Here is a 57,017-nt window from a genome sequence, read left to right as displayed (position 1 = left end):
GCTGGCGCAGCAGTGGACGAGCCTCGGCCAACCGTGGCCTTTGCCTGTGAATCGCAGCGGCGCCGCCGAGCACAAACAGCAGTTGCCAGGTAACGGGGTTGAAGTACCACACGCCGTCCTTGATCGCGGCCAGGTTCCAGCCAAATACCGGCGCCAGCAGGTAGACAGTCAACGACACCGCCACCACCGCCCAAGCCTTGCGCACCAGCATCGGCAGTACCAGCGGCAAACCGGCGAGCAACACGATGTACAAAGGCAATGGATCCATCAGGTTCGGTTTGAAGCGCAACAACAACTCATCAGTTAACGCTTGCTGCGGGTTGGTGATGAAGTGGCGCAGGCCCATTTCCTCGACCAGATCGCGGGTTTCCACATGGCTGTTGGCGAAAAACACGATGCCCATCAGCATCGCCAGCAAGAAAATATGCACCACATACAGCACCCAGGCGCGGCGCAGGATTTTCACACAGGCAATCAGATAACCGTCGCGCGCAAGGACTTTGCCGTAGGCCAGGACCGCCGCGTAGCCCGCCAGAAACACAAAGACCTCTGCTGCATCGCTGAAGCCGAAGTTACGCAGGGTAATTTGGCCCAAGGGGTTGTGGGGCACGTGATCCCAGAAAATGAAGATCAGTGCCAGGCCACGGAAAAAGTCGATTCGGTGATCGCGTTCAGTCGTCATGGCTGCGGGCTCTTGAACGGTGTTGAAATGGGGGCGGCCGGTGCCACAATTAAGTCGCGCGCGGCACATCGGCGGCGCGCAGGGTGCAGGGATTAGCCGGCAATTGCAAAGTGTGGGTATTACGGGATGTCTCAGCGCATTTCCGAAGGGCAACCGCCGGTCTAAAAGCCCGGCAGCTTTGCGATCTCTGACTAGCGTCGGATTCAAAGTTGTATTGGTTGTGGGCGAAATCCCTTGAGGCGCCGACATGAGCATCTGCGATTGGCTCGACAAAGAACGTGGAGGCCGTCAGGTCTGGTTGCTGTTTGTTCTTGCGACGTCACTCTATGTCCTGCCGTTGATCCTCGCGGATTACCCTTACATCGATGACAACTGGCGTTCCCTGGCCGCTGGCATGGGCTGGTCGGAGGAGGGCCGCCTGTTCGCACAATGGTTCTACAACCTGCTGACCTTCAGCGGTGCCGCGCCCAATATCTTCCCGTTGCCGCTATTGATTGCCACGCTGGCCATGAGCGCAGCCCTGACCCGCCTGACGTTCCACTACTTTCCCGAACCGACTATTGCTCATTGCCTGGTGGTTCTTCCGCTTTGGTACAACCCGTTTTTCCTGCAAAACCTGTCGTACCAATATGACGGGCCGACCATGGCGCTGAGTGTGGTAGCGGTGATTTACGCGATCACGTTCAAAGGCCCCACGCGCGTTCAGCAACTGATCGTTCCGGCGCTGTTGATTGCGTTGGCCATCGGTCTTTATCAGGTCAGCATCAATGTGTTTTTCGGGCTCTGTTGCCTGGAGCTGCTGCGGGGGGCAAACGACAAGTTATCGTGGCCCGCGTGGTGCCGACTGCTCGGCTGGAAAGTCGCGCAGGTGGTGTTGGCAGGCTTGATCTACGGCGCCACGGCCTTTGCTTACATGAGTCAAAACCGCACCGCGATGTTGAACGGAGCGGCAGCACCACTGCTGCAAGTTGAAATCAATGCAGGCCGGGTGCTGGAAAAAGTCGTGCTGCTGTTTCATGGTGGCTTTACCTGGGTGTTCGCCGCGCTATTGCTGTGCGCCATCGTCGGGGGGGCACGCGTGGGGCAGGGCTTGCTGGCGCGGCAGGACAGGAGGCTGCACAAAACGCTGATGGGGTTGGCGTGTTTGTTGATTCTGCCGGTCCTGGTGTTCCTGGTGCCCGGTGCTTCACTGTTTTTTCGTGACTTCAATGAAGGCGCCCGAACCTTGATGGGCTTTGGTGTCGTGCTGGTGTTGCTGTTCTATCTCAGTCATCGGGCTCTGGCATCGTTGCACGGAAAACTGCCGTTGCTGTTGCTCATCCCGCTGTTGGCGATGCTCTCGCTGTCCTTCGCTTACGGGCGCGTGCTGACCCTGCAAAAAACCTTCGCGACCAACGCGCTGTATGCCTTGAGTGCCGACATCGCCTCGCGCCCCGCATTGCGCGATGCCAAGCGCATTTACTTGTCGGTGACTTACTCGGATCACTGGTTAGTTGCCGCCGCAGGGTCGTTCAAGCAGATGCCGGTTTTGCACTATTTGCTGAACACCGACTACTACATGCTCGCGGAAAATCTGCCGAAAACCGGCATCACCAATGTGGTCCGGGAAAAGGAGCGGCGCAACGCGACACGAGTGGGTTATCAGGGGTATCCGCCGCTGGTGGACAGCCAGTTTTATCGCATTTATCTGCTGGGGGATTACGGCTTTATCGTCATGAAAGAACCCGTCCCGGTGAAAGTGTTGCAATGGTGAACAGGCATGACCTTTGATCTGAAATGCCGCTCTACCTGTTATTTATGACAGTAGACGCGCACCTGCCCTGACTTTAGGTTGAAACCCACCTGAAGCAGCAACAGGCAAGAGCACGGACATGAAAGCCTTATGGAAAGAATTCTCCACCTATGCGGTTGTTGGCGTGGCCAATACGCTGATTCATTGGCAGCTGTTTTACATCCTCACCACCGCCGCCGAATGGAGTCAGGCCGCCAGCAACGTTTCGGCGTTCTGTGTAGCGGCGACGTTCTCCTTTTATGTGCACGCGCTGTACACATTCGACGCCAAAGAATCGGTCCTTAGATATTTGGGGTATGTCGGTGTCATGGGCGTGCTGAGTTTTGTGTTCGGACACTATGCCGACGTCTGGAAACTCCACGGTTTGGTGACCGTCGCGTCGTTCTCGCTGTTGAGTCTGGTCTGCGGGTTCTTCTTTTCGCGATTTTTCTTGTTCAGCGAGCGTGAGGCGTGAAGGTTTCGCGCTGCTCCGGGGAGGTGGCGGCGCTGTTTGTGGTGGTGGCGATCGCGTTATTCGTGAGATTTCACGCCATCACCACGCCGGCCGTCTGGTACGACGAAGCCTATAGCCTGCTGCTCGCCGAGCGGTCGCCCGCGGATATCTGGTCCACCACGGCTCGGGACGTTCATCCACCGCTTTACTACGTGTTGCTGCATTACTGGATGCTGATGTTCGGTAATGGCGTCCTGGCTGCTCGATCGCAGAGTGCCCTGGCTGACGTCGGTACGTTGTTGCTGAGCATCAAGCTGATGAGTCTGGTGTCGACGCGAAGGGCGACCTGGATGGCGGCTTTGTTGTTTGCGTTGCTGCCGATATCGGTTCGCTACAGTCAGGAAATCAGGATGTATACCCTGATTGGTTTTTGGCTGATGGGCGCTACGGTGGCGTTGGTGTGTTGGGTCAATTCACCGCAGCAAAAGCGTTTTGCGGTCATTTATGTGCTGCTGATGACGGCCGCTTTCTATACGCATTATTTCTCCGCACTGTGTGTATTGGTGCATTGGTTTTTTTGGTGGCTATCGCGTGGTTTATCCGTTCGTGCATGGATAGGGGCCAATGCTGCCATTCTCTTTTTGTACCTGCCGTGGTTACCCCATTTCATTGATCAACTGCTGCAAAGAAATGGGCTCGATTGGATACCGCCCCTTACATGGGAAGTCGCCCTGACAGTCGTTTGGTCATTCATGGTAATGAGTGATGAGCCGGCGTCTTTAGGTTGGCGTTTGGTGCCGACGGTGTTGATCGTTGCTTTCGCAATATTTGTTGTGTCGAAAGACCGGAGTAAACAGCACTACAGCGCGCTGCTGGTGAGTTACTTTTTCGTACCGGTATTAACTGTTTTTCTGCTGTCGCAAATCTTCCCCATTTTCATCCATCGGTACCTATTGTTTGCTGCTGTCGGACTGCCAATTATCATTGCTGTCGCGCTGGATGGTTGGGAGTGGCGAGATAGAATTTTAGCCCCATCGGCTTTTCTTCTTGTTGTCGCCGTACAAACGTATGGGGTGATGGCTGTTTATGAACAATCTGATGAGATTAGCGGTGCTGCTTTTCGCCGCGAGGGCAAGCTGGACGTGCTAGCGGCAAGGATCGCTCGCGAGGCTCGCCCGGATGACGAAATCGTGGTCGAAGGATTATTTTGGTACTTGCCGTTCATGTACTACAACACAACGGGCATCCAGCCGAAGATGTACGTTGTGAAATCGACCGGCGTGCCCTGCGACACCTACGGTTTTGGTGGTTGTGCGTTAGTCCCCGGGCGAGTAGAGGGCACCGCATTCATGGATTTTTCGGCCATGAAGCCGAAGGCGAGAAGGGTCTGGTGGGTAACGGGTCAATCCGATCCTGAACACAGCCGTTTATTTCCAAACGACTGGATACATGTTCTAACGCTCAGGGGAGGAGAAAGCGAGGCCCGCTTGTTCGTCCTGGACGGCGCTCCAACTCCCCATGAAATCGTTTTTCAGCCGTTATTTACGCAGCAACTCCCTCGTTAGGCTCAAAACTGTCCGCCCGAGCCATCTGCCACATCCGCGAGTAAAACTCCCCATTTACTTCCCCGGTAAGCAACTCCCCCGGTTTCAGGAACACATGCAACTGCGAGAACAGCTTGATCTCGGTCGCCGACATGCGCCGCACCAAGTGTTTGGCCGACAGCTGTGAAGGGTGGTCGAGGCCCGCCGCCGCGAGCATTTCGGCCAGGGCTTTAAGCGTATTGCGATGAAAGTTGAACACCCGCTGGGCCTTGTCCGGTACCACCAGCGCGCGTTGACGCAAGGTGTCCTGAGTCGCCACACCGGTAGGGCATTTGTTGGTGTGGCAGCTTTGCGACTGGATGCAGCCGATAGCGAACATGAAGCCGCGCGCCGAGTTGGCCCAGTCGGCACCGATGGCCAGGACGCTGGCGATGTCGAAGGCGCTGACGATCTTGCCGCTGGCGCCGAGTTTGATTTTGTCCCGCAGGTTCAAGCCGACCAGCGTGTTGTGCACGAACAACAAACCTTCGCGCATCGGCACGCCGATGTGGTCGGTGAACTCCACTGGCGCGGCTCCGGTGCCGCCTTCCTTGCCGTCGACGACGATGAAGTCCGGGAGGATGCCGGTTTCCAGCATGGCCTTGGCGATGCCCATGAATTCCCACGGGTGGCCAAGGCAGAACTTGAAGCCCACCGGTTTGCCGCCGGACAGTTCACGCAGTTGCTGGATGAAATGCATCAGTTCGATTGGCGTGGAAAACGCGCTGTGCCGCGACGGCGAGATGCAGTCTTCGCCCATCATGATGCCGCGGGTTTCAGCGATTTCCTTGGTGACTTTGTGCTTGGGCAGAATCCCGCCATGGCCGGGTTTAGCACCTTGGGACATCTTGATTTCGATCATGCGAACTTGCGGCGTTTGTGCCTGGGCGGCGAAACGTTCCGGGTCGAATTGGCCGTCAGCGGTACGGCAGCCAAAGTAACCGCTGCCGAGTTCCCAGGTCAGGTCGCCGCCGTTTTCCCGATGGTAAGCGCTGATGCTGCCTTCACCGGTGTCATGGGCAAAGTTGCCGAGCTTGGCGCCCTGGTTCAAGGCGCGAATCGCGTTGGCGCTGAGCGAGCCGAAACTCATGGCCGATATGTTGAACACCGACGCCGAGTACGGCTGGGTACATTGCGGGCCGCCGACCATCACGCGGAACGCGCTCGGATCACTCAACGGCGCCGGACGCATCGAGTGGCCGATGAACTCGAAGCCCGACTGATACACATCGATCAACGTGCCGAAGGGTTTGTCGGCGCTTTCGTTTTTGGCGCGCGAATAGACAAGCGAACGCTGGGCCCGGGAGAAGGGCAGGGCGTCGCTGTCGGATTCGAGCAGGTACTGGCGGATTTCCGGGCGAATGCCTTCCACCAGATAACGAATATTGCCCAGGATCGGGTAGTTGCGGCGCACCGCGTGCGGGCTTTGCAGCAGATCGAACAGGCCGATCAGGCTGAGCACGCCCGTGACGGCAGTGATCGGCCAGAGCCAGTCGTATTGCACAAAGGGCAGGCTGGCGAGGGTGAAGATCACGCAAGCGGCAAAGAAGGCGTAGCGGCTCAGGAGTGACAGGCTCATACGGTTTCCTTGGGTTCGGACTCAATAATTTCAACACAGCAGGTGCATGGACACAGAGATCCCTGTGGGAGTGAGCCTACTCGCGATTGCGGTTGTTCAGTCGACATCAATGCTGAATGAAAGACCGCCATCGCGAGCAGGCTCACTCCCACAGTAAAAAGCAATCCGCGTTGTAGTCAGGCATTCTGCGCCTGCAGAAAAATCGAAAACAGCTCGGACTGGGATTTGATCCCCAGCTTGCTGTACATGTGTTTCTTATGGACTTTCACGTTTTCCACGGAGATTTCCAGCTTACGGGCGATTTCTTTGCTGGAGCAACCGCTGAGCATCAATCGCCCGACGTCCAGTTCCCGGGCGGTCAGTTGCGCGCCTTTGAGTTGTTGCACCGACGCTTCCAACTGCACGCGCCAGTCAGGCTGCGGTGGCGATGGCGCCAGGGCCACGACTTCGTTGATTTCATTGGGCAGGCGTTGGCGCAACAGGCCCAGCACCCACGGCTGGATCAGCGACAACAAGGCAATCTGCTGGCCACTGAACCGCTGCTTGCTGCCCAGCGACAGGCAGAGCGTGCGGTCGCCTTCGAGCTGGCAATTGAACTGGATTTCATCGGCGACCACATCCAGACGAAAGTAGCGCTGGTAATACTCGGTCAGCTCGAAGTGTTCCGGCGCCACTTCCGACAGGCGATAGAGGCCGGTGCGCGATTGCTCGCGGCACGCGATGTAGAACGGGTCCAACAGATACAAACCGCGCAGGTAGTCCTGAAACAGCTGATCCGGGTTGCCGTCCTCGCCCGGGCATTCGGCGAACACTTGCGGGTGCTGGTCGGCACTGAAAAGCAGGGCCACCAGCTGTCGAAGGTCACATACTGATCCAGCAGGCGCACCAGCTGCGTCCAGAAATTTGGCTTGTCCAGGGCGTCGATCAGTTGCCCGACCGAGCGGTGCCAAGCGATGTCGTCCCGCGAAAGTGTCATGCCTCTACCCCTATCGGGTTACCCCAGCGGTTCGCGTCTGCTGTTCGCCATGGGCCGCGACGGCGTGCCGCCGAAATCGTTTTTCGGCACCTTGCACGAACGCTTCGGCGCGTTCCTCGCCTTCAGCCTGGTCAACCTGTCGATGATCTTTCACTACTGGATCGGCGGCGAGAAAAAAGTCCCGCGTGAACTGGTGTTGCTCCTGGTGTTCCCGTTCATCGGCTTGGTGGCGGATTTCACGGTTACCTGCCCTTTTTTGTTTCAGGCTTGAACGGAGTGGGATGTCGGTGGCTTTTTTTCTTGGTGTTTTTGCTTGTCCCGAGGGAGGGCGTTAATGCAGTAGTTGACGTGGTAAAAGGTGAACAGTACGGAGTAGACACGATTCATGCGTAATTCGAAGTTGTGTTCAGTCAAGGCGTAAGCCCTGAGCGCTCGACGTACGCGAAAGCACCATGCAACAGAGACAAACCAGGCAACTACAGTTAGCAAGATACCCAAAAATATAAACGCCAAATGAGGAATGAGGCTGAACAGCCCGCCGATACCGCACATGCCCAGATACACAATCAGGAACGTTGTGGTCATGGTCTTGATACGAGTGACGACCTCAACCGCCGCGGCGGTCTTATACATCCAGATATTTGAATACAATCCCATCGTCACCACCGTTAACAGAATGAGATGAAACGTCTTGAGATTGTTCTGTTTTTTGAGCGTCGAGATATCGGACATGCAACATGTTCCTTGCGAGGCGAGGTAGGCGAATGACGGCTGAATAGCTGCCGAACACGCTACCAAAACCCCGCGTGGGAAATTTCCGAGCTAGTGCGTGGATAGATCCTCTTGTTCAAGCGATTCGAGTGTCAGAACTTGTAGTGTTCGTCGGATGACGAGCACCCAGCGAGCATGGGATCCTTGCAGCTTTCACCCAAGGCCCATTCCGATCCATGACTCATCCATCCGCTGATTCGCCACGCCTCATCCGCATCGCCGCCGCCCTGTTGATCGGTCCCGACGGCCGCACATTGCTGGTGCGCAAGCGCGGCACTCAAGCCTTCATGCAGCCGGGCGGCAAGATCGAAGCCCATGAACAACCGGTACACGCGCTGGCCCGAGAGCTGGAAGAAGAGCTGGGTCTGATCATCGATCCTGCGCACGCCAGCTACCTCGGGCAATTCTCGGCACCGGCCGCCAACGAGCCGGGATTTGTCGTACACGCCGAACTGTTTTTGCTGACTATCGATGCCGACGTTACCCCGGCGGCGGAGATCGAAGAAGTGATCTGGATCGACCCGGTCACCGATGGCGATGTTACGCTGGCGCCATTGACACGGGACCTGATCCTGCCGTTTTATCGAGCATCGCTGACCGAGCCTGCCTAATCATTACCGGACGAAGGATTGCCCATGATTCCGCTTCAAGACCTGCTGATTTTCGCCGCCGCCGCGTTGCTGATGGTGCTGACGCCGGGGCCGAACATGATCTACCTGATCTCCCGTTCAATCTGTCAGGGGCGCAAGGCCGGCGTGACGTCATTGCTGGGCGTGGTCGCGGGGTTCTTTGTCCATTTGTTCGCCGCCGCTGCCGGTTTGACCGCAGTGTTCCTGGCGGTGCCGATGGCCTATGAAGTCTTGAAATGGGCCGGGGCGTTGTACCTGGTGTGGCTGGCCTGGCAGGCGGTCAAGCCCGGTGCGCGTTCACCGTTCGAGGCGCAGCAGTTGCCGCCGGACTCGTCGCGCAAACTGATCACCATGGGGTTTCTCACCAGTGCGTTGAACCCCAAGATTGCGGTGTTTTACCTGTCGGTGTTTCCGCAGTTCATCAACCCTGAACACGGCTCGGTATTCAGCCAAAGCCTCATCCTTGGCCTGACGCAGATCAGTGTCAGCTTCTGCGTCAATCTGCTGATCGCGTTGTTCGCGGCGGGCATCGCCTCGTGGTTCGTCAACAACCCGGCCTGGCTGGCGGTGCAGCGTTATTTCATGAGTTTTGTGTTGGCGGCACTGGCGGTGCGGCTGATGCTTGAGCAACGCAGGATGGTGTGAACATGTGGATTGAACGGCTCGATGCCAGTCATGCCCTGGCTTACCGGGAATTGATGCTCGAAGCCTACGACTTGCATCCGCAGGCTTTTACTTCAAGTGTGCGAGAACGCGCTGCAATGCCGCTGAGTTGGTGGGAAAAGCGCCTGACCAGCAAGCTGGATGCGGTGTTTGGGGCGTTTGAAGAAGGCCGGCTGGCGGGCATTGTCGGGTTGGCATTCGAACCGCGAGAAAAGGCCCGGCACAAGGCGAGGCTGTTTGGCCTGTACGTGTCGGGCACGGTTCGCCAGCGCGGGTTGGGGCATGAGTTGGTGCAAGCGGTGTTGGCCGAGGCGCGCAATCATCCGGCGCTGAAGGTCATTCAACTGACTGTTACTGCCGGCAACGAGGCAGCATTCAACCTGTACCAGCGCTGCGGCTTCATTCAGTTCGGCCTGGAACCACTGGCGGTGCGGGTGGGCGAAGACTACTTCGACAAAATCCATATGTGGCGAGAAATCTAAACCCACCGCTATCCCCTGTAGGATCGCCGCACCGCCGCTCCTACAGGGGACTGTGTTCCTAGCGGACTGCGCTGACGCCATCCAGTGTCGAGAACGACGTGTCTTTCGCCGTCAGCAAAAAATCGCGCATATACGGCGCATCCAGCATGTCCGCGCGAATCCCCGCGTACAGCGTCGCAAACAAACCTTTCTCGCCCAGCCGCTTGGCCTTCACGTAACCCCGCGAGCTGTATTCATGCAGCGCCCAATGCGGCATGCCGCACACGCCGCGACCGCTGGCCACCAGTTGCATCATCATCACCGTCAGCTCCGAGGTGCGAACCTGCGCCGGTTCGATATCGGCCGGTTCCAGGAAGCGGGTGAAGATGTCTAGCCGATCACGTTCCACCGGGTAGGTGATCAAGGTTTCCGTGAGCAAGTCTTCCGGCACGATGTACGCCTTGCTCGCCAACCGGTGCTGGTTGGCCACCGCCAGCATGGCTTCATAGGTGAACAGCGGCACGTAGGTGATCCCGGCGATTTCCAGCGGATCAGAGGTCACCACCAGATCCAGATCGCCACGGGCCAGCGCCGGCAGTGGCGCAAAGGAAAAACCGGAGGCCAGGTCGAGTTCGACTTCCGGCCAGGCATCGCGGAACTGGTCGATGGTCGGCATCAGCCACTGGAAGCAACTGTGGCACTCGATCGCCATGTGCAAGCGTCCGGCCGTACCGCCCGCCAACCGCGCGATATCGCGCTCGGCGCCGCGCAGCAGCGGCAGGGTGGCGTCGGCCAGTTGCAGCAGGCGCAAACCGGCACTGGTGAAGCGCACCGGTTTAGTCTTGCGCACGAACAGTGGCATGCCCATGCGTTCCTCCAGTTCCTTGAACTGGTGAGACAGGGCCGATTGCGTCAGGTGCAGACGATCGGCGGCGTCGACCAGGCTGTCGGCTTCGCGCAAGGCGTGCAGGGTCTTGAGGTGACGGATTTCAAGCACCGGATGGCTCCATGAGTAAAACTTGTGATCAACACGAAAAGGTTGAGTTTGTCTCATGATGGGTTGGCTGTCGACAATAGCGCCATGTTTTACAGCATCTTTTATAGAGAGAACTCATCATGGCGCTGGCCCACACACTTGGTTTCCCACGCATCGGCGCAGACCGCGAACTGAAAAAAGCCCTCGAAGCCTACTGGAAGGGCGACCTCGATCAGGACGCGCTGCACAGCGTCGGCCGCCAATTGCGCGCCGCCCACTGGCAATTGCAGAAAGACGCCGGCATCGATCTGCTGCCGGTCGGCGACTTCGCCTGGTACGACCAGGTGCTGACCCACTCCCTGACCTTCGGCGTGATCCCCGAGCGTTTCGACAGCGCCAAAAATGCCAACGGCCTGCCGACCCTCGACACGTTGTTTGCCATGGCCCGAGGCGCTACCGCGACCTGCTGCGGCGGCGAACACGGCAAAGCGCAATACGCCCAGGAACTGACCAAGTGGTTCGACACCAACTACCACTACCTGGTCCCGGAATTCACCGCAGACCAACCGTTCAAACTGAGCTGGCAACAGCTGTTCGACGAAGTCGATGAAGCCAAGGCCCTCGGCCATAACGTCAAACCGGTGATCATCGGCCCGCTGACTTACCTGTGGCTGGGCAAGGCGAAAGGCAACGACTTCGACAAACTCGACCTGCTGGAGCGCCTGCTGCCGGTGTACAACGAAATCCTCACGCGCCTTGCCGCTCAAGGCGTGGAATGGGTGCAGATCGACGAACCGATCCTGACCCTCGACCTGCCGCAAGCCTGGAAAAATGCGTTCGAACGGGCCTATCACATCCTTCAATATTCGCCGCTGAAAAAACTGGTGGCGACCTACTTCAGCGGCCTGGAAGACAACCTCGGCCTGGCCGTCGGCTTGCCGGTGCAAGGCTTGCACATCGATGCCGTACGCGCGCCGGATCAACTCGGCCAGGTGCTGGATCGTCTGCCGACCTACAAGATTCTCTCGGTCGGTCTGGTCAATGGCCGTAACGTCTGGCGCTGTGAACTGGAGCAAGTGCTCGCGCAACTGCAACCGGCCCAGGAACGCTTCGGCGACAACCTGTGGGTCAGCAGTTCCTGCTCGCTCTTGCACAGCCCGGTGGACCTGGAGCGCGAAGACAAACTCGATCCTGAACTGAAAAGCTGGCTGGCGTTTGCTGTGCAGAAGTGTGGCGAAATCGCTGTGTTGCGCGATGCCCTCAACGATCCACAATCACCCAAAGTGCAAGCCGCACTGGCCGAGAGTCGGGCGATTCAGGCCAGCCGCGCCGAGTCACCGCGCATCCACAAAGCCGATGTGCAGGCGCGTCTTGCCGCCATCGGCGCCGCGGACAGCCAACGCCGTTCGCCGTTTGCCCAGCGCATCGAGCAACAGCGTGCACGCTTGAAACTGCCGGCGTTCCCGACCACCACCATCGGCTCATTCCCGCAGACTGGTTCGATCCGACTGGCGCGTCAGGCGTTCAAGCAAGGCAAGCTGTCGGCCAACGATTACACCGACGCCATGCACAGCGAAATCCGCCACGCCGTGCAAATACAGGAACGCCTGGGACTGGACGTGCTGGTGCACGGCGAAGCCGAACGCAATGACATGGTCGAATACTTCGCCGAACAGTTGGATGGGTACTTGTTCACCCGTTTTGGCTGGGTGCAGAGCTACGGTTCGCGCTGCGTCAAACCGGCGATTGTCTACGGCGACCTCAGCCGTCCGAAGGCGATGACCGTCGACTGGATCACGTATGCACAGGGCCAGACCGACAAGGTCATGAAAGGCATGCTCACCGGTCCCGTGACCATGCTGATGTGGTCGTTCCCGCGCGAAGACGTGTCGCGCAAAATCCAGGCGCAACAATTGGCGCTGGCCCTGCGTGACGAAGTGGTCGACCTCGAAAATGCGGGCATCAAAATCGTCCAGATTGACGAAGCCGCGTTCCGTGAAGGCTTGCCACTGCGCCGGGCGCAATGGCAGGAGTATCTGGACTGGGCGGTGGAAGCTTTCCGCTTGAGCGCCAGCGGTGTGCGTGACGAAACCCAGATCCACACCCACATGTGCTACAGCGAATTCAACGACGTGATCGAGTCCATCGCGGCCATGGATGCCGACGTCATCACCATCGAAACCTCGCGCTCGGACATGGAATTGCTGGAGGCCTTTGAAGCGTTCGACTACCCGAATGACATTGGGCCGGGGGTCTACGACATCCACTCGCCACGGGTGCCGGACACGGGCGAGATGGTCAAGCTGATGAGCAAAGCCGTGAAGCGGATTCCGGCCGAGCGCTTGTGGGTGAACCCCGATTGCGGATTGAAAACCCGGGCGTGGCCGGAGACTGAAGCGGCGTTGGTGAATATGGTGGCGGCAGCACGGCAGTTGCGTAGTCAGCTGGCATAGGGTGCCTGAAGCGGGAGCGGAAAAACCGCTCCCGTTTTACGTTCTAAGCCGGGTTGAAATGTTTAAGCGCTACGGATTTCTTGCCGATGTCGGCGTATGGAAGGTCGGCATTTTCAGCGTGCGTCAGAAACCGGTGCTCTGGCAGTTTCAGATGGGCCTTTTCGAACTCTGCAAATGCAGGTGCTGCCCTGGCGTAGTGAAAATGGGCATACCACATCACCTTGGGCGGTGTTTGCGTCAGGTCTCGTACCTCGTATTCCTGCAGGTAGTCGGTTCGTCCGTCCGGCCGTTTACCCAGGTTTTCCATCGGCTTTTGCTTATGGATATCGACGATTTTCCGCTCCCCGGAATTTTGCTGCATGAGGTAATCCAGCATTCCATCGGTCGGGTTTCGACTGTTCATCGAGTACTCGATACGCAGCACCCGTGCGGTATGGGTCAGTTCGGTGGCTTTGTCACGTAGCTGCTGGATGAGCGCGTGACCGGGTTGAAGATCTTCGATCTCCAGGGCTCGCCGGCCGAGTTCTGCGGCCTCGCTGAACATCATGTGTTCCAGATCAACGGGCAGCATGTCCTGTCGGGCATAGGCCTCGACGCGGGTTTTGTACGCCGCCTGAGCACCGAGTCGGCTACGGGCATCGGCCGTTAACGCTCCAAGGTCTTGGTGAATGGGGTGAGAGCCCTGTTCCTGAGGATTTAGAAGGCGAAACTTGCCATTTGAGCCTTGTTCCCAAACCTCTTCGAAACCGCGATGTCCCGTCAGTGAGTATTGGCGTTTTTGGGTCGTCGGTTCCCTGCGTTCCTCCCCGATCAGCAATTGATCGTCTTCGGTGGTGAACACTTTTTTGCCGCGTTGCCCGGCCGTGGACGCTGGCGCTGGCTGATCGATAGCCTTGCGTGCCCGTTCGGCGATTTTCTCGATACCCTCCAGCAGTGGCCCCACGGCCTCCAGATGAAAGTGCTGGGGATAGCTGGCGGTCCAGGCATTCATGTTGCGGCGAAATTCCCCGTAGAGATCGAGGCACTCCTGCAGTATTCGATTGCGCTGGGCGCGGGTGGCGCTCACTTCCGGCAGGCTGTGTTGGGTGAACAAGGCGCGATCGACTTTGATCCGAAGCGATTGTGCCCGTGCTTGCAGGTAGAACCAGGAAACATCGTTGGTGCTGTCGTAGCGTTTGACGATCTCCAGCAGGTGACTCGTTTTCAAGTACAGCTGATTGGCCTCGTTGAGCTTCGCGTTCAAGTCCACGAAGGCGCGGCTCAAGACTGTTTTGGTCGGTTTGTCAGTAATGCGCGGGTACCACAGGTTGAGGTCGCGCATGTGGGCATCGATCGCGTCGAACTCGCGCATATTCTCCAGGCGCAGCTTTCTGACGTCCTCCAGAATACGCAAACGCTCGCCCAGTGCCTCGGCAGGCAGTGCGTCCAACTGGTCCAGAAGATCGTCGATCCTGTCCGTCAGGGCCAGTGCCCGTTGACTGGCCAGGACCACCCGTTGTTTGGCCCGATCAGCCACTAACAAGGCGTCATTACTTTGTATTTCCTTGAGCACGCGTACTTTGTTGCCGCGCGTCATGGGGAGCAGATCAGCCAGCGTTTGGTAATGCTTGCTGCCCAGTTCCATGTCCTTGATGCACGCCGCTTCCAGTGCCGGTGTCAGCGCCGGACGAAGGTTTTCGGGGCTGGTGTTGTACGTTTCCATCAGGGCGGTGGTCCGCGTGATCTGGGCGTCGATCAGCGGGGCCATGGCATCGGCGGCTTCGGTCAGCGCTTGCTGGCGGCGCAAGGTCTGGTCGGTCCACCAGCGCGGCAGGCGTTCGCGAATGGCGGCCGGCCAGAGCGGGTCAAGGCCGTCTGCCAAGTGCCCGAGCACACCACCGCCACCCAGCCCGCCGCCCTCGAAGGTCACCCCGTAGACACCGAAGTAAGTGTCCCAATGGCCCGCCTCATCGAGGCCGACCGGTTGCTTGTAGGTTTTTTGTGAAGTACCGAAAAGTCGCCAGTTGCGTGAGTCGCTGCTGCGTTCAATTTGGTAGATGCGTCCCTGGCGAACGATAAAGTCACCGTCGGGATGCCGGTAGACATTGCGGTCAATCCCATGGGTAGCCGGTTCCAGGCCGGCCAGGGAAATCGGTTTTTCGTATTCGTACCCGGCGAAGCGCTGGACAGCATGCCGGGCCCGGCGTTTCGACGGCGATTGCAACGCCCCGGCGTTTTTACCCAATGCACCGAGTTGACGAATACGCGTCAGTGAGCGAGCGCCCTTCACTGTCCTGGCACCGACGGAAGCGCCCGGAAGAATGTCCATGGCGGCATCGATCAGTGACAACAACACCGATTCAATCTCCGTCAGACCATCGCCTACATCACCGCGCAACAGGGCCGCGACGGCGTGGTTGGCGCTGTTCCAGGCATCGTAGAGCGCGACACCCGCGCCGACAAAGGGCACCATTCCCAAGGCCATTTTTATGTAGTTGAACGCCCTCGGCCCGTTGAGCGCATAGCGTTCCTGATACAAGGCATCGTTGGAACGGGAGGTGCCGCGATGCGCTTCGATCAGGCGTCCCATATGCGCATCGAGCAGATGGGACGACAGCGACGTTGTTTTCGGCCAGGGCACGCCGACCCCGATCATCGCGTCGAAATGCTTGAGTACGGCCTGGTTGATGCGGCTTGCATGGGCTCGCACGTTACCGATCAAGGCACGTCCGGCCAGATAACTGACCATCTCGCTGCGCAGGCACAGATTGAACAAGGCCCGGCGAGCAACCTCCAGATTGTCGTAGCGGCGCAGGAACTGACCGTCGGGGCTGTCAGGCAGATAAAGCAGGGTCACGCCGCTGACCTGCTCTTCAACGAACGTCACCCCTGACAACGTGGTGGGGCCTTCGTTGGGTGTGTCCTTGCCACCGGCGCTCAGGTACGCCGGCCGGAGCACGATGCGCTTGCCCGCAACGTTCCAGGCTGGCGGCGTATCGGCCGTAATGGCGATGCTCAACACCTGCCATTCGTTCTGATTGATCTGCTTTTGCAGGCGCGCGCAGGTCCCCTGCAACTGGAGCATCAGGCGCCAGGGCTCGATCAGGCATTCACGCCGGTGTTCCTTGATGAACGCGGTCTCGCTGGCCGAGCCCATGAAGGCGTCGCGAATCAGGTTTTCGTAGGCTTGGGGTAGATCCAGTTCAGGCAGCACCTTGCGCAGCCAGGGCAGGGTGATACCGCTTGCCAGCGCCCGGCGTTCGGTTTCATCCGACGCCGTGACTTCAAGCCGCATAAAACCCAGTCGCAGTGAAAGGGGTTCCAGCTGCATCGCGGGTGTGTTGTCGATATTGAGCTGGGCGAGTGCTTCGAGTGAGATTTTGCTGCGGGTTGCACTGGGCACTGCGACGAGTTTCTGCGGGGTTCCCGGGGCGGCGCCACCGGACAGTTGTTTTTGCAACGTAACCGCGTCGGGCAGATCAAGCTGCACGGCAAAATGCCCGTTGAGCGCGAAGTCTTTTCGCAGACGCGCCTGCACATGCTGGCGGGTGAAATCGTCACGCGGTGGCAGGGCGATTTCCAGTTGTGCATGACTGCGGCGCATGGCCAGGAGGTAAGCCTCCACCAAACCCTTGAGTTCAGCGCGCTCGGACGCCGATAAGGTGACCAGCCAATCGGGCAACAGGGAGAATAGTTTCGCGCTGCGGCTTTGTTCCAGCAGGTGTGCAAAGGCCAGGTTTCTGGCGGCTGGCATCGGGACTTGCAGGGTCGCCAGTGTTTGTTTGCGCAGCGTTTCCAGTGGGTCTGCATGTTGGCGCAGGTGCGCGGCTTGTTCTTCGAAGTGGCTGGTCTGTTTATCGAGGCTGTCATGCAGCGGGTCGGTGACGATTTTTTTCAGCTGCAAGGCCAGCACCCTGTCTTGGTCCTGGATCTTGAACAGCTGTTGTTCCAGTTCCGTGCGATTGGCAAACCGTTGCAAGCCACCGCCTAAACCTGGCCAGTACAGCAAGAGGCTGTGCGGCGATGGCGTATCTCGGGTGATGACGAAGGGACCGTTGAGTGCCTGGGTGGTGATGCCGCCATCGGGCCCGGTCATCGACAGCGTCAGGTTGGCCGCGATGATGGTTGCGTCGCGATCGGCCGCCAGCGGCGTATCCAGCACCGCCTTGATCAAACTGAACTCATCGCTGTCGAGCTGCTTGAGCGCCAACTGAAGTTGGGCCTCGGCGCGCAGGCCATCCTTGTGCGCTTGATAGAGCGCGCTGAACTCGCGGTTGATGGTCGCAAAGTCGAGGACACGGGACCTGTAAAGCAGGGCGGAGGCAGCCGTATCAGCGGCATGCTCTGCTGTCTCCAGCGCCTGCATTGCCACTTTGAATGACTGTTGACGCTCGCTGTCGAGCTCGTCGCCCAACAGCGCTTCGAGCGCATCGCGCTGCCGGTTCAGTGAGGCCTGGCGCTGGGGCCAGGGAATGTCGGCAAACAGGTTGTCGAACAGCGGTTGTTCGTCCTCATCCTCAGCCGGGTTGTCTGGCAGCGGGATTTCAAGCTCTGGAGGCGACGCGAAAACGACGGCGTTCGCGTACTGCGGGCGTAAAAGCAGCTCAGTGATACCGAACGTGAGCGGCTGAGCCTTCGCGGTGTATTCAAAGCGCACGTCATCGTCGGGCAAACCTTGGGGAACAAGGGATTGTCGAGACAACCAGTCTTCCATGTCACGGCGCTGATTGAAGAACTGAATGGGAACCGGCCGGCCCGGCAGATACAGCCACTGTGCGGCGGGTTGCCGATCGCCCACGCGGATGACCCAGGCGGCGGGGAGTTTCAGGGTACCGCTGTCGCTCAACACCAGGGTCAACTGTTCGGTGTGGATGGGTTGATCGTCCAGGCGCAGGCCTGAGACGGGTGGGGCCAGTACCAACAATAGCGGCTGCAACTGTTCCGTGGTCAGGGTTCGGCGAGCGAAGGCCACTTGGGCGCAGGCCTCGAAGTGACAGCGGTACAACTGACCCACCCGCTCGCGTCGCGACACCGGCGCACCGGGTGCCCGGGCATCCCAATAGGCGTTCCAACGTTCGTTGAGCGAGGGTTCAGGACGGTGACCTTTCAACGGTGCGGCGGCAAACAACGCCTGCAAACCCTGGCTGCACTCGCGCCAGCGCGCTGAAGCACTCAGCAACAGGCTTTCATCGGGGTTGTTCTTCAGGGGCGGATGCGCCGTCATCACAATCGGTGGGGAGACGGGCAAGGTGCTGAACACACTTTCATTCATGGCAACGTGGCTCTGTGCAGAGGAGCGGCGTATCCGCTCTTGAAGAGCTTCATTAAAAGAAACCTGCCATGGCCCGTGGCACTACATAGTTATCGCATCGACCATTGGGCGAGATTCACGAAACTGTCACGTAACTGTGGCAGCGCGCTTGATCAAACTTCATCAGACTCGCGCTCTACTGGGGTTCTGCGTTTCGGTGTTTTTCATGCGTGCACGATTTTTATCAACTGCGGCCTTCCTGGCCGCGTTGTTGTTTGGCTTACCGTCCTTTGCGGCGTCTCGTTGTGATGTCAACGTACCGACCCAACACGTCGATCTGGCGCAGGTGAGCCTGGCGTACCAGAGCATTGGCCGTGCGTCGGACCCTGCGTTGCTGCTGGTGATGGGCCTGGGCGGGCAGTTGATTCACTGGCCGGACGAGGTGGTGGTCGCGCTGTGTCAGCAGGGCTTCCGGGTGATTCGCTACGACAACCGTGATGTTGGCCTGTCGACGTGGCGGCAAACCCCGGCCGAAGCCAACCTGACCTTCGAGGCCTTGCGCTACAAACTCGGCTTGCCGGTGTCGGCGCCGTACACCCTGACCGACATGGCCGACGATGCCTTTGGCTTGATGGACGCGTTGCACGTCGAGCAATTCCACGTATTGGGTGCGAGCATGGGCGGGATGATCGCTCAGCACATGGCGGCGATGGCGCCGCAGCGCGTCGAGAGCCTGACGTTGCTCATGACCAGCTCCGGTGCCGAAGGCTTGCCGGCGCCGAGTGAGGCGCTGGTGCAATTATTGTCCCGTCGTGGCGCGCCGAATCGCGAAGTGGCGCTGGAGCAACAGGCGGATTTGCTCGCGGCGCTGGGCAGTCCCTCGGTGACGGATGACCGGCAGGCGCTGTTGCAGCAAGCGGCGCAGTCCTACGACCGAGCGTTCAACCCGGAAGGCGTGAAGCGCCAGATCATGGCCATCCTCGCCGAGCGCAGTCGCGTGGACCTGCTCAACCAGTTGCGCGTGCCGACGCTGGTGGTGCACGGCACTGCCGATCCGCTGTTGCCGGTGATGCACGGTGTGCATTTGGCGGCGCATATTCGTGGCAGCCAGTTGAAGCTGATTCCGGGTTTGGCGCATCGGTTCCAGGAGGCATTCAAGGAACCGTTGCTGGCGGCGGTGTTGCCGTACTTGCAGGCCCATCGCGAAGACACTTCGCATTGGGCGCAGATCGACCCAGTTACCTACCCAAACCTTCTGTAACCCCCAATCCAAATTGTAGGAGTGAGCCTGCTCGCGATGGCGGCGGATCAGTCAGTATTGATGTAGCAGACAGACCGCTATCGCGAGCAGGCTCACTCCCACAGGTTTTGTTTTACGTCGGGACGACGTTATCAAGCATCAGGTTCACCGCCAGTTCGCCGAGCATGACCGAATTCTGAATGCCGAGCACGGTGTTGCGCTGGGTGCCGTCGACCGTTGCGGCGAAGTTGCTCAACATCACGCTCGCCGACGCCAGTGATTCGCAGGCGTTGACCAGCAGGGTTTCGTTGTCGGTGTCGGCGGCGACGAAGTAGATGGTGCTGGGTTTGCGTGGGGTGTCTTTGGGAATGACCGGTTTGAGGTAGTAGTCGAGGGCGCGGTCGGCGGCTTTGTTGAGCTTTTTGGACTCTGGGGTTTCGTAGGGGGAAACGTCGTCGGTTTCCGGTGGATTCGGCGTTATTTTGAACATGAGGCATTTTTCCTAATAGTAGTGCCGCAACCTGTCTCGCTACTAAACGGAAAGGGTGGCAGCTGTGCGCAAGTTAGTAGACCGGTAAAATCGCCCAAAACCCGGCGCGCCCGAGGGCGCCATGCGCACAGCTACCATCAAGTGCAGGTGAAAACCTGACTGGATGACACTTGTGCAACCGTAGACGAAATCAGCCGGGCTACTAAACCCGATCACTGGGAATCAGTGACAGGACCAAGTTACCGACGGGCCTCCAGGCGCACAAGCCGGCGGATTCTGACGTGGTTGTAGGCGACGGCGCAAGGCGCTGTAGCTTTCAGGAAGTAACCTTAAACAGAACTAAACACATGCCCCCAAACACCGCACAAACCTGTAGGAGCCTGGCTTGCCAGCGATGGCGGCGTGTCAGTCACCACACATGTCGGCTGGAAGACCGCTTTCGCGGGCAAGCCCGGCTCCTACAGGGATTAGTGCAACGGCTGCCACCGAGGGGCCGTCAGGTGTATCGTTCGAACTTTCCGGCGCGATCCAAGTCTGCGAGGTGTGTGATGAGTACCCCTTTGAAAATCGATTTCGTCAGCGACGTGTCCTGCCCGTGGTGCGTTGTCGGCCTCTACGGCCTGACCCGGGCGCTGGAGGTTTTGCGCGATGAGGTCCAGGCCGAGATCCGTTTCCAGCCGTTCGAACTGAACCCGAAGATGGGCCCTGACGGCCAGAACATCACCGAACACATCACCGAAAAATACGGCTCGACCCCGGAACAGTCACAGAAAAACCGCGAGATGATCCGCGCCCGTGGCGCCGAGGTCGGGTTTGCGTTTCGTACCGACGGCAACAGCCGCATCTACAACACCTTTGATGCCCATCGTTTGTTGTATTGGGCAGGGCTGGAAGGGCGGCAGTTCAATCTGAAAGAAGCGCTGTTCAAGGCGTATTTCACCGACGGCGGCAATCCGTCCGATCACGGGCAATTGGCGCAGATCGCGGAAAACGTGGGGCTGGACCGGCAGCGGGCCGAGGCGATTCTGGCGTCGGATGAATACGCCAAAGAGGTGGTTGAGGAAGAACAGCTGTGGCTGACCCGTGGCGTGAGTTCGGTGCCGACGGTGGTGTTCAACGGGCAGTACGCAGTGAGTGGCGGGCAGCCAGTGGAAACGTTTGTCGGCGCGATCCGGCAGATCATGAGTGAAGCCAAGGGCGGTACTGTTAACGGCTGAGATCGTTCCCACGCTCTGCGTGGGAATGCCTCTAGGGACGCTCCGCGTCCAGTGACGCGGAGCGTCACGGGCTGCATTCCCACGCGGAGCGTGGGAACGATCAGTAATCAGGCCTGGAGGCGAACCCAAACGGTGACGAGAATTGTCGCCGCAATCAACCAACCCACCGCAGCCACGGCCAGCGACGCCTCCAGTCGCATCCGGTCCACCATCACATACAACGTCGCCAGGTAAACGAAGTAGGGAATGATCGACCACATGCCAAACACGATGGTGGTCTTCAAGTCCTCCACTGAGCGCCCTTTGCCGACGATGAAATGCGCAATCAGCGCAAAGGTCGGAAACAACGGCACCAGGCCGGCGATGTAGTAATTTCTGGTCTTGGCCAGTGCCGCCAGAATCAGCACCACCGCCGCGCCCAACGCTGCTTTCAGAATCAGATCCATCAGTGGCTCAGCCCGTACTTTTTAACCTTGTCGAACAGCGTGGTCTTGGCCATGCCCAGTTCCAGGCTGGCCTGGGTCAGGTTGCCGCCGCTGCGCTGCAAGGCGTCGCTGAGCAAATTGCGTTCGAAGGCTTCTACCGCTTCGGCGAAGGCCAGGCCCTGATTACTGCCACTGGCACCGGTCTTTTTGAAGGCCGGCAGGCCGAGGGCGAAGCGTTCGGCGACGTTGCGCAGTTCGCGCACGTTGCCCGGCCAGTCGTGGCTCATCAGGTTCGACAGGGTCTGGTTGTCCAACTCCGGCACGGCGCGGTCAAAGCGCAGGGATGACTGCTGCAAAAAGTGCTCGAACAATTGCAGGATGTCCTCGCGACGTTCGCGCAACGGTGGCAATTCCAGGGTCACCACGTTCAAGCGGTAATACAGGTCGCTGCGGAATTCACCGGTCTTGCTGGTTTCGGCCAGATCGGATTTGGTCGCTGCAATCACCCGGCAATCCACCGCCACGCTCTGGTTCGAGCCGAGGCGTTCGAGGGTGCGTTCCTGCAATACCCGCAGCAATTTGATTTGCAACGGCAGGGGCATGCTTTCGACTTCGTCGAGGAACAGCGTGCCGCCGTCGGCATGTTCGATCTTGCCGATCCGCCGCTTGCCGGCGCCGGTGAAGGCGTTGGCTTCATGGCCGAAAATTTCGCTTTCGAACAGGTTCTCCGGCAGACCGCCGCAGTTCAGCGCGACGAATTGTTTGGTGTGGCGCCGACTGAAGTCATGCAGGCAGCGCGCGACCAGTTCTTTACCGGTGCCGGTCTCGCCTTCGATCAACACGTTGGCCGAGGTGTCGGCGACGTTGGCGATCAGTTCCCGCAGGTTTTGCATGGCTGGCGAACGGCCGATGATGCGGCCTTCGAGGGAGTCGCGCTCGGCCAGTTGCCGGCGCAATGACGAGACTTCGCGGGCCAGGCTGCGTTGTTCCAGCGCACGGCGCGCAACGTCCACCAGGCGTTCGGGGGAGAAGGGTTTCTCCATGAAGTCATAGGCGCCTTTTTGCATCGCGCCGACGGCCATGGAGATGTCCCCGTGACCGGTAATCAGCACCACCGGCAAGCTGCGATCGCGGGCCTTGAGTCGGGTCAGCAGTTCCAAGCCATCGATACCCGGCAGGCGAATATCGCTGATGACGATGCCGGCAAAGTTGTCGCCGACACGTTCCAGTGCTTCCTCGGCGCTGCCCACGCCGACGCAGGGAATGTCTTCCAGGGTCAGCGCCTGTTGGCAGCCGAGCAGCACATGAGGATCGTCCTCGACGATCAGCACACTAAGGTCGTTGTTCATATGGGCTCGGCGGAAGTAGGGCTTACCAACGGTAAACTGAGGACGAAAGTGGTACCACCGCTGACCGGGTGTTCGACACCCAAATTTCCACCAGTAGCGGCGGCCAGACTGGCGGACAGGGTCAGGCCGAGGCCCAGCCCCTGTTCACCGGGTTTGGTGGTGAAGAACGGTTCGAACAGATGCTTGCGCGCTTCGGCGTCGATGCCGTGGCCGTTGTCGCGCACGCGAAGACGGTATTTGCCGTCGAAGACGTCACCTTCCAGCCACAACTCCGGCAGCGGTTGGGCCTGCATGGCATCGAGGGCGTTGCCGATCAGGTTGACCAGAATCTGTTCGAGGCGGGTCTGATCGATCTGCACTTGTACATCTTTGAAATCGCGATGCAGTTGCAGGTGCGCGCTTTCCACCCGACTACTGAGCAGTTGCAAGGCGGCGTCTACGGCTTTGCCGAGGCTGGCCTGGCCTTTGTCATCACCGCGACGAGCGAAAGAGCGCAGGCTGGCAGTGATCCGGCCCATGCGGTCGATCAGTTCGTTGATGGTATTGAGGTTGGTGCTGGCCACGTCCAGCTGACCACGCTCAAGGAAGCGCACGGTATTGCCGGACAAGGTGCGCAGCGCGGCCAGCGGCTGGTTCAATTCGTGGGCAATGCTGGTCGACATTTGGCCGATAGCCGCAAGTTTGCCGGCCTGCACCAGTTCATCCTGGGCGCGGCGCAGCGTCTCTTCCGCGTGCCGGCGCTCGCGGATCTGGCCCTTGAGCCGTTCGTTGCTGGCGCGCAGGTCGGTGGTGCGTTCGGTAATCCGACGCTCCAGTTGATTGTTGGCTTCCTGCAAGGCTTCCCGGGCGGCGAGGCGGGTGGCGATGACCTTGCGCCGCTCGTTCCAGGCGATCAGCAGAAACGCCACCAAGGCGAACGCTACCGCCACCAGAATCCCCTGATTGATCGCTTCACGGCGCAAATCCTGAAGCGGCGTGAGCAGGGTGAAATTCCACGGGGTATCGCTCAAGGGCCGGGTCTGGGCCAGGTAGCTGATGTCCTCTTCGTCGGACGCCACTTCGCTGTTGGCGGGGAATGTCAGCTTCTCGACACCCTCGGCCAGGGTTTCACGGGCCAGCGGTTGCAGTTCATTCAGCGGAAACCAGTAGTACTGAAGGCTGCGGGCGAGTTTTTCTTTGGTCTCATCGCTCAACGGCACGACCGACTTGAGTCGTCGCGCCGGATCACTGGAGAGAATGATGATGCCGTTTTCGTCGCTGACGAAGGCTTCGAGGCGCGCCCGCTGCCAACGTTCCTCCAGGGCTTCGAGGCGGATTTTGACCACCGCGACGCCGATGATTTTGCCGTGCTCTTCCAGGCCGTGGGCCAGGTAGTAACCGGGTTCGCCGTTGGTGCTGCCGATGCCGTAGAAACGTCCCGGCTGGCCGCGAATGGCGTTCTGGAAATAAGCGCGGAAGGACAGGTCTTCACCGAGGTAACTATCGACATCGCGCCAGTTACTGGTGGCTACGACACGGCCGGTCGTGTCCATCACGTAGATAGCCCGACTGCGGCTGCGCCGGTTCAGGCCTTCAAGGTAATCATTGACCGTTTGCCGGTGTTCCGGCGACGGGTCGGCCAGCAGTGTGGAAACACTGGTTTCGAGTTCCAGCAGGCTGGGCAGGTAGGTGTATTTGCTGATCTCGCTTTCGACGGCGCGGGCGTGCAGTTCGAGCTGACGCTGGCCGTTCTCGCTGAGGCTGCGAATGCCGTAGTGTTCACTGACGCAGAAGCCGGCGTAACCCAGTCCGATCATCAGGGCGATGATCAGCGGCGGCAGTAACATGTGGCGAATCAGACGGGGTTTCACGGCAAGTGATGGCGTTGCTGCGCGATAGAGAATGGGGTCGCATTTCATCACAGATGCCTTGGGTCAACCACAACACAAATCTGAACCTTGCACCGACCCCTGTAGGAGCACGGCTTGCCGGCGATGACATCCGATAAAACGCCATCGCCGGCAAGCCGTGCTCCTACAGGGGAGCGGTGTTTTGTTTAGTGCTGCAGAATCTTGTTGAGGAAGTGCTGTGTCCGCTCGGCACGGGCGCCGATGTCGCCGAAGAATTCCTCTTTCTGGCAGTCTTCGATGATTTTGCCCGCGTCCATGAAGATCACCCGGTCCGCCACTTTACGGGCGAAGCCCATTTCGTGGGTCACGCACATCATGGTCATGCCTTCGTGGGCCAGTTGCACCATCACATCGAGCACTTCGTTGACCATTTCCGGGTCCAGTGCCGAGGTCGGTTCGTCGAACAGCATGACGATTGGGTCCATCGCCAGTGCGCGGGCAATCGCCACACGCTGTTGCTGACCACCGGAAAGCTGGCCCGGGTGCTTGTGAGCATGGGCAGACAGGCCGACGCGCTCAAGCAGTTGCAGGCCTTTCTTGGTGGCTTCTTCCTTGCTGCGGCCCAACACCTTGATCTGCGCGATGGTCAGGTTTTCGGTGATGGTCAGGTGCGGGAACAGTTCGAAATGCTGGAACACCATGCCAACGCGCGAACGCAATTTCGGCAGGTTGGTCTTCGGGTCGGCAATCGAAGTGCCGTCGACCACGATGTCGCCTTTCTGGAACGGTTCCAGGGCGTTGACGCACTTGATCAGGGTGGATTTGCCGGAGCCGGACGGCCCGCATACCACGATCACTTCGCCTTTTTTGACCTCGGTGCTGCAATCAGTCAGTACCTGGAAGTCGCCATACCACTTGTTGATGTTCTTGATAGAGATCATACGGCAAACCTTTTTTGCAGACGCTTGACCAGCAGCGAGGCGGCAAAGCTGATTGTGAAGTACACGAGACCTGCGAAGATCAGGAACTCATTGGAGCGGCCAATAATGTCGCCGCTGGCACGCGAGGCGTTGAGGAAGTCCACCAGGCCGACCGCGTAAACCAGCGAGGTGTCCTGGAACAGGATGATGCTCTGTTGCAGCAACAGCGGGGTCATCTTGCGGAACGCTTGCGGCAGGATGATCAGACGCATCATCTGGCCGTACGTCATGCCCAAAGCCTGGGCAGCGCCCATCTGGCCTTTGGGAATCGACTGCACACCGGCCCGGACGATTTCGCAGAAGTACGCCGCTTCAAACATCATGAAGGCCACGATGCACGAAGCGAACGCGCCGATCGGGGTGTCTTCGCCGGTGATCCAGCGCAGCACGAACGGCACCGCCAGGTAGAACCAGGTGATCACCAGCAGCAGCGGGATCGAGCGGAAGTAGTTAACGTAGGCGCCGGCAATGTTCGACAGCAGTTTGCTGTGGGACAGGCGCATCAGGGCCAGGATCGTGCCGAGGATAATGCCGCCGACCACGCCCATGACCATCAGCTTGAGGGTCATGACCATGCCGTTCCACAAGCCCGGCAGGGAAGGGATGATTCCCGAGAAGTCGAATTCCATCATTTACCCCCTACGGAGATCAGGCCCGGTACGGCCACTTTCTTCTCGACCAGGCGCATCAGCAGCATCAGGCTCATGTTCAGGGTGAAGTAGATCAGGGTTGCCAGGGTGAAAGCTTCGAACAGGTTGGCGGAGAACTCGGCGGTCTGTTTGGTTTGCGCGAGCAGCTCCATCAGGCCGATCAGCGAGGCCACGGACGTGTTCTTGAACACGTTGAGGAATTCCGAGGTGAGCGGCGGAATGATGATCCGGTAGGCCTGGGGCAGCAGCACGTTCCAGTAGATCTGTGGCAGCTTGAAGCCCATGGCGCGAGCGGCGGACTCCTGGCCTTTGGGCAGGGCCTGGATGCCGGTGCGCACTTGTTCGCAAACGCGAGCGGTGGTGAACAGACCCAGGCAGACGACGACGCTCAGGAAAGCCGAGGTGACCGGGCTCAGGTCCTGTTTGTACCATTCTTGCAGGTCTTGCGGCAGCAGGTCAGGCACCAGGAAGTACCAGATGAACAGCTGAACCAGCAGCGGCACATTACGGAAAAGTTCGACGTAGCAGGTCGCGATGCCCGATACGATGCGATTCGGTACGGTGCGCATGACGCCCAGAATCGAGCCCAGTGTCAGGGCGATGATCCAGGCCACGATGGCGATGGCAATGGTCCAGCCCAAACCGGCGATGTACCAGTCGAGATAGGTCTCGCTGCCAACGCCAGTGGACTTGAAGAACACGCCCCAGTCCCAGTTGTAATTCATTAGGGTCTCCCCTCAGATCGTTCGATGTACAAGTGCCCGCCTGGGGAAGCTCCGTTCCCGCCCTGATCAGGTGGCCTGTGTGGTCAGTTCTGTCAGCTCAACTTCGGCTCCGGAAGTCCATCTCCTGCGTTGCTGTTCCTCGCCATAGCGGGCTATGACTCGTCACAGCGCCTTGGATATGAACATCCGGCACCGAATTTGAGCTAACGAACTGACCGTACAGGCCACTACGATCAGGCACACACGAGCGGCTCGACAGCCACCGGTTCGAGTGTTTCCAAAAATGCCAGCAGGGAGTGACAAACCCCTGAAAGGGCAGCGGCCCTCTCAGGAGATAAGGTTAGTCAGAAATCAGGATTTCTTTTCGTCAGCCGCTTTATCGGTCGGATTGGCGATCAGGGCCTTGAGTTCGTCGCTCATCGGGAAGTTCAGGTTCAGGCCTTTAGGCGGAATTGGCGCCATGAACCATTTTTCGTAGATCTTGTTGATCTCGCCCGACTTGTAAGTGGCGATGATGGCGTCATCCACCGCTTTCTTGAACGGCTCGTCGCCCTTGCGGACCATGCAGCCGTAGATTTCGAAGGACTGTGGCGTACCGGTCACGGCCCAGTCATCGGCTTTCTTGGCCTTGGCTGCTTCGCCCGCCAGCAAGGCGTCGTCCATCATGAAAGCCACAGCACGGCCCGATTCCAGCATCTGGAAGGACTCGCCGTGGTCTTTGGCGGAGATGACGTTCATGCCCATTTGCTTGTCGGCGTTCATCGACTTGAGCAGGCGCTCGGACGTGGTGCCAGCGGTGGTCACGACGTTCTTGCCTTTGAGGTCGGGGAAGTCTTTGTAAGTCGAATCTTTCTTGGACAGCAGGCGGGTGCCGATTTCGAAGATGCCAACGGAGAAGTCAACTTGCTGCTGACGCTCGACGTTGTTGGTGGTGGAGCCGCACTCGACATCCACGGTGCCGTTCTGCACCAGCGGGATACGGGTTTGCGAGGTCACCAGGTTGTATTTGACCTGGAGGTTCGGCATGTCGAGGTCTTTCTTGATGGCTTCGACGATTTTTAGTTGCAGATCGTGGGAGTAGCCGACCGGCTTGCCGGAAGCGTCCGCGATGTACGAAAACGGAATGGAAGCGTCACGATGCCCGAGGGTGATGACACCGGACTCTTTGATCTTTTTCAGGGTGCCGGTGAGTTCGGCAGCGAAAACCGGAGTGCTGATCAGAGCGGCAGCAATGGCTGCGCCCAGGATGTGGGGAACGATGCGCATCAAATTTTCCTCGACATTGTTTTTTTTATGGAGCCAGTTTATCGGCCCTTTTGTGCTTCGAACGCCTGTGGGCTCCTGAAGGGGCGCAACAGGCATTCGTCGAAGAAGTGTAGAGCATGACTCGTGCCAGGCTAGGTAGAACAGGTTAACTTATTGATTTATAACGGTATTAAATATTTATGGCGTTATTTGTCGCGTGGAATAATCCGGTTAACCGAATCGACCGACAGGTCGCGTTCGGAAAACCGAATGCCATCCCGTACTCCTGTAATTGAATGGGCTTGCCCGCGATGGCGGCGTGTCAGTCACCACAGATGTTGGCTGGAAGACCGTCATCGCGGGCAAGCCCGGCTCCTACAGGGACGTGGTGGTGTCTGGCAGTATGCAAAAAGCCCCTGAATCTCTCGATTCAGGGGCTTTGCTTTAACCGATTGCCGATCAGGCCGCTTCGATCTTGCTGCGGTTCTGTTCGACCTTGCTCAGGTAATCCGCCAGTTTCTGTTGTTGCGCCGCAGTGGTGAACAGCCCGAGCTTGCTACGACGCCACAATACGTCATGCGCGGTGGTCGCCCATTCATCGCTGCACAGGTAATCAACTTCGCGGGTGTAGAGCCCGCCGCCGATGTGTTCACCCATATCACTGAGGTTCTGCACACCTTCGAGCATGCGCCAGGTGCGGCTGCCGTAGGTGGTGGCCCAGCGGCGGGCGATTTCGGTTGGCACCCAGTCGAACTTGTCGCGGATCAAGGCGCACAAGGCTTGTGGGGTGGTCATGTCTTCGCCGCCCGGCAGTGTGGCGCTCGCAGTCCAGCTTGGCTTCATGTGGGTGAAGTACGGCGTCAGCTGCGCCAACGCCGATTCGGCCAGTTTGCGGTAAGTGGTCAGCTTGCCGCCGAACACCGACAGCAAGGGCGCTTCTTCACCGGTGCACGACAGTGCCAGGGTGTAGTCGCGGGTGACGGCCGACGGGTTGTCGGACTCGTCGTTGCACAGCGGGCGAACACCGGAATAGCTGTGCAGGATGTCGTCGCGGCTGATCTGCTTTTTGAAGTGGGCATTGACCACGTTCAACAGGTAATCGGTTTCGCCATCGGTGATCGCAACTGCAGCCGGGTCGCCGGTGTACTCACGGTCGGTGGTGCCGATCAGGGTGAAGTGGTTCAGGTACGGAATAGTGAAGACGATGCGTTGATCTTCGTTTTGCAGAATGTGCGCATGTTCACCTTCGTACAGTTTCGGCACGATCAGGTGGCTGCCCTGAATCAGGCGAATGCCGTACGGCGATTCCATCTTCAGGTCGTCACGAATGAACTTGGCGACCCACGGACCGGCCGCGTTGACCAGTGCCTTAGAGCGGATCGAAAACAGGCTGCCATCGGCGCGTTCCAGGTTCAGGTGCCACAAACCCTTGGAGCGACGCGCGCTGACGCAACGGGTCTGGGTGTGAACATGGGCGCCTTTTTCGCGAGCAGCCATGGCATTCAAGACTACAAGGCGCGCGTCATCGACCCAGCAATCGGAGTATTCAAAGCCTTTGGTGATTTCGCTTTTCAGCGCGCTGTCCGGACCGAACTTCAGGCTTTTCGAGCCCGCGAGTTTTTCCCGTTTGCCGAGGTTGTCATACAGAAACAGGCCGGCGCGAATCATCCACGCGGGACGCAGGTGCGGACGATGTGGCAGCACGAAACGCATCTGCTTGACGATGTGCGGTGCCTTGGCCAACAGCACTTCGCGTTCAGCGAGGGCTTCGCGCACCAGGCGGAACTCGTAATGTTCGAGATAGCGCAGGCCACCGTGGATCAGCTTGCTGCTGGCCGAGGAGGTGTGGCTGGCCAGGTCATCCTTTTCACAAAGGAACACCGAAAGACCGCGACCGGCGGCATCTGCTGCGATCCCCACGCCATTGATCCCGCCACCGATGACGGCGATATCGTAAACCTCAGCGAGAGGGGGCGTACGCAAGGTGGAAGTGGGCATCGGCTGGCCTCGGTGTTTGTTTTATGTATTTGAATTCGAACATTAATGTTCATTTGCGAAAATGGTAGCCCATAAAGACGCCCGCAGCCAGTTAACTTCGATTAAAAAAACTCATCGAAGGGCGGTTAAAGGAAAATTTTCGAACATTAGGAGAATTAAGAGAGAGGTGCGCAGCGATTTCTGTAGGAGCCCGGCTTGCCGGCGATGACGTACTTGAGGCCGCTATCGCCGGCAAGCCGTGCTCCTACAGGCCGCCATCGCCGGCAAGCCGTGCTCCTACAGGTTGTCTAACCGTCCTCGGTGTTAAACGACTTCCAGTCGAATCTTGTGCTGACTCAACAACTGCGCCAGTGCCGGCACAGGCGGCTGATCAGTGACCAGGCAATCGATCAGGCTGATCGGCCCCAAACGAATCATGGCGTTGCGCCCGAATTTGCTGGAGTCCGCTGCCAGTATCACCTGCCGCGCATTGGCAATGATCGCCTGCGACACCCGTACTTCCTGATAATCGAAGTCCAGCAGGCTGCCGTCTTCATCAATGCCGCTGATGCCTACCAGCGCGAAGTCGACTTTGAACTGGTTGATAAAGTCGACACTCGCCTGACCGACCACACCACCGTCACGCCGCACGTTGCCACCGGTCAGCAGAACGTCGAAGTCGTCCTTGGCGCTGAGCATCGAGGCTACGTGCAGGTTGTTGGTGATGATTTTCAGGTGATTGTGATTGAGCAGCGCCCGGGCAATCGATTCGGTGGTGGTACCGATATTGATGAATAGCGAGGCGTGATCGGGGATCTGTGCGGCAATGGCTTCGCCGATACGCTGTTTCTCATCGCGCATCTGGTCGGCGCGCATGGCGTAGGCGGTATTTTCGACACTGGAGTCGTAGGCGGCGCCACCGTGGTAGCGACGTAATAAATTAGCTTCCGCGAGCTGATTGATATCGCGGCGGATGGTCTGCGGTGTAACGACGAACAGCGTAGCCATTTCTTCGATACTGACGTAGCCGCGTTCGCGGACCAGTTCGAGGATTTGCTGCTGACGGGGAGGCAGATTCATGGGGCTTCCTTTGGGCTGCCGTGCAAAATTTGCCCATGATGCCGCAGGAATCTGCTCCCGACCAGTTACAACCCTATTCGCAACCTGTTGTTGGCTTATTCAGCGCCTTCATGGGGTTCCCAGTCGCGGGTGCGGCTGACGGCTTTTTTCCAGCCGGCGTAGAGTTTTTCCTTCGCGGCTTCGTCCAGGGTCGGTTCGAATTCGCGCTCGATCACTGCCTTGCCGCGTAGTTCTTCCAGGCTGCCCCAGAAACCGCACGCCAGGCCAGCCAGGTACGCGGCACCCAGTGCGGTGGTTTCTCGCATTTGCGGACGCTCGACCCGAGTGCCGAGGATGTCTGCCTGGAATTGCATCAGGAAGTTGTTCGCCACCGCGCCACCGTCCACACGCAGGGATTTCAAACGTTCACCGGAATCCTGTTGCATGGCGTCGAGCACATCGCGGGTCTGGTAGGCAATCGACTCCAGCGCGGCACGAATGATGTGATCCACGCGTACGCCGCGAGTCAGGCCGAACAGCGCGCCACGGGCATACGGGTCCCAGTACGGCGCGCCCAGTCCGGTGAAGGCCGGCACCAGGTACACGCCGTTGCTGTCCTTGACCTTATTGGCGAAGTATTCGGTGTCGTGGGCGTCGTTGATGATCTTCAGTTCATCACGCAGCCATTGAACTGTGGAGCCGCCGTTGAACACTGCGCCTTCCAATGCGTAGGCGACTTCGCCACGCGGGCCGCACGCGATTGTGGTCAACATGCCGTGCTTGGACTTCACCGCTTTGTCGCCGGTGTTCATCAACAGGAAGCAGCCGGTGCCATAGGTGTTTTTCGCCTGGCCGGGCTCAACGCACATCTGGCCGAACAGGGCAGCCTGTTGGTCACCGGCGATACCGCCGATGGCAATGCCGCTTTTGGTGTGGCCGTAGATTTCGGAGGAGGACTTCACTTGCGGCAGCATTTCGCGCGGAATATCCAGCACCTCCAGCATCTTCGCGTCCCACTCCAGCGTGTGGATGTTGAAGAGCATGGTGCGCGAGGCGTTGGTGTAGTCGGTGACGTGGACTTTGCCGCCGGTAAATTTCCAGATCAGCCAGCTGTCGACGGTGCCGAACAGCAGTTCGCCGTTGCGCGCACGCTCACGGCTGCCTTCGACGTTGTCGAGGATCCACTTTAGCTTGGTGCCGGAAAAGTACGGGTCGGTGACAAGGCCCGTGGTGTCGCTGATGTATTGCTCGTGACCGTCGCGCTTGAGCTGCTGGCAGATTTCGGTGCTGCGGCGGCACTGCCAGACGATCGCGTTGTAGATCGGGCGGCCGGTGGTCTTGTCCCAGACCACGGTGGTTTCGCGCTGGTTGGTGATGCCGATGGCCGCGACCTGGTCGTGATGCAGGCCGGCTTGCGCCAGGGCCTCGACCATCACGGCGCTTTGGGTGGCGAAAATTTCCATCGGGTCGTGTTCAACCCAACCGGCTTGCGGGTAATGCTGTGCGAATTCGCGCTGGGCGGTGCTGACCACATTCGCGTCGCGGTCGAAGACGATCGCGCGGGAGCTGGTCGTACCCTGATCGAGGGCAACGATGTAGTTCTTATTCTGAGTATCGGTCATGTCGATTGCCTTGGACGAAATAAGGAAGTGAGGTCAGGCGCGCAACCCCATTCGCAGGATCATGCGCCTACGGTATCAAGAAGTTCTTGGTTTGCCGTCAATGGCCGGTGTTGCGTCCTTTGTAGCAGGTGTGGCGCTGGGCAGATGACGGGCAATCAGCCCGCGATAAGCGGCAGCACCGAGGCAGGCACCGACAATCGGTGCAAAAACAGGAATCAGGAAGTACGGAGTATCACGTCCGCCAGTGAAGGAAATTTCACCCCAGCCAGCGAAGAAAGTCATCAGCTTCGGTCCGAAATCACGCGCCGGGTTCATCGCGAAACCGGTCAGTGGCCCCATCGAGCTGCCAATCACCGCAATCAGCAAGCCGATCAGCAGCGGCGCCATCGGCCCGTTTGGCAGACCGTTGTTGTCGTCGGTCAGGGACATGATCACGCCCATCAGGATCGCGGTGATGATCACTTCGACCAGGAACGCCTGGGCGGTGGTCAGGGCCGGGTTGGGGAAGGTCGAAAACACCGACGCCAATTCCAGGCTTGCCTGGGTGCCACGAACCATATGGTGGATTTGTTCGAAATCGAAGAACAGATTGCTGTACAGCGTGTAAACCAAAAGTGCGCCGCAGAAGGCGCCCGCGACTTGGGCGAGAATATAAAACGGCAATTTACGTTTTTCGAAGTCAGCGAAAATGCTCAGGGCGATGCTGACAGCGGGGTTGAGATGCGCGCCGGAAATTCCTGCGGTCAGGTAGATCGCCATGCTGACGCCGACGCCCCAGATGATGCTGATTTCCCACAAGCCAAAGCTGGCGCCCGCGACTTTGAGCGCGGCGACACAGCCTGTACCGAAAAAAATTAGCAGCGCTGTCCCCAGAAACTCGGCCATGCATTGGCTCGAAAGCGACGGTTGTTGTAAAGCAGTTGTCATTGAAAACCTCAGTTGTTTTTGTTGTCTGGCGCTTTTTTCATCATGGTCGAAGCGCGATTTTCACCAAGCCAGGATCCCCATCCTGGTTTTGGCTTACTGCTCGGTGCTGCGGTAGGACTTTTCGTTCGTATTCAGATTCGAAAAAATATAGACAAGAAACATGGCTGTCAAAGGTCGAAAGTGAACTATCAGTCATAATTCAACTATTAGTCATGTGAATGATCGAGTTGTTCATTCGGCGCTTCTTGCGCGGACGAACGGTAAAAAGCGCCGCCTGCCCTTGAAAACAGGGGCGCAATAGAGCCTTTTGCGAGTCAATGACCTAGAATCCAGCGCAGGATTTTTCTACTGCCGCCCAGTCTGGAGCTGTCATGACCCCCGCATTGGATTTGTTGAAAAAAGTTCGAGCCGAACATCGTGTGCACAGTTACGAACATGATCCCAAAGCCGCGTCCTATGGATTGGAGGCTGCAGAGAAGCTGGGGCTCGACCCGGCGCAGGTGTTCAAGACCTTGCTGGCGGCCAGCGAAAAAGGTGAATTGCTGGTGGCGGTGGTGCCGGTTGGCGGGAGTCTGGATTTGAAGCATCTGGCTCATGCAGCGGGCGTGAAAAAAGTCGAAATGGCCGATCCGGCTGCTGCGCAACGATCCACCGGTTATTTGTTGGGCGGCATTAGCCCGCTGGGGCAGAAAAAGCGTTTGCGCACCTTTATCGATAATTCGGCTCAGCCTTTTGCCAGCATTTTTGTCAGTGCCGGTCGGCGTGGCCTGGAAGTCGAGTTGGCGCCGGCAGTTTTGGCGGAACACACTCAGGCCAAGTTCGCCGATATCGGCCGCGTTTGAAGTCAGTGATGAGGTGCAGCGCTGTATGGTGAAAATCAGACCGCGCTGTCACTGGTGCGGGTCAGTCCAGCGCGGCATGCTGGTTGACCTGACAAAAGGGAGAAGGTCATGCAACTTGAATTTCACCAGGTCGATGCGTTCAGTGATCGGCCGTTCAGTGGCAACCCGGCGATGGTTTATCGACTCGATGCGTGGCTCGCCGATGAGCTGATGCAGAAAATTGCCGCTGAACACAACCTGGCCGAAACTGCCTTCGTGGTGCGCGAAGGACAGGGTTGGCACATTCGCTGGTTTACCCCGACCACGGAGGTGCCGTTGTGCGGCCACGCGACGTTGGCCAGCGCCTATGTGTTGTTTGAAATCTATAAAGAACCCACCGAGCGTCTGGACTTCATTTGCAAGTCCGGACCATTGAGTGTGAGCCGTGACGGCGAGCGTTTGTGGTTGGACTTCCCGGCGATTACTGCGGCGCAAGTGGGCGTCACCCTGGACGTCGAGCGCGCCCTGGGTGTCGAAGTGGTCGATGTGCTGGGTTCAAACGAGTTGTTTGTGGTGCTGGAGTCCGAGCAGGCTGTGCTTGATTGCCAGCCGGACATGGTCGCGCTGGCTAAGTTGCCCTGGCCGGGGGCGATCGTGACCGCCAAAGGCAGCAAGCATGATTTTGTCTCCCGCTATTTCGCGCCAGCGATTGGCATCAACGAAGACCCGGTGACCGGCTCGACTCATTGCAGCCTGATTCCGTATTGGTCGAAACGGTTGGGTAAATCGAGCCTGACCGCTTATCAATGCTCGAAACGCGGCGGGGAATTGTTCTGCCGGCTGGAAGGCGACCGAGTGAAGATTGGCGGGAATGCGACGCTGGTTGCGAGCGGAACGTTGATGCTGGGTTAACGCTGATCTTTGTAGGAGCAAAGCTTGCTCGCGATGAACGATGACGCGGTGCGTCAGCTAAACCGCGGCGATGCTATCGCGAGCAAGCTTTGCTCCTACAGAAGCGGGGGAGTCAGTTGGCGTTGCTGTAGCGGCGCACACCCGATTCGACTGCCGGAATCTGCGCGGCAGTGCTACCGGACGCCTGAAACAACACCAGGTGTTCAGCCGCCACACGAATACCGACGTCAGCACCGACCTGCCGATCCACATGACTCGGGAAAATCGATTCCAGCTGCGCCCCGGTCGGCATCTGCAACCGGTACAACGTCGATGCGCCCTGGAACGACTTGCCGACAATCCGCGCCTTCAATGCACTGTCTGGCGCATAAACGATATCGTCCGGACGCAGCAACACATCCACCGCACTACCGACTGGCCAGGTGTAGGCACGATTACCGCGCAACTCACCCAGTTCGGTCTGCACCGACTCCGGGCTGCTCAACTGGCCACGGATGAAATAACCCTGGCCGATGAAGCTGGCTACAAACGGTGTCAGCGGTTCGTGATACAGGTTGTAGGGGGTGTCCCATTGTTCCAGGCGACCTTCCTTGAACACGCCGACATGATCGCTGACCGCGAAGGCTTCTTCCTGGTCGTGAGTTACCAGAATCGCGCTGGTGCCACGGGCCTTGAGAATGTCGCGCACTTCATGACTGAGTTTGCGCCGTAGTTCGCCATCGAGGTTGGAGAACGGTTCGTCGAGCAGCAGCAGTTGCGGTTCCGGCGCCAAGGCGCGGGCCAAGGCAACACGCTGTTGCTGGCCGCCGGACAGTTCATGCGGGAATCGCTTGCCGAGGTTTTTCAGGTTGACCAGTTCCAGCAGCTCTTCGGTGACGCGGTCCTTTTGCGGGTGCTTGCGGATCCCGAAGGCGATGTTGTCGGCCACGCTCAAATGCGGAAACAGCGCGTAGTCCTGGAACACCATGCCGATCCGGCGTTTCTCCGGAGCGAGGGTGAAGCCGGCGCGGGAAAGCGTCTCGCCCGCCAGCGTGATTTCACCTTCATGCACTGGTTCAAAACCGGCAATCGCCCGCAACGTGGTGGTCTTGCCGCAACCCGAGGAGCCGAGCAGGCAACCGATGTCACCGGCATTCAAATGCAGGTTGAGGTTTTGCACGACCCGCTGGTCTTGATAGCCGCAAGCGAGGTTACGCAGGTTAAGCAGTAATGGCTGGCTCATGCGTGGTGATACGCCGGTTCAACGAGAAACTCGAGCAGGGCCTTTTGTGCATGAAGCCGGTTTTCCGCTTGATCCCAGGCCACGGAGCGTTTGTCGTCGAGCAGGTCGACGCTGATCTCTTCGCCGCGGTGGGCCGGCAGGCAGTGCATGAACAGCACATCGTCTGCTGCGAGGTCGAGCAGGGCGCGATTGACCTGGTAGGGCGCGAACAGCTTCAAGCGCTTGGCGGTTTCTTCTTCCTGGCCCATGGAGGTCCAGACGTCGGTGCTCACCAGGTGGGCGCCGCGCACAGCGTCCTTTGGATCGCGGACGATGGTCACCCGGTCGCCGGCCTTGGTCACGAACTCAGGGTTGGGTTCATAGCCTTCAGGGCAGGCAACGCGTAGCTGGAAGTCGAACTGGATCGCCGCTTCTATATAGCTGTTGCACATGTTGTTGCCGTCGCCGATCCAGGCCACGGTCTTGCCCTGGATCGAACCGCGATGTTCGAGGAAGGTTTGCATGTCGGCCAGTAACTGGCACGGGTGCAGGTCGTCGGACAGGCCGTTGATCACTGGCACACGGGAGTTGGCGGCGAATTCGGTCAGGGTGCTGTGGGCAAAGGTTCGGATCATCACCGCATCGAGCATGCTCGACATGACGATGGCGCAGTCGCCGATCGGCTCGCCACGGCCCAGTTGCGTATCGCGCGGGGACAGGAAGATCGCCTGGCCGCCGAGCTGGATCATGCCGGCTTCGAAGGAGATCCGGGTGCGGGTCGAGGACTTCTCGAAAATCATCCCCAGGACGCGGTTTTTCAGAGGCTCGAACAGTACGCCGCGGTTACGCAGGTCCTTGAGCTCAACGCCTCGACGGATCACGCTGACCAGCTCTTCGGGCGTGCAATCCATCAGGGAGAGAAAGTGCCTTGCGCTCATCATTGACTACCTTTTTGCTACAAACCGCAGATGCTCAAAGCCTTGTTTAACGGAACAACGGGCGAGACCTGCGGCGTAAGCCGCACGGGGCGACGAAATAGGGGAAGGCGCGATCTTATAATTAAATGTCGCGTCTTACCAATAGGGGGCTTATTTTTACCGCTTCCAACGGTTGCAGCGCTGCAACTGTTCGATGCGGGCGAAGTGGTTGATCTCGTCGCTAAAGTCCAGACCAGCATTTGTACACGGTGCACAAGCGGGTATGCAATAACCGCTGTATTGAGGCGCGCGGATTCAGCGCGCGCACCTGTTTGGGGGCTGCGGGCCGCAAAGGCCTGGTTTTTCAAGGTTGGCGTTGTTTACTGTTACGGTTTTACAAGCCGGTATCTGGTCATGCTCAGGTATCCTCTGCCTCATTGCGAGATGTCGACTGAATCAAGTCAAAAACACCCCATGGAGGGAACCCTGTATGTCGATCGAAAAAACCGGGTACGCGGGCCTGACACGTCTTCGCCGTGTTTCTCCGGCTTTTGATATGGCTGTGCTTTCCACGGTCATGGGCTTCGCGATTATCGCCAGCACGATTTACCCCGGGCTCCCGAGCGCAGTGGTGGGAGCCATCATTGGTGCTTTTATCGGGGTGAAGAATTTCAAGGACGATACGAGTGCAGATTGATTCGACCCAGTGTTTGGTGGTGGGTGGATTGATCGCAACTGGAATCTATCTGGGGGCTTCACTGCTCTACCGCTCAACGCCTGACCTGAAGCATGGAGCAGCATTAGTGGTCGCGTGGTTTACCGTAGTGAGCGTCGTCGACATTGCGTTGCAGGTCTATCAAGCTGAACCTCATCAACTGGGTATCCTGGCAAACCAGAAAGCGATCATCCTGATCGGGTCTGGGGTCATGCTTTGGTTGGCTGTCGGGGGCATATGGACGGCATTGATTTCACCTCTAAAGAAGAAGGCGTTGAAGGCTTCTCAAGCCCGGTGACGTGTGTCTTCATGGTGAGCTGCCGATGTGTTTTCTACTGCCAGGTGCTGGGTTATAACTAGCTGACGAGTGACGCAATTGCGAGCGGCCATCGGCTGGCCTGATAGTCGCCGATTCACAAGACGAACGTCGCTGGCGCAGTGGCGGGTCTGGCGCCATAGTTTTGTTCCCGCGGCCGATATTGCCCGCCCAGAACAAGACAGAGACTGGCCATGACCAAGACTCTCCATCACCGAGCCTGCCACCTGTGTGAGGCAATTTGCGGCCTGACCATCGAAACCTCCGAGGTCGATGGCGCTGTGCAAATCACCTCGATCAAGGGCGATGCGCTGGATACGTTCAGCCGCGGGCACATCTGCCCCAAAGCGGTGGCCCTGCAAGATATTCAGAACGATCCGGATCGTCTGCGTCAGCCGATGCTGCGAGTGGGCAGCGAGTGGCAGCCTATCGCGTGGGAAGACGCCTTCAACCTTGTCGCCGAGCGCCTGGCGGCGATTCAGGAGCGGCACGGGCAGAACGCGGTGGCGGTGTACCAAGGCAACCCCAGCGTGCATAACTACGGGTTGATGACCCACAGCAATTACTTCCTCGGTCTGCTGAAAACCCGCAACCGCTTTTCCGCAACGTCGGTCGATCAGTTGCCGCATCACCTGACCAGCCATTTGATGTACGGCCATGGGTTGTTGTTGCCGATCCCGGACATCGATCACACCGATTTCATGCTGATCCTGGGCGGTAATCCTCTGGCGTCCAACGGCAGCATCATGACCGTGCCGGATGTAGAAAAACGCTTGAAGGCGATTCAGGCCCGGGGCGGCAAAGTGGTGGTGGTCGACCCGCGCCGCAGCGAAACCGCCGTGATGGCCGACCAGCATCTATTCGTGCGGCCGGGTGGCGATGCGGCCTTGTTGTTCGGGTTGCTCAATACCTTGTTTACTGAAAATCTGACTCGTGACAGCCATCTGCCGGTTGACGGTCTGGATGATGTGCGTCAGTCCATCGCCACGTTCACCGCCGAAGCCATGAGCCCGTTGTGCGCGGTGCCGGCCGAACAGATCCGCCAACTGGCCCGGGATTTCGCGGCGGCGCCGACAGCGGTGTGTTATGGCCGCATGGGCGTTTCGACCCAAGCGTTCGGTACGCTGTGCCATTGGCTGGTGCAACTGATTAATCTGGTCACCGGCAACCTTGATCGGGTCGGTGGCGCGCTGTGCACCGAGCCGGCGGTGGATTTGGTGGCGTCCACGTCGGGCGGGCATTTCAATCGCTGGCAAAGCCGCGTGTCCGGTCGTCCGGAATACGGCGGTGAGCTGCCGGTGTCGGCCTTGGCCGAAGAAATGCTCACCGAAGGGGAAGGGCAGGTGCGCGCGCTGATCACCGTCGCCGGCAATCCGGTGTTATCAACACCCAATGGCCGGCAACTGGAGCAGGCGCTGGATGGCCTGGAGTTCATGGTCAGCGTCGACCTGTACATCAATGAAACCACGCGCTATGCCGACCTGATTCTGCCGTCGACCTCGGCGCTGGAAAACGATCACTACGACACGACGTTCAACATGTTCGCGGTGCGTAACGTGACTCGCTTCAACAGGGCGATTCTGGCCAAGCCTGAAGGTGCCCTGCATGACTGGGAGATCTTCGTCGGCCTTGCCAAGGCGTTTGCCGCCAGGACCGGCAAGGAATTGAAGCCAACCATCGCGCCAGCGCGAATGATCGATCTTGGCTTGCGGATGGGGCTATATGGCGACGCTTCGGAGCATAAACTCTCGCTGGCAACCTTGTTCGATCATCCTCATGGGATCGACCTGGGCGCACTGAAATCCAACCTCGCGCCACGCCTGAAAACCACCAATCAACGAGTGCAGGCAGCGCCGCCGGCGATCCTTGCCGACCTTGCGCGCTTCGCCGCGCTAGAGGCACCGGGTGCTGATCAGTTACTGATGATTGGTCGCCGTCATGTGCGCAGCAACAACTCGTGGATGCACAACTATCACCGTCTGGTGAAGGGCAAGCCACGCCATCAATTGCTGATGCACCCGGACGATCTGGCCAGTCGCGGGCTCAATGACGGCCAGCGCGTGCGGGTGAGTTCGCGGGTTGGCATGATCGAAGTGGAAGTGCTCGCCACCCTGGACATGATGAGAGGCGTGGTCAGCCTGCCGCACGGCTGGGGGCATGCGCGGCCGGGTGTGCAGATGACGATTGCCAGTGGTCAGCCGGGTTCCAGTGCCAACGACCTGACTGACGAGTGTCAGCTTGATGAGTTGTCGGGGAATGCGGCGTTGAACGGGGTGCCGGTGACGGTGGTGGCGGCGTGATCGTGTCTGTCGGGCAGACCGAGCATGGCGCTCGGGTTTCCGTTACAATGCGCCACCGAGCCGACCTCTGAGTCGGAAAGTTCAGCCGAGGTGCTCCATGGATATCATCGAAACGATTAAAGAGCAGATTGCTAACAACACCATTCTGCTTTACATGAAAGGTTCGCCGAATGCCCCGCAGTGTGGCTTCTCCGCGAAAGCCGCGCAGGCCGTGATGGCATGTGGCGAAAAGTTTGCGTACGTGGACATCCTGCAGAACCCGGAAATCCGCGCCAACCTGCCAAAATACGCCAACTGGCCAACCTTCCCGCAACTGTGGGTCGGTGGTGAGCTGGTCGGTGGTAGCGACATCATGACTGAGATGGCTGCTGACGGTTCGTTGCAGACCACGATCAAAGCGGCTGTTGAAGCGGCTGCTGCCAACAAGACCGAAGCCTGATTCGGTCTCTGTAGGAGCCGAGCTTGCTCGCGATGCAGGCGCCGCGGTTTAGCAAGAACACCGCGTCATCGTTCATCGCTGGCAAGCCATGCTCCTACAGGGGCATTAAAAAAGCCCCGCCTCTTTAAAAGAGTGCGGGGCTTTTTAGTGTCTCGAGTTTAGCGGGCGCTAACTTACTCGTCTTCGCCCATCTGCGATTGCAGATAGTTCTCAAGACCGACTTTATCGATCAGGCCCAGTTGGGTTTCCAGCCAGTCGATATGTTCTTCTTCGGACTCAAGAATGTCTTCGAGCAGTTCACGGCTACCGAAGTCGCCAACCGTTTCGCAATGAGCAATAGCGACTTTCAGATCGGCATGACCAATGCGTTCGATACGCAGGTCGCACTCAAGCATTTCCTTGGTGTGTTCGCCGATGTGCAGCTTGCCCAGGTCCTGGACGTTCGGCAGGCCTTCAAGGAACAGGATGCGCTTGATCAGCTTGTCCGCGTGCTTCATCTCGTCGATGGATTCGTGGTACTCGTGCTTGCCAAGCTTGTTCAGGCCCCAATCTTCATACATGCGGGCATGCAAAAAGTATTGATTGATCGCGACCAGCTCATTGGCAAGGATCTTGTTGAGATGCTGGATGACTGTAACGTCGCCTTTCATGATGGGGTCCTGCCCTAAGTAGCTGTCTATAAGGCTGAGTTTGAGCCGCGTATGTAAGAGTGTCAAACCTAAGTTATTGAAACTTATATGAAAATTAATCGGAATAAGAATGTTTGTGTTCCGCGTCTAGGGCGTAAGCAGTTGATTTTCAGACATAAAAAAACCGGACATCAAGTCCGGTTCTTTGAAACTAAGTAATTAAGCGGCAGTAAATTCTACAGGGAAAGGTATGGCTGCCTGGGCCGATTGCAATTTGGTCAGGGTTTCGCGAACCACTTCCTTTGCAAGGCAGGCGCATTTGCCGCATTGGCTGGCTACGCCAGTGGCCTGACGGACTTCCTTATAGCTGCAGCAACCTTCATAGATTGCATCGCGGATTTGACCGTCGGTGACGCCAGTGCAGAGGCAGACATACATAAGTGAAAACCGTCGCTGGTTGTGACTCAATTGCGATGGATCTTAATGTTAACGAGAATGATTGTCAAAGTGCTTTCTGAAGGCTTCGCGTTAAAAGCGGACGTGACCGACGAACGGTTTTCATCCGGGTAATCTCCCGGTCACTGTAACAACGGTAAATTTACGCTCCTGCAAAAAACCGTTGAGGACAGCTCAAAAACGCCGTGTATGATGGTCGGTCCTTCGAAGGGGATCGTGTCACAGGGCTGTCGCCTGAGGGTGGCAGGCTGATGCGAATCCAGTTCTTCACGTTAATAGACCAGGAGATTTTCAATGAGCGTACTCGTAGGCAAACAAGCCCCGGACTTCACCGTTCCAGCTGTACTGGGCAATGGCGAAATCGTCGACAGCTTCACCCTGTCGTCGGCCATCAAAGGCAAATACGGCCTGGTGTTCTTCTACCCACTGGACTTCACCTTCGTTTGCCCGTCCGAGCTGATCGCTCTGGACAACCGCATGGCTGACTTCAAGTCCCGCAACGTTGAAGTGATCGCCGTATCGATCGACTCGCACTTCACCCACAACGCCTGGCGTAACACCCCGGTAAACAATGGTGGTATCGGCGAAGTTCGTTACACCATGGCTGCCGACATCAAGCACGAAATCGCCAAGGCCTACGACGTTGAGTCCGAAGGCGGCGTGGCTTTCCGTGGCGCGTTCCTGATCGACGACAAAGGCGTTGTCCGTTCGCAGATCATCAACGACCTGCCGCTGGGCCGTAACATTGAAGAGCTGGTCCGTTTGGTCGACGCTCTGCAATTCCACGAAGCGCACGGCGAAGTTTGCCCTGCCAACTGGAAAAAAGGCGACAAAGGCATGACCGCTTCGATCGAAGGCGTTGCGGCTTACCTGACCGAGAACGCTGCGGCGCTGTAAGCCCAAGCGTCAGGCAATAAAAAACCGGCCTCTGATGAGGCCGGTTTTTTTATGCGCGGGATAAATCAACAAGATCAGTCGTTGAAGTCTTCCCAGCCGCCCATTTGTTTCCAGCGATTGACGATGCCGCAGAAGAGCTCTGCTGTCTTCTCGGTGTCATAGCGAGCCGAGTGAGCCTCGCGACCGTCGAAGTCGATATCGGCTGCCTGACAGGCCTTGGCCAGTACGGTTTGACCGTAAGCCAGACCTGCAAGGGTCGCGGTGTCGAAGCTGGAGAACGGATGAAACGGGTTACGTTTCATATCCAGGCGTGCGACCGCTGCGTTGAGGAAGCCCAAGTCGAAGCTGCTGTTGTGGCCGACCAGAATTGCCCGTTTGCAACTGTTGGCTTTCAGAGCCTTGCGGATGCCACGGAAGATATCGGTCAGCGCGGCTTCTTCACTCACCGCCATGCGCAGCGGGTGATCAAGTTTGATCCCGGTGAATTCCAGCGCGGCCGCTTCGACGTTCGCGCCTTCAAAAGGCTCCACACGGAAGAAGTAGGTGTGATCGGGGTACACAAACCCTTTCTCGTCCATCGCGATGGTGGTTGCCGCAATTTCCAGCAGGGCGTCGGTGGCCGAGTTGAAACCACCGGTTTCTACGTCGACGACAACCGGCAGGTAGCCACGGAATCTGGCAGCCATCGGATGACGAGGACCACCTCCGCCTTGACCGTCCTGTTCGTCGTCGAAATGGTCTTCACTCACGCGTGTTCCTCCAGCAGGCGCCAGCGCAGTTTTTCACCGGCGCGCAGCGGGATAACGGTCAGCTCGCCAAATGGCAGGCTGGTTGGGGCGGTCCACTCATCGCGGACCAGGGTAATGCGGTCGGTGTTCGCTGGCAGGCCATAGAAGCGCGGGCCGTAGAGGCTGGCGAAGGCTTCGAGCTTGTCCAGCGCGTTGCGTTGTTCGAACGCTTCGGCGTACATCTCGATGGCGGCATAAGCGGTGTAGCAACCGGCGCAGCCACACGCGGCTTCTTTGGCGTGCTGGGCGTGGGGAGCCGAGTCGGTGCCCAGGAAGAATTTTTCGCTGCCGCTGGTGGCGGCGTCGAGCAGGGCTTCCTGGTGCGTATTGCGCTTGAGAATCGGCAGGCAATAGAAGTGCGGCCGAATCCCGCCCACCAGCATGTGGTTGCGGTTGTACAGCAGGTGATGCGCAGTGATGGTCGCGCCGACGTTGGCCGAAGCCTCGTTGACGAACTGCACGGCATCGGCGGTGGTGATGTGTTCGAACACCACTTTGAGCGTCGGGAAACGCTCGACTACACGACGCATGTGCTCATCAATGAAGATTTTTTCGCGGTCGAACACGTCGACATCGCCACGGGTGACTTCACCGTGAACCAGCAAAGGCATCCCGACGTCGGCCATGGCCTCAAGCGCAGGGAAGATTTTGTCGATGCTGGTGACGCCAGAATCCGAGTTGGTGGTCGCGCCGGCCGGGTACAGCTTGGCGGCGTACACGAAACCGCTGGCCTTGGCCTCGCGAATTTCTTCAGGCTGGGTAAGGTCGGTCAGGTACAGCACCATCAACGGTTCGAAGCGACTGCCGGCCGGGCGTGCAGCGAGAATCCGCTGGCGATAGCCATCGGCTTCAGCGGTGTTACGCACAGGAGGTACCAGGTTGGGCATGATGATGGCGCGACCAAAGGTACGCGCGACATCCGCAACGGTATTGGTCAACACGGCACCATCGCGAAGATGAATGTGCCAGTCGTCGGGACGCAGCAGGGTCAGGCGGTCGGACATGAGGGAATTCCAGGCGGGTCAAACTCAGGGGAATGCTACCGGAAAAGACACTTGCAGGCACTCGCTATCAAGTTTTGCAGGAACTTACCGATATGAACGAGGTATGCCGTAAACATGCGTGTGTCGGTCTTTTTGTCGTAGAAGCCAGTGGAGCCTCCCGTGCGCCAGCGTTATTTAGCCTTGCTCAGTGTGTTTGCCAGCCTTCCTGCAATGGCGCTGACTTTCCAGACACCTCTGGAGAGCATCACGTGGACGGTCGAAGGTGACAAGTTCGAATGCCGCCTGACTCAGCCGGTCACTGATTTCGGCTCGGGCGAATTCGTGCGCCGTGCCGGCGAGCAGGCGACGTTTCGTTTGAATGCCTACAACTCGATGATCGGTGGCGGTTCGGCGACGTTGCTGGCGGCCGCCGCACCCTGGCAGCCGGGGCGGGGCGATATCAACCTGGGATCCGTCAGAATCGGCAGCGGCAATGTGCTGTTCAATAGCTCGCAAGCTCAGGCCGGGCGCTTGATCAGCGGATTGATCGATGGCCGCAGCCCGGTGATCCGGCATACTTCCGGCGATGGCCGGGTGTCGGAAGTACGACTGTTGCCGGTCAAGTTCAACAAGGCGTTCAGCGACTATCAGAGTTGCGTGGCGAAACTGCTGCCGAAGAATTTCGAACAGGTTAAAAGGTCCGAAATCGGTTTCCCGGGCGAAAGTATCGACCTCAGCCCCCAGGCCAAGGCGCAGTTGCAGGTGATGCTCGAGTTCATGAAGGCTGATCCGTCGGTGAATCATATCGAGCTTGACGGGCACTCCGACAACAGTGGCAATCGCCTGACCAACCGTGAGCTGTCACGCCGCCGCGCCTTGGCGGTGATGGATTATTTCAAAGCCAACGGCATTCAGGAATCGCAGATCACTATGCGCTTCCATGGTGAGCGCTACCCTGTGGCGCCGAACACCAACGCAGGCAATCGCGCGAAAAATCGTCGAGTTGCGGTGCGACTGGAGCGTGTGGCACCGACAGAACAAGTCGCGCCACAAATTGCTACGAGCAGTACCCCGGCAAATTCCTGACTCGCCGGTCATCGTCGCGCTCTCGACAGATTCTGTCGCTTCGTCGTCTTAAGCTGTCGCGCCTCTGTAAATTACCGCGTTTGAGCGGTAGACTTCCCGGCTTTCCGTAGAATCCCGTGGAGTGATGGCATGGCGGACGTAAACAAGGTCGTTCTGGCGTATTCCGGCGGCCTGGACACTTCGGTGATCCTCAAGTGGCTGCAGGATACTTATAACTGTGAAGTGGTGACGTTCACCGCTGACCTGGGTCAGGGCGAAGAGGTCGAACCTGCGCGCGCCAAGGCGCAGGCCATGGGCGTCAAAGAGATCTACATCGACGACTTGCGCGAAGAGTTCGTGCGCGATTTCGTTTTCCCGATGTTCCGCGCCAACACCGTTTACGAAGGCGAGTACCTGCTGGGTACTTCCATCGCTCGTCCGTTGATCGCCAAACGCCTGATTGAAATCGCCAACGAAACCGGCGCTGACGCCATTTCCCACGGCGCCACCGGCAAGGGCAACGACCAGGTTCGCTTCGAACTGGGCGCGTACGCCTTGAAGCCAGGTGTGAAGGTGATCGCTCCGTGGCGCGAATGGGACCTGCTGTCCCGTGAAAAACTGATGGATTACGCTGAAAAGCACAACATCCCGATCGAGCGTCACGGTAAGAAAAAATCCCCGTACTCGATGGACGCCAACCTGCTGCACATCTCCTATGAAGGCGGCGTGCTGGAAGACACCTGGACCGAGCACGAAGAAGATATGTGGAAATGGACCGTCTCCCCGGAGAACGCTCCAGACAAACCGCAATATCTGGAACTGACCTACCGTAACGGCGACATCGTTGCACTGGACGGCGTCGAAATGACCCCGGCCACCGTGCTGGCGACCCTGAACCGTATCGGTGGTGCACACGGTATCGGTCGTCTCGACATCGTCGAGAACCGTTACGTGGGCATGAAGTCCCGTGGCTGCTACGAAACCCCAGGCGGCACCATCATGCTGCGCGCTCACCGTGCGATCGAATCGATCACGCTGGACCGCGAAGTGGCTCACCTCAAAGACGAGCTGATGCCGAAATACGCCAGCCTGATCTACACCGGTTACTGGTGGAGCCCTGAGCGTCTGATGCTGCAACAAATGATCGATGCGTCCCAGGCCCACGTGAACGGCGTTGTTCGCCTGAAGCTGTACAAGGGCAATGTGATCGTTACGGGTCGCAAGTCTGACGAATCGTTGTTCGATGCCAACATCGCAACCTTCGAAGAAGACGGCGGCGCTTACAACCAGGCCGACGCGGCGGGCTTCATCAAGCTCAACGCCTTGCGTATGCGCATTGCTGCGAACAAAGGCCGGAAGCTGTTCTGAGCCCGTTGAAGCAGTCATAGAGCTGTGGCCTTGTCGGTGACAAGGCCACAATTCTGAAAAGGGAAGTTTTTCCTGTCGCGCCTTGTGTTTTTCAACGTTCTTCTTGTTACTCGTACCATTCCTTCTGCATTTTTCTCTCTCTGAGTTTTAGAGAGTTGTCCTGTTCGACTATCGGGCACTCAAGCCATAGTCGTCACACCCTGTGAACTCACGTTATAAGCGACCCAGAACGCTGTGTGGCTGCGTTTCCTTGTTTGCTTTGAATACTTGAGCGCGCTTTCTTTCAGTAGCGCTTCTGAATCGGTACACGTAAGAAATACGATCAACCGTGCAGAGGGGGCTTGAGGTGCCTGGACCTTCTCGATCAACGTGTTGAATTCCATTTTTTTGCTCATCCTTCGTACATCAACGATGTGTAGATCCTTTAGCAATGCCGGTAACCGTACCTGATGCTCAATCCAGTGCTTGGTCGAGTCTGTCGGTGCGAAACTTTCCGATTGATCAGCGTTGGCCATCACCTTTATGAAATGTTTTCCCTTCTCAAAATCAGAGGGGGCGTACAGTGATCGGTAGTTGAAGTTGAGTGTGGCGAAGAATAGGAAAAGCAAATAAAAGGGGAAGCTGATAAGGAACCAGATGTAAATCTTGCGTTCATCATTATCGAGAAAGGGGAGCGAAATGGCAGCTGAAGTTTCAGATAGTGTTGCAAATACCGCGATGATTGTCATGGGGTTGGTAATTCTTGATTTGGGTTTTATCATGTTTTTTGCTCATAAAGGACTATCTTTTCTCGATTTGTAAGTTTGGGTTTCTCAAGTGTATTTTAGTTTGGTTGTATTGGAGTTGTTGTTATTTTGTGGGTCCTTTTAGTTGGGTTTCTAGTGGGTCTTATAGTAGCTGGATTAATAGTGGGTCGGGTATAGCTGCTGTTCGTGTTTTAAGAAGAGTTATGTTGATCTTTAATGCTGGAGTGTTGCTCGATGTTGATCTATTAGCATTATGTTGGCCAGGTGGTTGATGCTGCGCCTCCAAGGTGTGAGTGTTTAGGGTTGAAGTGTTGGTTGTTTTTTAAGCGTAGCCCAATCGCCGGTGTTTGTCGGGCTGCACGTTCACTGTCCTGCCCCATTAATTTTTTAGGATGTAATTCGATACACAAAAATTTCAAAAAGCCGCGCGCTGATGGACGGATAAAATTTAAGAAACACAGTATTTGTGCAAATCTTGTAAGAATTATCCTTCTTGTTTGTAGGGAATGTCTCTCGGTGTGGGTCGCTGAGGGGGGCGGCATGCCATGGATGAAACGACTAGGCTATTGTGCGGGCTCTAAAAATTCGAACAGCGAAAATTGGACTTGCCCATGAATAAAGTGCTGATCGTGGATGATCACCCCGTCATTCGTCTTGCGGTACGTATGCTAATGGAGCGCCATGGCTACGAAGTCATTGCAGAAACAGATAACGGCGTGGACGCATTACAACTGGCCCGCGAACTTATGCCGGATATTGTCATTCTGGATATTGGAATACCGAAGCTGGATGGGCTGGAAGTCATTGCGCGACTGACATCGACGGCGATGCCTCTTAAAGTGTTGATATTGACTTCACAAGCGCCCGGGCATTTTTCCATGCGTTGTATGCAGTCAGGGGCTGCAGGCTATGTTTGCAAACAGCAGGACCTCACTGAATTGCTCAGTGCGATAAAAGCCGTTCTTTCAGGCTACAGTTACTTTCCGAATCAAGCGTTGCATACCGTACGGTCCAGTCTTGGCAATGCCAGTGAAGCCGATATGGTGGATCGTCTGTCCGGGCGCGAAATGATGGTGTTGCAACAGTTGGCCAGAGGCAAGACCAATAAGGAGATTGCCGATGGAATGTTCCTCAGCAATAAAACCGTCAGTACTTACAAAACTCGCCTGTTGTTGAAACTCAATGCGCGCTCCCTGGTCGATTTGATCGAACTGGCTCAACGCAATGGTCTGGTTTAAGTGCCACTAACGGCTGATGAGGAGGCGCTCATCAGGGATCGGCACTTAGTAAAAAGCCTCCGTTTCGGGAGGCTTTTAGGTGTTAAAGGTCAAAATCGTAATCGGCCAATTGCTTTTGAAGTCGGCGCTCCTCCAGCAAATTGTCGATGGTGCGGCGTTTGCTCAGGTTGGTCTTTGCCACTTCAACCACCGGTTCAGCGTCATCGGCCTCAACGGGTGTGAAGTCGTCTTCTACGTCCAATTGCTCTTTGCCAGTGCTCATAAGGTCAACTCCAGGCTAAGACTGCCTTTGGCGCTCCTTATATCGACAATCGACCGGCGGGTAAAAAAGATTTTTTCAATCGATGGATCAATAAATCTAATAGTGCCTCAATCGTCCGAGGTCTTTTGCTTGTATTCGCACAAATCTTCGATCCGGCAACTGCCGCAGCGGGGCTTGCGGGCCAGGCACACGTAGCGCCCATGAAGGATCAGCCAGTGATGGGAGTCCAGCAAGTATTGCTTGGGCACAAACTTCATCAGTTTCTGCTCCACCTCGACTACATTCTTGCCGGGAGCAATGCCGGTGCGGTTGCTGACCCGAAAAATGTGGGTGTCCACCGCCATGGTCAGTTGGCGAAAGGCAGTATTGAGCACCACGTTCGCCGTCTTGCGGCCGACGCCGGGTAGCGCTTCCAGTTCCTCGCGGGTTTGCGGCACTTCGCCGCCATGGCGCTCCACCAGCAGTCGACAGGTTTCGATCACGTTTTTCGCTTTGCTGTTAAACAAACCGATCGTCTTGATGTATTCCGACAGGCCCTCGACGCCCAGCGCATGGATCGCGGCCGGTGTATTGGCCACGGGATAGAGTTTGGCGGTGGCCTTGTTGACGCCGACATCGGTCGACTGGGCGGAAAGAATCACGGCAATCAGCAATTCGAATGGCGATGAATAGGCCAGTTCAGTCTTCGGTTCCGGGTTGTCTTCGTGAAACCTGCGGAAAATTTCCAAACGTTTTGCGGCATTCATGGGCAATGCGTTTCCTAAAAACAGTCAATCAAGGTGAGGGCGTCGAGCGGGGCCAGGCCTGACGTGCGGCGATCAACACTCCCAGCAGAATGAACCCGCCGGGGGCCAGCGTGGCGAGCTGCAGGCCACCGTTGCCAACCAGTTCGCGAAGCAGGCCCAGGCCGACCATCAGCGCGCCAAACAGAGCGCACAGTCGCAACCGATCAAGACGTGGGCTCTGAAAGAAACCGTTGTACTCCAGCACAACACATTGCAGGGCGATCAATCCTGCGTAAAGCGCCACCGGTTGGTGCCATTGAAGTGACCAGGCTTGTGCGGCCATTTGCGCGCAGCTGGTGAGCGTGGCGGCCAGCAGGAGGCAGGCAAGCAAGCGGGCGGACGGAACCAGTCGGGATCGCAAGGCCCACATGCCAACGCCATAAGCGCTGATCACCACAATGAACATCAGCCACAACCCCAGCGCCGCCATCCAGGACGTCGTGGCGCCGATCAGGGGCGCAAGCATCAACGAGTTTTTCAGGGTCGATGACTTAGTCATGGACGTTACCCCCGATCAATTGTTGGCGGTGTTCATCGAAGTAGCGTAACGCGTCGTGAATGGCACTGATCACCGCCCTTGAGGTGCTGGTTGCACCCGCCACCTGATCGAATTGCCCCTGATCCTTTTTCAGGGCCCAGCCAGCGTCGTCGGGATCGCTTCGAGACTTGCCGGCAAATGCCTGGAGCCAGGTATTGGGCCAGTCGCCGATCTTGCCACCCAGTCCCGGAGTTTCCGATTGCTTGAGGGTTTTGACTCCCAACAATTTGCCGTTGGGATCGATGGCAATCAGCAATTCGATTGAGCCTTCGTAGCCCATGGTCTGGCTGCGCAGTAATACCGCGCTCGGTTGGCCGGCCTTGGCCGCCAGGTAGCCGCCCAGCAGCGTGCTGTTGGGCAGCGTGATGTTGGCGAGGTTGAGCGGCTGTTCCAACGGTTGATTGTCGTAAGTTGCCGGTGGTAGCAGGTCGAGCAGGTTGCGGCTGTCGATCAACCGTTGTTCAGCGGCAATGCGCGGAGCGCTAATGCGTTGCACGAAGTAGGTCGCTCCGACTCCCAGCCCGGCGAGCAGCACCAGAATCACCACGCTGGAGGCTCGGCTCATGGGGTCACTTCCTGCCTGGACGCGACAAAGCGCTCCAGCGCTGGCACACAAAGGTTCATCAGCAACACGGCAAATGCCACGCCGTCCGGATAGCCACCCCAGGTCCGTATTAGGTAAGTCAACAAGCCTGCGCCGATACCAAAGAGCAACCGGGCACCAGCGCTTTTGGCGCCGGAAACCGGTTCTGTGACAATGAAAAAAGCCCCCAGCATGGTGGCGCCGGTCAGCAGATGAAACAGGGGGGAGCCATGGGAGTCGGAGCCTGAACCGTTCCAGCACAGCAGGCTGATGACGAACAGGCTGGCGAGCATGCCGACCGGCGCATGCCAGCTGAACACCCGCCGTTGCAGGAGAAATGCGCCACCAGACAGAAAGGCCAGGTTGACCCATTCCACGCCGCGTCCGCCGAAATGGCCGAATGCCGGGTTACCGGCGAAGAGTTCGTCCATGGTCAGGCTTTTGTTGATTCGCAGGCTGTCCAGCGCGGTGGCCTGGGACCAGGCATCTGGTGTAGCGCTGAGGTTGAATCCGAAAACCTGTTGCAAGCCGCCCAGCAAGTCCATGCCGTGGGAAGACGGCCAGTGCGTCATTTGCTGGGGAAAGGCCACCAGCACCAGGGCGAAGCCGAGCATCGCCGGGTTGAACGGATTCTTGCCAACGCCGCCATACAGCTGTTTACCGAGCAGCGCGAACGCCGCCGCACAGACCGTCAACCACCACGGGCAGTAGGGCGGCAACGCCAGTGCCAGTAGCGTCGCACTGACCAGCGCACTGCCGTCACTCAATGTCGGTTTGAGCAGGCGCTGGCGCAGTCGCAACACGGCGCCTTCAACCGCCAGCGCGGTAGCGGCCGCCAGCATCAGGTTAATCAATACGCCCCAGCCATACAGCCAGAACAACGTCAGCATTCCCGGCAGGGTGGCCAGCAACACCAGCTTCATGGCCTGCTGAAGGCGTTCGTCCACTGACTCAAGGGGCGACATAGGCATCCACCTGGCGCTGGGCTTCCAGCAAGCGCGCGCGGGCCTTGTCGATCAATTCGCTTGGGGTGTCCGCACCTCGTTCGAGTTTGCTGACGTCGGCACGGGCGTAGGCCAATTCGGTTTTCAGCTGTCGAAGCTGGCTATCGATGGGACGCTTTTCGACTCGCGTCAGGTCTGGCAACGGCTGCTCGCTTGCCGCTTCAGCGATGTGCAAGGCCTGTTCCGCCTCGTTGAGTGCGCGTTGCAGGGCTTCGATCTGTTCGGCCGGTGCGTCGTTGGTCTGGGCTTTCTTGAGTTCGGCGCGGCGCATGGCCAACTGGATCTTCGCCCGTTTCAACTCGGCGTCCTTCGCCGGGGCAACCGGTGTCGGGACTGGCGGTGAACTGCTTTCCAGTTGTGCCAAAGCCTGTTCGGCGGCTTCGAACTGTTGCTGAAGCACGATCAGTTGCGACTGCTGCTCGAAGGTCGGTGGATGCCCGAAGGCCTTGAGCGACTTGTTCAGTTGCGCCCGACTCATCGCCAGATCGATCTTGGCCTTTTTCAACGCCGCATCGGCGCTCGCCGCTTTTTGTGCGCGCACGCGTTCAAGCGCTGCCTGTACCGGGTCGAGCGTCGTCACTTCAGTGTGCACAACGGTGCGTTGCGCACGGGCCTGGCGTTCAGCGAGTTTCTGTTGTTCCTCGCGCTGCAAGCGGGCATTGCGCTGTTCGAATCGGCGCCGTGCATGGTCGCGTTTGGCGGCGCGAGCTCGTTGCTCTTCAAGGCTGAAGGCCAAGCCCCCGACAATCGGCAATACGGTGGCCAGCGGCAACGGTCGCATCTCGATGCAGTCTACCGGGCAGGGCGCTACGCAAAGGTCGCAACCGGTGCACTCGTCGATGATCACCGTGTGCATCAACTTGGCTGCACCGACGATGGCATCCACCGGGCAGGCCTGGATGCATTTGGTGCAACCGATGCATTCGGCTTCGCGAATATAGGCAATCTGCGCCGGGGCCGAGCCGCGACTGATGTCCAGTTCCAGCACCGGTACTTTCAACAGTTCGGCGAGGGCCGCGATGGTTTCGCTGCCGCCGGGCGGGCACTTGTTGATTGGCTCGCCGCTGGCGATGCCTTCGGCGTAGGGCTTGCATCCAGGGTGGCCACATTTGCCGCATTGAGTCTGCGGCAAGAGGGCGTCGATGCGTTGAATCAAACTCATGTTTTGATCAGTCCGCTAAATCCGAGAAATGCCACCGCGATCAATCCGGCGCCGATCAGCTCGATCGGCAGGCCGCGAAAGGGCAGGGGAACATCGTTATCGAGTGTGCGTTGGCGCAAATCGCTGAACAGGCTCAGCACCAGCCAAAACCCCAACCCTGCACCGAGGCTCAGGAAGGTGGCGTGAAAGAATCCTTTATCGTCCTGAGCGTTGAGCAGCGCCAGCCCGAGCACGCCAGCGTTGCCCAAAAGAAGCGGCCAGAGACCGTCGAACGCCAGCGTTGGCAGGGCCTGCGACAGCACTTTCAACAACGGTCCAATCAACAAAACGCTTAGTGGCAAGAACACGAAAAGGCGCAGCGACGTCAGTTCCAGAGGGACCAGCAGCCAGCGGTCAGCTGAGTAGCCCAACACGCCGACCACCAGCATCAAACAGAATGTCGCAATGCCCAGCGCGTGCACTTGCCGATGCTCGTTACCCAACAGCGGATCGGCGCCCAGCGGCCAGTGCAACACAACATTGTTGATCAGGGCAGCGCTGATAAGCGTAAGAAGCATCTCGGTCATGATCGTGCCGGCAAGAACAGGGGCTTTTTAACGGAGCGGTCTAAAAAGCTTAGGCATTATCCGGCAAGGACGGAGGGTGGGCCAGATATGAAAATCCCACAGTCGCGTCAGGCACGACTGTGGGATCGATTTACCGCACAACCTTACTTGATGCGCTGACCTGGCTTGGCGCCGCTATCAGGGCTGAGCAGGTAGATTTCTTCACCGCCAGGGCCGGCCGCCATCACCATGCCTTCGGAGATGCCGAACTTCATTTTCCGTGGCTTGAGGTTGGCAATCATCATGGTCAGGCGACCATCGAGCTTGGACGGATCCGGGTAAGCGCTCTTGATCCCGGAGAACACGTTGCGTTGCTCGTCACCGATGTCCAGGGTCAGGCGCAGCAGTTTGTCAGCACCTTCCACGTGTTCGGCCTTGAGAATCAGCGCAACGCGCAGGTCGACCGCAGCAAAGGTGTCGAACTCGATCTCTGGCGACAGTGGATCCTTGGCCAGTTCGCCGTTGCCGGCCGGTGCAGCTTCGCCGGTGTCGGTTGCGCTGGCGGTCAGGTCTTCTTTGGAAGCATCGCTCATGGCCTGCACTTTTACCGGGTCGATGCGGGTCATCAACGGCTTGAACTCGTTCAGCTGATGGTTGCTGAGCAAGGTCGCGTGGTCGTTCCAGGTCAGCGGTGCGACGTTCAGGAACGCCTCGGCGTCGGCGGCCAGTAGCGGCAGGACCGGCTTGAGGAAAATCACCAACTGACGGAACAGGTTGATGCCCAGTGCGCAGATGGCCTGGACTTCGTCCTGCTTGCCTTCCTGTTTGTTCAGCGACCACGGTGCCTTGTCGGCGATCCAGGCGTTGGCACGGTCGGCCAGGCCCATGATTTCACGCATGGCACGGGCGAAGTCGCGAGCCTCGTAAGCCTCGGCTATGCTCGGCGCAGCCGCCAGGAACGCGTCGGTAAGCTCAGGCGCAGCATTGCCCGCCACCAGCACACCAGCGTTGCCTTTATGGATGAAACCGGCGCAGCGACTGGCGATGTTGACGACTTTGCCGACCAGGTCCGAGTTGACCTTCTGCACGAAGTCTTCGAGGTTCAGGTCGAGGTCGTCGACGCCACGGCTCAGCTTGGCTGCGTAGTAGTAGCGCAGGTATTCCGGCGACAGGTGATCCAGATACGTCCGCGCCTTGATGAAGGTGCCACGGGACTTGGACATTTTCTGACCGTTGACGGTCAGGTAGCCGTGCACGTTGATGCCGGTCGGTTTACGGAAGCCGGCGCCTTCGAGCATGGCTGGCCAGAACAGGGCGTGGAAGTTGACGATGTCCTTGCCGATGAAATGGTAAAGCTCGGCCGTGGAGTCCTTGCCCCAGAACGCGTCGAAGTCCAGCTCCGGCGTGCGGTCGCACAGGTTCTTGAAGCTGGCCATGTAGCCGATTGGCGCATCCAGCCACACGTAGAAATATTTGCCTGGCTCGTCAGGAATCTCGAAACCGAAGTACGGCGCATCGCGGGAGATGTCCCACTGTTGCAGGCCGGCGTCCAGCCATTCGGCGATCTTGTTGGCCACGGCGTCTTGCAGGGTGCCGCTGCGGGTCCAGGTTTGCAGCATCTCCTGGAAGTCCGGCAGCTTGAAGAAGAAGTGTTGGGAATCCTTGAGCACCGGCGTGGCGCCAGAGATGGCCGACTTCGGATCCTTCAGATCTGTTGGCGCGTAGGTCGCACCGCATTTTTCGCAGTTGTCGCCGTACTGGTCTTCGGTGCCGCATTTCGGGCAGGTGCCCTTGATGAAGCGGTCGGCCAGGAACATTTTCTTTTCCGGGTCGAAGTACTGCGTGATCGAGCGCTGGGCGATGTGCCCGGCGTCGCGCAGCTTCAGGTAGATCTGGCTCGACAGCTCACGGTTTTCTTCGGCGTGAGTGGAGTGGAAGTTGTCGAAGTCCACCAGGAACTCGGCAAAGTCGGCGCTGTGTTCAGCCTGGACGTTGGCGATCAGTTGTTCCGGGGTGATGCCTTCCTTTTCCGCGCGCAACATGATCGCCGAACCGTGGGCGTCGTCGGCGCAGACATATATGCATTGATTGCCGCGGTGCTTCTGGAAACGCACCCACATATCGGTCTGGATGTATTCCAGCATGTGGCCAAGATGGATCGAACCATTGGCATAGGGCAGGGCGCTGGTGACGAGGATCTTGCGTGGCTCGGACATGGGGCTCGGCTACTTGATGAAACGGAGGTCGGCCACTATAAAGCGCCGGCGCATATTTTTCACCTTGTGAGCCTGTTTCATTGGATGAGTGACGGGGATTCGCGCAACGGATCACGCCTCTGTAGGAGCCCGGCTTGCCGGCGATGGCGTACTCAAGCCTGCCATCGC

51 protein-coding genes and 2 pseudogenes (1 of these 53 running past the window's edge) are annotated in these 57,017 nt (G+C 58.3%); 20 read left to right on the top strand and 33 right to left on the bottom strand.

All coding sequences use genetic code 11. The features are described 5' to 3' along the window. A protein-coding gene (locus KGB06_RS04515) for an OpgC family protein (RefSeq protein WP_223512122.1) crosses the window boundary here: on the bottom strand, positions 1-682 show its 5' portion. Its footprint begins 443 nt before the window's first position; only the first 682 of its 1,125 coding nucleotides appear in the window; the start codon lies at positions 680-682; its stop codon lies off the left edge, out of view. A 247-nt stretch (positions 683-929) separates the two neighbouring features. Here KGB06_RS04515 and KGB06_RS04510 point away from each other — a divergent pair, with 247 nt between their 5' ends. From KGB06_RS04510 to KGB06_RS04500, 3 genes are all read left to right on the top strand, one after another. Next, positions 930-2,435: a glucosyltransferase domain-containing protein gene (locus KGB06_RS04510; RefSeq protein WP_223512121.1), complete on the top strand. Its 1,506-nt coding sequence runs from the start codon at positions 930-932 to the stop codon at positions 2,433-2,435. 118 nt (positions 2,436-2,553) lie between these two features. Further along, complete coding sequence (locus KGB06_RS04505; protein WP_223512120.1) at positions 2,554-2,928, top strand: GtrA family protein; 375 nt, start codon at positions 2,554-2,556, stop codon at positions 2,926-2,928. Further along, positions 2,925-4,472 carry a glycosyltransferase family 39 protein gene (locus KGB06_RS04500; RefSeq protein WP_223512119.1) on the top strand — a complete coding sequence of 516 codons (1,548 nt, stop codon included), beginning with the start codon at positions 2,925-2,927 and terminating at the stop codon, positions 4,470-4,472. Before KGB06_RS04505 ends, KGB06_RS04500 begins: the two co-directional genes overlap by 4 nt. Here KGB06_RS04500 and KGB06_RS04495 read toward each other — a convergent pair. Then, positions 4,450-6,069 (bottom strand): FMN-binding glutamate synthase family protein, encoded by a 1,620-nt coding sequence (locus KGB06_RS04495; RefSeq protein ID WP_223512118.1) that lies wholly within the window; start codon positions 6,067-6,069, stop codon positions 4,450-4,452. The two genes, KGB06_RS04500 and KGB06_RS04495, sit on opposite strands and share 23 nt — an antisense overlap. Positions 6,070-6,245: 176 nt before the next feature. Further along, positions 6,246-7,045, bottom strand: a pseudogene (locus KGB06_RS04490) (response regulator transcription factor). Positions 7,046-7,055: 10 nt separating this feature from the next. Here KGB06_RS04490 and KGB06_RS04485 point away from each other — a divergent pair. Further along, positions 7,056-7,280 (top strand): annotated as a pseudogene (locus tag KGB06_RS04485) (amino acid permease); the annotation flags it as partial. 26 nt (positions 7,281-7,306) lie between these two features. Here KGB06_RS04485 and KGB06_RS04480 read toward each other — a convergent pair. Continuing rightward, positions 7,307-7,777, bottom strand: coding sequence for a DUF4234 domain-containing protein (locus KGB06_RS04480; protein WP_223512117.1), 471 nt, complete (start codon positions 7,775-7,777; stop codon positions 7,307-7,309). 215 nt (positions 7,778-7,992) lie between these two features. Between KGB06_RS04480 and KGB06_RS04475 the strand changes: the two genes are divergently transcribed. Genes KGB06_RS04475 through KGB06_RS04465 form a run of 3 tightly spaced genes read left to right on the top strand, consistent with a single transcriptional unit; the run spans position 7,993 to position 9,590 of the window. After that, positions 7,993-8,427 (top strand): NUDIX hydrolase, encoded by a 435-nt coding sequence (locus tag KGB06_RS04475; protein ID WP_223512115.1) that lies wholly within the window; start codon positions 7,993-7,995, stop codon positions 8,425-8,427. 24 nt (positions 8,428-8,451) lie between these two features. Then, entirely contained in the window at positions 8,452-9,090 is a 639-nt protein-coding gene (locus KGB06_RS04470; protein ID WP_223512114.1) for a LysE family translocator, read from the top strand. Positions 9,091-9,092: 2 nt separating this feature from the next. Continuing rightward, positions 9,093-9,590: a GNAT family N-acetyltransferase gene (locus KGB06_RS04465; RefSeq protein WP_223512113.1), complete on the top strand. Its 498-nt coding sequence runs from the start codon at positions 9,093-9,095 to the stop codon at positions 9,588-9,590. 58 nt (positions 9,591-9,648) lie between these two features. Here the strand turns inward: KGB06_RS04465 and metR are convergent, their stop codons facing one another. Beyond that, entirely contained in the window at positions 9,649-10,566 is a 918-nt protein-coding gene (metR, locus tag KGB06_RS04460) for a transcriptional regulator MetR (RefSeq protein WP_084323017.1), read from the bottom strand. 119 nt (positions 10,567-10,685) lie between these two features. Here metR and metE point away from each other — a divergent pair, with 119 nt between their 5' ends. Beyond that, entirely contained in the window at positions 10,686-12,998 is a 2,313-nt protein-coding gene (gene metE / locus KGB06_RS04455; RefSeq protein ID WP_223512112.1) for a 5-methyltetrahydropteroyltriglutamate--homocysteine S-methyltransferase, read from the top strand. A 43-nt stretch (positions 12,999-13,041) separates the two neighbouring features. Here metE and KGB06_RS04450 read toward each other — a convergent pair whose 3' ends face one another. Further along, entirely contained in the window at positions 13,042-18,249 is a 5,208-nt protein-coding gene (locus KGB06_RS04450; RefSeq protein WP_223512111.1) for a dermonecrotic toxin domain-containing protein, read from the bottom strand. A 205-nt stretch (positions 18,250-18,454) separates the two neighbouring features. Here KGB06_RS04450 and KGB06_RS04445 point away from each other — a divergent pair, with 205 nt between their 5' ends. After that, positions 18,455-19,489 carry an alpha/beta fold hydrolase gene (locus tag KGB06_RS04445; protein ID WP_223512110.1) on the top strand — a complete coding sequence of 345 codons (1,035 nt, stop codon included), beginning with the start codon at positions 18,455-18,457 and terminating at the stop codon, positions 19,487-19,489. A 112-nt stretch (positions 19,490-19,601) separates the two neighbouring features. On the opposite strand, the gene KGB06_RS04440 is transcribed toward KGB06_RS04445, so the two are convergent. Next, the gene (locus KGB06_RS04440) at positions 19,602-19,958 is read right to left on the bottom strand and encodes a DUF6124 family protein (RefSeq protein ID WP_223512109.1); all 357 of its coding nucleotides are present in this window, start codon (positions 19,956-19,958) and stop codon (positions 19,602-19,604) included. 548 nt (positions 19,959-20,506) lie between these two features. On the opposite strand from KGB06_RS04440, the gene KGB06_RS04435 reads away from it, so the two are divergent. Beyond that, complete coding sequence (locus KGB06_RS04435; RefSeq protein ID WP_223512108.1) at positions 20,507-21,175, top strand: DsbA family oxidoreductase; 669 nt, start codon at positions 20,507-20,509, stop codon at positions 21,173-21,175. Between the two features lie 107 nt (positions 21,176-21,282). On the opposite strand, the gene KGB06_RS04430 is transcribed toward KGB06_RS04435, so the two are convergent. The 11 genes from KGB06_RS04430 to KGB06_RS04380 form a co-directional block, all read right to left on the bottom strand. Next, positions 21,283-21,612 carry a GlpM family protein gene (locus tag KGB06_RS04430; protein ID WP_223512201.1) on the bottom strand — a complete coding sequence of 110 codons (330 nt, stop codon included), beginning with the start codon at positions 21,610-21,612 and terminating at the stop codon, positions 21,283-21,285. A gap of 8 nt (positions 21,613-21,620) precedes the next feature. Continuing rightward, positions 21,621-22,949, bottom strand: coding sequence for a sigma-54-dependent transcriptional regulator (locus tag KGB06_RS04425; RefSeq protein ID WP_223512106.1), 1,329 nt, complete (start codon positions 22,947-22,949; stop codon positions 21,621-21,623). Then, complete coding sequence (locus KGB06_RS04420; RefSeq protein ID WP_223512104.1) at positions 22,946-24,847, bottom strand: sensor histidine kinase; 1,902 nt, start codon at positions 24,845-24,847, stop codon at positions 22,946-22,948. The genes KGB06_RS04425 and KGB06_RS04420 overlap by 4 nt, the downstream gene beginning before the upstream one ends. A 137-nt stretch (positions 24,848-24,984) precedes the next feature. Next, complete coding sequence (locus KGB06_RS04415) at positions 24,985-25,719, bottom strand: amino acid ABC transporter ATP-binding protein (protein ID WP_223512102.1); 735 nt, start codon at positions 25,717-25,719, stop codon at positions 24,985-24,987. Beyond that, positions 25,716-26,387: an amino acid ABC transporter permease gene (locus KGB06_RS04410; RefSeq protein WP_150779483.1), complete on the bottom strand. Its 672-nt coding sequence runs from the start codon at positions 26,385-26,387 to the stop codon at positions 25,716-25,718. Before KGB06_RS04410 ends, KGB06_RS04415 begins: the two co-directional genes overlap by 4 nt. Next, positions 26,387-27,133, bottom strand: a complete 747-nt coding sequence (locus tag KGB06_RS04405; RefSeq protein ID WP_223512100.1) for an amino acid ABC transporter permease — start codon at positions 27,131-27,133, stop codon at positions 26,387-26,389. The genes KGB06_RS04410 and KGB06_RS04405 overlap by 1 nt, the downstream gene beginning before the upstream one ends. A gap of 351 nt (positions 27,134-27,484) precedes the next feature. Next, the gene (locus tag KGB06_RS04400) at positions 27,485-28,399 is read right to left on the bottom strand and encodes a glutamate/aspartate ABC transporter substrate-binding protein (protein ID WP_223512098.1); all 915 of its coding nucleotides are present in this window, start codon (positions 28,397-28,399) and stop codon (positions 27,485-27,487) included. A gap of 438 nt (positions 28,400-28,837) precedes the next feature. Continuing rightward, positions 28,838-30,376 (bottom strand): glycerol-3-phosphate dehydrogenase, encoded by a 1,539-nt coding sequence (glpD, locus tag KGB06_RS04395; protein ID WP_223512097.1) that lies wholly within the window; start codon positions 30,374-30,376, stop codon positions 28,838-28,840. A gap of 303 nt (positions 30,377-30,679) precedes the next feature. After that, entirely contained in the window at positions 30,680-31,435 is a 756-nt protein-coding gene (locus tag KGB06_RS04390; protein WP_007943555.1) for a DeoR family transcriptional regulator, read from the bottom strand. A gap of 95 nt (positions 31,436-31,530) precedes the next feature. After that, complete coding sequence (gene glpK / locus KGB06_RS04385) at positions 31,531-33,036, bottom strand: glycerol kinase GlpK (RefSeq protein WP_223512096.1); 1,506 nt, start codon at positions 33,034-33,036, stop codon at positions 31,531-31,533. A 75-nt stretch (positions 33,037-33,111) separates the two neighbouring features. Beyond that, positions 33,112-33,963: an MIP/aquaporin family protein gene (locus KGB06_RS04380; protein ID WP_223512095.1), complete on the bottom strand. Its 852-nt coding sequence runs from the start codon at positions 33,961-33,963 to the stop codon at positions 33,112-33,114. A gap of 371 nt (positions 33,964-34,334) precedes the next feature. On the opposite strand from KGB06_RS04380, the gene ybaK reads away from it, so the two are divergent. Continuing rightward, on the top strand, positions 34,335-34,805 hold the full coding sequence (gene ybaK / locus KGB06_RS04375) for a Cys-tRNA(Pro) deacylase (RefSeq protein ID WP_223512094.1): 471 nt from the start codon (positions 34,335-34,337) through the stop codon (positions 34,803-34,805). Between the two features lie 108 nt (positions 34,806-34,913). Continuing rightward, positions 34,914-35,696 carry a PhzF family phenazine biosynthesis protein gene (locus tag KGB06_RS04370; protein WP_223512093.1) on the top strand — a complete coding sequence of 261 codons (783 nt, stop codon included), beginning with the start codon at positions 34,914-34,916 and terminating at the stop codon, positions 35,694-35,696. Between the two features lie 112 nt (positions 35,697-35,808). Here the strand turns inward: KGB06_RS04370 and KGB06_RS04365 are convergent, their stop codons facing one another. After that, the gene (locus tag KGB06_RS04365) at positions 35,809-36,918 is read right to left on the bottom strand and encodes an ABC transporter ATP-binding protein (protein WP_223512092.1); all 1,110 of its coding nucleotides are present in this window, start codon (positions 36,916-36,918) and stop codon (positions 35,809-35,811) included. Beyond that, positions 36,915-37,835 (bottom strand): ornithine carbamoyltransferase, encoded by a 921-nt coding sequence (gene argF, locus KGB06_RS04360; RefSeq protein ID WP_223512091.1) that lies wholly within the window; start codon positions 37,833-37,835, stop codon positions 36,915-36,917. The genes KGB06_RS04365 and argF overlap by 4 nt, the downstream gene beginning before the upstream one ends. A 469-nt stretch (positions 37,836-38,304) precedes the next feature. Between argF and KGB06_RS04355 the strand changes: the two genes are divergently transcribed. The 4 genes from KGB06_RS04355 (at position 38,305) to grxD (ending at position 41,584) form a co-directional block, all read left to right on the top strand. Next, positions 38,305-38,511, top strand: a complete 207-nt coding sequence (locus KGB06_RS04355) for a hypothetical protein (RefSeq protein ID WP_223512090.1) — start codon at positions 38,305-38,307, stop codon at positions 38,509-38,511. Then, positions 38,501-38,827, top strand: a complete 327-nt coding sequence (locus KGB06_RS04350; RefSeq protein ID WP_223512089.1) for a hypothetical protein — start codon at positions 38,501-38,503, stop codon at positions 38,825-38,827. The genes KGB06_RS04355 and KGB06_RS04350 overlap by 11 nt, the downstream gene beginning before the upstream one ends. Before the next feature lie 212 nt (positions 38,828-39,039). Continuing rightward, entirely contained in the window at positions 39,040-41,145 is a 2,106-nt protein-coding gene (locus KGB06_RS04345) for a molybdopterin oxidoreductase family protein (RefSeq protein WP_223512088.1), read from the top strand. A 97-nt stretch (positions 41,146-41,242) separates the two neighbouring features. After that, a complete protein-coding gene (gene grxD, locus KGB06_RS04340; RefSeq protein ID WP_007943565.1) occupies positions 41,243-41,584 on the top strand; it encodes a Grx4 family monothiol glutaredoxin in 342 nt (113 codons plus the stop codon). 173 nt (positions 41,585-41,757) lie between these two features. Here grxD and bfr read toward each other — a convergent pair whose 3' ends face one another. Both bfr and KGB06_RS04330 read right to left on the bottom strand, forming a co-directional pair. Next, the gene (bfr, locus tag KGB06_RS04335) at positions 41,758-42,234 is read right to left on the bottom strand and encodes a bacterioferritin (RefSeq protein WP_046026484.1); all 477 of its coding nucleotides are present in this window, start codon (positions 42,232-42,234) and stop codon (positions 41,758-41,760) included. A 198-nt stretch (positions 42,235-42,432) separates the two neighbouring features. Further along, on the bottom strand, positions 42,433-42,651 hold the full coding sequence (locus KGB06_RS04330) for a bacterioferritin-associated ferredoxin (protein WP_007943567.1): 219 nt from the start codon (positions 42,649-42,651) through the stop codon (positions 42,433-42,435). Between the two features lie 312 nt (positions 42,652-42,963). On the opposite strand from KGB06_RS04330, the gene KGB06_RS04325 reads away from it, so the two are divergent. Next, positions 42,964-43,566, top strand: coding sequence for a peroxiredoxin (locus KGB06_RS04325; protein WP_223512087.1), 603 nt, complete (start codon positions 42,964-42,966; stop codon positions 43,564-43,566). 74 nt (positions 43,567-43,640) lie between these two features. Here the strand turns inward: KGB06_RS04325 and rnt are convergent, their stop codons facing one another. Together rnt and pyrC are read right to left on the bottom strand one after the other, a co-directional pair. After that, a complete protein-coding gene (rnt, locus tag KGB06_RS04320; protein ID WP_223512086.1) occupies positions 43,641-44,315 on the bottom strand; it encodes a ribonuclease T in 675 nt (224 codons plus the stop codon). Further along, complete coding sequence (gene pyrC, locus KGB06_RS04315) at positions 44,312-45,358, bottom strand: dihydroorotase (RefSeq protein ID WP_223512085.1); 1,047 nt, start codon at positions 45,356-45,358, stop codon at positions 44,312-44,314. The genes rnt and pyrC overlap by 4 nt, the downstream gene beginning before the upstream one ends. Before the next feature lie 159 nt (positions 45,359-45,517). Here pyrC and KGB06_RS04310 point away from each other — a divergent pair, with 159 nt between their 5' ends. Next, complete coding sequence (locus tag KGB06_RS04310) at positions 45,518-46,423, top strand: flagellar protein MotY (RefSeq protein ID WP_223512084.1); 906 nt, start codon at positions 45,518-45,520, stop codon at positions 46,421-46,423. Between the two features lie 129 nt (positions 46,424-46,552). Further along, complete coding sequence (locus KGB06_RS04305; protein WP_223512083.1) at positions 46,553-47,770, top strand: argininosuccinate synthase; 1,218 nt, start codon at positions 46,553-46,555, stop codon at positions 47,768-47,770. Positions 47,771-47,949: 179 nt separating this feature from the next. Here the strand turns inward: KGB06_RS04305 and KGB06_RS04300 are convergent, their stop codons facing one another. After that, positions 47,950-48,531 (bottom strand): hypothetical protein, encoded by a 582-nt coding sequence (locus KGB06_RS04300; protein ID WP_223512082.1) that lies wholly within the window; start codon positions 48,529-48,531, stop codon positions 47,950-47,952. Positions 48,532-49,127: 596 nt separating this feature from the next. Between KGB06_RS04300 and KGB06_RS04295 the strand changes: the two genes are divergently transcribed. Next, positions 49,128-49,754, top strand: a complete 627-nt coding sequence (locus KGB06_RS04295; protein WP_007943575.1) for a response regulator transcription factor — start codon at positions 49,128-49,130, stop codon at positions 49,752-49,754. 82 nt (positions 49,755-49,836) lie between these two features. On the opposite strand, the gene KGB06_RS04290 is transcribed toward KGB06_RS04295, so the two are convergent. From KGB06_RS04290 to metG, 8 genes are all read right to left on the bottom strand, one after another. Beyond that, positions 49,837-50,016: a PA3496 family putative envelope integrity protein gene (locus tag KGB06_RS04290; RefSeq protein WP_007898493.1), complete on the bottom strand. Its 180-nt coding sequence runs from the start codon at positions 50,014-50,016 to the stop codon at positions 49,837-49,839. A gap of 107 nt (positions 50,017-50,123) precedes the next feature. Beyond that, positions 50,124-50,762, bottom strand: coding sequence for an endonuclease III (gene nth / locus KGB06_RS04285; RefSeq protein WP_007943576.1), 639 nt, complete (start codon positions 50,760-50,762; stop codon positions 50,124-50,126). 28 nt (positions 50,763-50,790) lie between these two features. Further along, the gene (locus KGB06_RS04280) at positions 50,791-51,300 is read right to left on the bottom strand and encodes an Rnf-Nqr domain containing protein (protein ID WP_223512080.1); all 510 of its coding nucleotides are present in this window, start codon (positions 51,298-51,300) and stop codon (positions 50,791-50,793) included. Further along, positions 51,293-51,904, bottom strand: a complete 612-nt coding sequence (locus KGB06_RS04275) for an RnfABCDGE type electron transport complex subunit G (RefSeq protein ID WP_223512079.1) — start codon at positions 51,902-51,904, stop codon at positions 51,293-51,295. Before KGB06_RS04275 ends, KGB06_RS04280 begins: the two co-directional genes overlap by 8 nt. Further along, positions 51,901-52,887 (bottom strand): RnfABCDGE type electron transport complex subunit D, encoded by a 987-nt coding sequence (locus tag KGB06_RS04270; protein ID WP_223512078.1) that lies wholly within the window; start codon positions 52,885-52,887, stop codon positions 51,901-51,903. The genes KGB06_RS04275 and KGB06_RS04270 overlap by 4 nt, the downstream gene beginning before the upstream one ends. Continuing rightward, the gene (gene rsxB, locus KGB06_RS04265; protein WP_223512077.1) at positions 52,874-54,088 is read right to left on the bottom strand and encodes an electron transport complex subunit RsxB; all 1,215 of its coding nucleotides are present in this window, start codon (positions 54,086-54,088) and stop codon (positions 52,874-52,876) included. The genes KGB06_RS04270 and rsxB overlap by 14 nt, the downstream gene beginning before the upstream one ends. Continuing rightward, positions 54,085-54,654, bottom strand: coding sequence for an Rnf-Nqr domain containing protein (locus tag KGB06_RS04260; protein ID WP_223512076.1), 570 nt, complete (start codon positions 54,652-54,654; stop codon positions 54,085-54,087). The genes rsxB and KGB06_RS04260 overlap by 4 nt, the downstream gene beginning before the upstream one ends. Positions 54,655-54,797: 143 nt before the next feature. After that, a complete protein-coding gene (metG, locus tag KGB06_RS04255; RefSeq protein WP_223512075.1) occupies positions 54,798-56,849 on the bottom strand; it encodes a methionine--tRNA ligase in 2,052 nt (683 codons plus the stop codon). Positions 56,850-57,017 lie beyond the last annotated feature (168 nt).

The organism is Pseudomonas sp. GL-B-19 (assembly GCF_019956415.1).
In the GTDB taxonomy this organism is placed as follows: domain Bacteria; phylum Pseudomonadota; class Gammaproteobacteria; order Pseudomonadales; family Pseudomonadaceae; genus Aquipseudomonas.
Note: the sequence above shows the minus strand (reverse complement) of the source record. Positions and strands in the feature narration are given on the sequence as shown.

Bases quoted from the DNA above. Each gene is read 5' to 3' on its own strand.
- KGB06_RS04510 (WP_223512121.1), top strand. From the start codon at position 930: ATGAGCATCTGCGATTGGCTCGACAAAGAACGTGGAGGCCGTCAGGTC.
- KGB06_RS04505 (WP_223512120.1), top strand. From the start codon at position 2,554: ATGAAAGCCTTATGGAAAGAATTCTCCACCTATGCGGTTGTTGGCGTG.
- KGB06_RS04495 (WP_223512118.1), bottom strand. From the start codon at position 6,069: ATGAGCCTGTCACTCCTGAGCCGCTACGCCTTCTTTGCCGCTTGCGTG.
- KGB06_RS04480 (WP_223512117.1), bottom strand. From the start codon at position 7,777: ATGTCCGATATCTCGACGCTCAAAAAACAGAACAATCTCAAGACGTTT.
- KGB06_RS04475 (WP_223512115.1), top strand. From the start codon at position 7,993: ATGACTCATCCATCCGCTGATTCGCCACGCCTCATCCGCATCGCCGCC.
- KGB06_RS04470 (WP_223512114.1), top strand. From the start codon at position 8,452: ATGATTCCGCTTCAAGACCTGCTGATTTTCGCCGCCGCCGCGTTGCTG.
- KGB06_RS04465 (WP_223512113.1), top strand. From the start codon at position 9,093: ATGTGGATTGAACGGCTCGATGCCAGTCATGCCCTGGCTTACCGGGAA.
- metE (WP_223512112.1), top strand. From the start codon at position 10,686: ATGGCGCTGGCCCACACACTTGGTTTCCCACGCATCGGCGCAGACCGC.
- KGB06_RS04450 (WP_223512111.1), bottom strand. From the start codon at position 18,249: ATGAATGAAAGTGTGTTCAGCACCTTGCCCGTCTCCCCACCGATTGTG.
- KGB06_RS04445 (WP_223512110.1), top strand. From the start codon at position 18,455: ATGCGTGCACGATTTTTATCAACTGCGGCCTTCCTGGCCGCGTTGTTG.
- KGB06_RS04440 (WP_223512109.1), bottom strand. From the start codon at position 19,958: ATGTTCAAAATAACGCCGAATCCACCGGAAACCGACGACGTTTCCCCC.
- KGB06_RS04435 (WP_223512108.1), top strand. From the start codon at position 20,507: ATGAGTACCCCTTTGAAAATCGATTTCGTCAGCGACGTGTCCTGCCCG.
- KGB06_RS04425 (WP_223512106.1), bottom strand. From the start codon at position 22,949: ATGAACAACGACCTTAGTGTGCTGATCGTCGAGGACGATCCTCATGTG.
- KGB06_RS04420 (WP_223512104.1), bottom strand. From the start codon at position 24,847: ATGAAATGCGACCCCATTCTCTATCGCGCAGCAACGCCATCACTTGCC.
- KGB06_RS04415 (WP_223512102.1), bottom strand. From the start codon at position 25,719: ATGATCTCTATCAAGAACATCAACAAGTGGTATGGCGACTTCCAGGTA.
- KGB06_RS04410 (WP_150779483.1), bottom strand. From the start codon at position 26,387: ATGGAATTCGACTTCTCGGGAATCATCCCTTCCCTGCCGGGCTTGTGG.
- KGB06_RS04405 (WP_223512100.1), bottom strand. From the start codon at position 27,133: ATGAATTACAACTGGGACTGGGGCGTGTTCTTCAAGTCCACTGGCGTT.
- KGB06_RS04400 (WP_223512098.1), bottom strand. From the start codon at position 28,399: ATGCGCATCGTTCCCCACATCCTGGGCGCAGCCATTGCTGCCGCTCTG.
- glpD (WP_223512097.1), bottom strand. From the start codon at position 30,376: ATGCCCACTTCCACCTTGCGTACGCCCCCTCTCGCTGAGGTTTACGAT.
- KGB06_RS04390 (WP_007943555.1), bottom strand. From the start codon at position 31,435: ATGAATCTGCCTCCCCGTCAGCAGCAAATCCTCGAACTGGTCCGCGAA.
- glpK (WP_223512096.1), bottom strand. From the start codon at position 33,036: ATGACCGATACTCAGAATAAGAACTACATCGTTGCCCTCGATCAGGGT.
- KGB06_RS04380 (WP_223512095.1), bottom strand. From the start codon at position 33,963: ATGACAACTGCTTTACAACAACCGTCGCTTTCGAGCCAATGCATGGCC.
- ybaK (WP_223512094.1), top strand. From the start codon at position 34,335: ATGACCCCCGCATTGGATTTGTTGAAAAAAGTTCGAGCCGAACATCGT.
- KGB06_RS04370 (WP_223512093.1), top strand. From the start codon at position 34,914: ATGCAACTTGAATTTCACCAGGTCGATGCGTTCAGTGATCGGCCGTTC.
- KGB06_RS04365 (WP_223512092.1), bottom strand. From the start codon at position 36,918: ATGAGCCAGCCATTACTGCTTAACCTGCGTAACCTCGCTTGCGGCTAT.
- argF (WP_223512091.1), bottom strand. From the start codon at position 37,835: ATGAGCGCAAGGCACTTTCTCTCCCTGATGGATTGCACGCCCGAAGAG.
- KGB06_RS04355 (WP_223512090.1), top strand. From the start codon at position 38,305: ATGTCGATCGAAAAAACCGGGTACGCGGGCCTGACACGTCTTCGCCGT.
- KGB06_RS04345 (WP_223512088.1), top strand. From the start codon at position 39,040: ATGACCAAGACTCTCCATCACCGAGCCTGCCACCTGTGTGAGGCAATT.
- grxD (WP_007943565.1), top strand. From the start codon at position 41,243: ATGGATATCATCGAAACGATTAAAGAGCAGATTGCTAACAACACCATT.
- bfr (WP_046026484.1), bottom strand. From the start codon at position 42,234: ATGAAAGGCGACGTTACAGTCATCCAGCATCTCAACAAGATCCTTGCC.
- KGB06_RS04330 (WP_007943567.1), bottom strand. From the start codon at position 42,651: ATGTATGTCTGCCTCTGCACTGGCGTCACCGACGGTCAAATCCGCGAT.
- KGB06_RS04325 (WP_223512087.1), top strand. From the start codon at position 42,964: ATGAGCGTACTCGTAGGCAAACAAGCCCCGGACTTCACCGTTCCAGCT.
- pyrC (WP_223512085.1), bottom strand. From the start codon at position 45,358: ATGTCCGACCGCCTGACCCTGCTGCGTCCCGACGACTGGCACATTCAT.
- KGB06_RS04305 (WP_223512083.1), top strand. From the start codon at position 46,553: ATGGCGGACGTAAACAAGGTCGTTCTGGCGTATTCCGGCGGCCTGGAC.
- KGB06_RS04300 (WP_223512082.1), bottom strand. From the start codon at position 48,531: ATGATAAAACCCAAATCAAGAATTACCAACCCCATGACAATCATCGCG.
- KGB06_RS04295 (WP_007943575.1), top strand. From the start codon at position 49,128: ATGAATAAAGTGCTGATCGTGGATGATCACCCCGTCATTCGTCTTGCG.
- KGB06_RS04290 (WP_007898493.1), bottom strand. From the start codon at position 50,016: ATGAGCACTGGCAAAGAGCAATTGGACGTAGAAGACGACTTCACACCC.
- nth (WP_007943576.1), bottom strand. From the start codon at position 50,762: ATGAATGCCGCAAAACGTTTGGAAATTTTCCGCAGGTTTCACGAAGAC.
- KGB06_RS04280 (WP_223512080.1), bottom strand. From the start codon at position 51,300: ATGACTAAGTCATCGACCCTGAAAAACTCGTTGATGCTTGCGCCCCTG.
- KGB06_RS04275 (WP_223512079.1), bottom strand. From the start codon at position 51,904: ATGAGCCGAGCCTCCAGCGTGGTGATTCTGGTGCTGCTCGCCGGGCTG.
- KGB06_RS04270 (WP_223512078.1), bottom strand. From the start codon at position 52,887: ATGTCGCCCCTTGAGTCAGTGGACGAACGCCTTCAGCAGGCCATGAAG.
- rsxB (WP_223512077.1), bottom strand. From the start codon at position 54,088: ATGAGTTTGATTCAACGCATCGACGCCCTCTTGCCGCAGACTCAATGC.
- KGB06_RS04260 (WP_223512076.1), bottom strand. From the start codon at position 54,654: ATGACCGAGATGCTTCTTACGCTTATCAGCGCTGCCCTGATCAACAAT.
- metG (WP_223512075.1), bottom strand. From the start codon at position 56,849: ATGTCCGAGCCACGCAAGATCCTCGTCACCAGCGCCCTGCCCTATGCC.